This is a genomic window from Caulobacter segnis (assembly GCF_029543125.1).
Classification (GTDB): Bacteria; Pseudomonadota; Alphaproteobacteria; order Caulobacterales; family Caulobacteraceae; genus Caulobacter; species Caulobacter segnis_D.
In genome coordinates, this window is record NZ_JARQWW010000003.1 from 53347 (window position 1) to 110056 (window position 56710).

A 56710-nucleotide genomic window follows, 5' to 3' on the forward strand; every position below is an offset into this window, starting at 1 on the left:
GACCAGCGCCGTTGGGACCTTCGCCTGAAGGACGGCTCGCTCGTCCAGTTGCCGGCGATCGACGAGGAGTCGGCCCTGATCCAGCTCGATCAGCTGGATCAGCGTCAGAGAATTTTGGACTTGGGGTTCGCGCGCATCGATCTGCGTGACCCCGAAATGATTGCGGTGCGTCCGAAGGATGCTCCGGCTGTCGGCCAGATGGTGGCCGGTGGCGCGTAGAAGGCAGAAAGCTGGGTTGGGGAACTCGATGTCGAGGATTGAAGAAAGGCGAGAGGCCCGGGACGGCCTGAAGGCGGCGCTCCAGCGTCAGCCGGTGATCGCCACGGTTGATCTTGGCGCGTCCAAGGTCAGCTGCTTCATCATGAAGGGTGACGGGATCAAGCGCGAGGAACGCGCCTTGACCACGGCCGGCGTCGGCTATGTGCAGTCGCGCGGCGTGCGCGGCGGCGCGATCGTCAACCTCGACGAGGCCGCCCAGGCCATCGCCCAGGCCGTTGAGCGCGCGGAGACCGTGGCCGGCGTGTCCGTCCAGGGCGTCACCGTGTCGACAGCCGGCGGCCAGCTGGCCAGCCATCGTGTCCGCGCCCAGGTCTCGCTCGGCGCCCGTCCCATCGGCGACGCCGACCTGTCGCGCGCCATTGGCTTGGCGCTGTCCCAGGTCAAGCTGCCGGGCCGCAAGCCGATCCACATGCTGCCCATGGCCTGGTCCGTCGACGGCCAGAAGGGCGTGAAGGACCCGCGCGCCATGTTCGGCCGCTCGCTGGGCCTGGAGCTGCTGGTCGTCTCGATCAACGAGAACGTCTTCCACACCCTCAGCCACTGCATCGAGCGGGCCCACCTGTCGTTCGAAGGCGTGGTGGCGGCGCCCTTCGCCTCGGCCCTGGCGGCCCTGGAGGAGGACGAAATGGATCTGGGCGCCGTGTGCATCGACATGGGCGGCGGATCCACCTCGGTGGCGGTGTTCAACGACGGCGCCCTGGTCCATGTGGACAGCCTGCCGGTGGGCGGCGGCCACGTGACCCAGGACATCGCCCGCGGCCTGTCGACCTCGCTGGTCGGCGCCGAGCGCATCAAGAACCTGCATGGTTCGGCCATCGCCTCCTCGAACGAGGACCGCGAGATGATCGAAGCCCCGCCGCGCGGCGACGATCCGGGCGCGGGTCCGGTGGTGGCCCCTCGCTCCATGCTGAAGGGCATCATCGCCCCGCGCGTGGAAGAGACGCTTGAACTGCTGCGTGAACGCCTGAAGGCCTCCGGCGCGCCGGTCGAGCCGGGCGCGGGCATCGTTCTGACGGGCGGCGCCAGCCAGCTGGCTGGCGTGCGTGAAGTGGCCGTGCGGGTGTTCGACCGCCCGGTCCGCCTGGGCCGCCCGCGTCGTCTGCCGCATCTGGCGGACGCCGCTTCGGGCCCGGCCTTCTGCGCCTCGGCCGGCGTTCTTCAGCGCGCCGCCTTTGGTCCGCGTGAAGTGGTCTCGGCCAAGCAGCTGATGGGACAGAAGGTGCGCCGCGAACCGGTGGACCCGTCGGCGGGCGCCCTGGCGCGCGCGGCGGCCTGGCTGCGGGACAACCTCTAGGGAATCGGCGAGGGGATTCGGCCGTCCGAGAATGGGCGGCGAATCCGACTCGTGGTTAATTCGCCGCACCCTGGTTAACGTCTGAAACTGTCCACAGAGAACCCCGGTCCGACTCGGGATTTCCTTGAGGCAACAGGGAAAATTCGATTTTCCGCCTCTTTGACGCCTTCCGACTCAGCGTATGCAGTTAACTGCCAATTAACGATGGTGGTTCAACTGTTAACCGAACCGTCATCGACGGGGCTGGCGAGCGGGGTCGCCTTAACCCTCGATGACTTCGGCGAAGGACTTGGGGTCCAAAAAAGATGGCTATTTCTCTCTCGGCGCCGCGCACGACTGAATTGAAGCCGCGGATCGTCGTCTTCGGGGTCGGCGGTGCGGGGGGCAACGCCGTCAACAACATGATCGAGGCGGGTCTCGAAGGCGTGGAGTTCGTGGTCGGCAACACCGACGCGCAGCAACTCCAGTTCGCCAAGACCGACCGCCGCATCCAGCTCGGCGTTCAGGTGACGCAAGGCCTCGGCGCCGGCGCCCATCCTGAAGTCGGCATGAGCGCCGCTGAAGAGAGCTTCCCGGAGATCGGCGAGCACCTCGACGGCGCCCACATGGTCTTCATCACCGCCGGCATGGGCGGCGGAACCGGCACCGGCGCCGCGCCGATCATCGCCAAGGCGGCCCGCGAGCGCGGCATCCTGACCGTCGGCGTCGTGACCAAGCCCTTCCACTTCGAAGGCCGTCACCGCATGCGTCTGGCTGACGCCGGCATCGCCGAGCTGCAGCGCTACGTCGACACCCTGATCGTCATTCCGAACCAGAACCTGTTCCGTCTCGCCAACGAGCGGACGACCTTCGCCGAAGCCTTCGGCATGGCTGACCAGGTCCTGCACTCGGGCGTGCGCTCCATCACCGACCTGATGGTGCTGCCGGGCCTGATCAACCTCGACTTCGCCGACGTCCGCACGGTCATGACCGAGATGGGCAAGGCGATGATGGGCACCGGCGAGGCGACCGGCGAAGACCGCGCCCTGATGGCCGCTCAGAACGCCATCCAGAACCCGCTGCTCGACGAAGTGTCCCTGAAGGGCGCCAAGGCTGTCCTGGTCAACGTGACCGGCGGCTTGGACATGACGCTGCTGGAAGTGGACGAGGCGGCCAACGCCATCTCCGACCAGGTCGATCCGGAAGCCAACATCATCTTCGGCGCGGCCTTCGATCCGTCGCTGGACGGCGTGATCCGCGTGTCGGTGGTCGCCACCGGCATGGACGGCGCCGCGATGATCGCGTCGGAGCCTCGCACCACGCGGACCTCCAACATCGGCGCCGCACCGCTGATCGTGGAGAAGGCCGCCCCGGCGGCTCCAGCTGCTGCTCCGGTCGCCGCCGCGCCTGAGCCGGTCGTTGCGCCCGAGCCCGCCTATGTGGAGCCGGTCGCTGAGATCGAACCCGAGATCGCTCAGGCCGACCTCTACGCCGCGGAGCCTGCCGCCGAATACGCGCCGGAACCCGTCGCGCCGCAGCCGGTGACCCGCATCGTCGATCCGCTGGTGGACGATGTCGCTCAGGACGAGCCGATGTTCGTGGACAACCGCTACGCTGACGAGCCTCGTCAGCAGAAGAGCGGCTTCTTCAGCCTGTTCGGTGGACGTCAGCGCTATGACGCCGCTCCGGCGCCCGCACCGCAGGCCCGTGCTGTCGCAGGCGGCGGCTCGGCCCGCCCCATGGCTCAGCCCATCGAGCAGGAGCTGAACGAGGAAGGCGAGGATCTCGAAATCCCGTCGTTCCTGCGTCGTCTCGCGAACTAAAAAATACGGCCAAAATCTGGCCTTGAGCACGCCCCGCCTTGTGCGGGGCGTGTTTTATTTTCGCCATATTTTTCAACGCGCTGCGCGAGAAACAATCCGAAACAGGACTTGTTTTGCGGTGCAGCAACGCGCCTCGTAAATCAAAGCTGGGGCGTGAAACCGTCTGCGTCTTTGACGGTTATGTTTGTTTCGAAGGATCGCTCGTGTCTGCAACAACGCACTTTCAGCACACCGTGGCCGGGCCGGCGATCTTCGCCGGCGTGGGTCTGCACACCGGTGCGCGCGTTCGCGTGGCCATCCGTCCCGCCGCCATCGAGACCGGCGTCGTCTTCGTCCGCACCGACGTCGCTGACCGCGACAACGTCGTGCCGGCGACCGCCCAGTCCGTCGGCAAGACTCAACTCGGCACGGTGATCAACAACGCCGCGGGCGTCTCGGTCTCGACCATCGAGCACCTGATGGCCGCCCTGGCCGCCCTGAACATCGACAACGCCATCGTCGAGCTCGACGGTCCGGAAGTGCCGATCATGGACGGCTCGTCCGAGCCCTTCGTCCAGATGCTGGACCGCGCCGGCCGCCGTCGCCAGGAAGCGCCGCGTCGCTACATCGAAATTCTGCGCCCGATCGAGGTGGTGGACGGCGACAAGCGCGCCACCCTGACGCCCGCCGACGGCTTCGAGGTCGCTTTCGAGATCGCCTTCGGCAGCAAGGCCATCGGCCGCCAGCGCGTCGATCTGGTCATGGACGAGCAGGCCTTCCGCGAAGAGCTTTCGGACTGCCGCACCTTCGGCTTCGTGCATGAGGTCGAGGCCCTGCGCGCCATTGGCCTGGCCCGCGGCGGCTCTATGGAGAACGCCGTGGTCATCGACGGCGACCGGGTGCTGAATCCCGAAGGTTTGCGCCGTCCGGACGAGTTCGTGCGGCACAAGGCGCTGGACGCCATCGGCGACCTCTATGTGCTCGGTTCGCCCATCCTGGGCCGCTTCGAGGGCGTGCTGGCCGGTCACGGCCTGAACAACGCCCTGGCCCGCGCCGTGGTGGCTAATCCGTCGGCTTGGCGCATCCGCACCTACGCCGCCGATCTCGCCGAAGCGGTCTGAATCTTCTCTGCGTTTGCGCCCGCTCATCGGTGGTGTAGAAGCGCTGACGGCGCGGGGGCGCGCGTTTGTTCTGCCAGGTGAGGATTCGTGCTTCGTAACCCTGTGAGCCGTACGGTCGTTGTCAGCGCCGCGCTTGTCGCAGCCCTCGCTGTGTCGGGCTGCGCCGGCAACAAGAAGAAGCCGACGATTCAGTATGAGGAACGCCCCGTCGAACTCCTCTACGCCACGGGCGCGGACCGTCTGGACCGCCGTGAGTGGGACGACGCCGTAAACTACTTCCGGGAAGTGGAGCGTCAGCATCCGTATTCGGAATGGTCGCGCCGGGCGATTCTGATGACCGCCTACGCCCACTACCAAGGCAACGATTATGCCGAGGCCATCGGCGACGCCGAGCGATTCATCTCGCTGTATCCGGGCAATCCGTCGACGGTCTACGCCTACTACCTGAAGGCCATCTGCTACTTCGAGCAGATCGTCGACGTCGAACGCGACCAAGCCTACACCGAGCAGGCGCTCGCCGCCCTGCGCGAGGTCGTCCAGCGCTATCCGAACACCGAATACGCCCTGGATTCGCGCCTGAAGATCGACATGGTCAACGACCAGCTGGCGGGCAAGGAGATGACCATCGGTCGTCACTACTTGCGCAACGGCAACGCTCTGGCCGCCATCGGCCGGTTCCGCACCGTCGTCGACCGCTATCAGACCACCACCCACACGCCGGAAGCTCTGTACCGTCTGGTGGAGAGCTATCTGACCGTCGGCCTGATCGACGAGGCGACCAAGAACGGCGCCGTGCTCGGCTACAACTATGGCGGCGACATCTGGTACCGCGACGCATACCGCCTGCTGAACGACCGCGGCCTGCGCCCGGCGGTCGAGCCGCGCACGCCCGGCGCCAAGCGCAGCTATCTGGAGCGTTTGACCGGCACCGGCAAGAACCGGGCCCTGCCGCCGCCGGTGGAGCAAGCCCCCAACGCGGCTGGCGAACGCAAGGCTCCGACGGCCGAAGCGACCGCGACGCCGGCCGTGAAGGCGCAGCCGAAGCCCAAGAAGAGCTTCCTGAAGCGACTCTGGCCTCTTTGATCTGAGAAGATTCGCGGCGATCTTGGGCCCATGCTCATCGGCCTCGGCATCCGTGACGTCGTCCTGATCGAAAGCCTGGACCTGTCCATCGGCGAAGGCCTCACCGTGCTTACGGGTGAGACCGGGGCCGGCAAGTCGATCATTCTGGACTCCCTGGGTCTGGCGACGGGCATGCGCGCCGATGCGGGCCTGGTCCGCCGAGGCGCGTCCCAGGCTTCGGCAACGGCGCTGTTCGCCCTGACCCCCGACCATCCCGTCTGGGCCTATCTCGACGAGAAGGGCCTGGACTACGATCGCAGCGAGGATCTGGTCCTGCGTCGGCAGTTGGGCGCGGACGGCCGTTCGCGGGCCTTCGTCAACGATCAGGCGACCAGTGTCGGGGTCCTGAAGGACCTGGGCGGCATGCTGCTGGAGGTCCATGGCCAGCACGAGACCGTCGGCCTGCTGGATTCCAAGACCCACCGTCCGCTTCTGGACGCCTATGGCGCGGTGAGCGCATCGGCCGTCGCCTCGGCGTGGAGCGCCTGGCGCGCCGCCCGCGAGGTGCTGGAGGGCCTGCGCACCCAGGCCGCCAATGCCGAAGCCGAAATCGAGGAGTTGAGCCTGCGGCTCGCCGAGCTTGACCGCCTCGATCCCCGCGAAGGGGAGGAGACGGAGCTGGCGGAAGAGCGGGCCCTGCTGGGTTCGGCGGAGAAGGCCCTGGCCGACATCGCCTCCGCCCAGGAGCAGCTTTCCGGCGATGGCCTGTCCAACCGCCTGGCCCAGGCCTTCCGCGCCCTGGAGCGCGCCCGTGACCGGGCTCTGCAGGCCGGGGCCACGCCGGACGGCCAGGCAGTGTCGCGCCTGATCGCCGCCTGCGAGTCCGTGGACCGGGCTTTGGTGGAGGCGCAGGAAGCCTCCGCCGCCGTGGACGCCGCCGCTGACGCCTTTGAATTTGAGCCCGACCGCCTGGAGAGGGCGGAGGAGCGGCTGTTCGCCCTGCGCGGCATGGCCCGCAAGCTGAACGTCTCCGTCGAGGAGTTGCCGCTGGTTCGCGCCGAGTACGCCCAGCGCCTTCAATCGGTGGAGAGTGTGGGCGAAAGCCTGGTCACCGCCGAGCGTGAGGCCGCTGAGGCGCGCGAGGCCTATCTGTTCGCCGCCGAGACCCTGACCGCCGAACGCAGGGCCGCCGGCGACCGTCTGGCCGCCGCCGTCGAGGCGGAGCTGGTCCCCCTGAAGCTGGAGAAGGCCCGCTTCCGCGTGGCGGTCGAGCCGATGGGCGAGGACAAGGCCGGACCGTCCGGCATGGACCGCATCACCTTCCAGGTCGCCACCAACCCGGGCAGTCCGTTCGGTGAGATTGGGGCCATCGCTTCGGGCGGCGAGCTGGCGCGTTTCGCCCTGTCGTTGAAGGCGGCCCTGGCTGGCCGCGCCGAGGGCGCGCAGCCGCTGATGATCTTCGACGAGGTGGATCAGGGCGTCGGCGGGGCCGTGGCCGACGCCGTGGGCCTGCGCCTGCGCCGTCTGGCCGGTGACGCGCAGGTGATGGTGGTCACTCACAGCCCGCAGGTGGCGGCGCGCGGCCACGCCCACTGGCGCATCGCCAAGGCGGGCGACGGCGAGGCGCTGCGCACCAAGGTCGAGGTCCTGTCTCCCGCCGCGCGGGAGGAGGAGACCGCCCGCATGCTGGCGGGCGCCGAGATCACCGAGGCGGCCCGCGCCGCCGCCCGGGCGCTTATCGGCGGCTAGCGGGCGGCACGCTGTCGGCCATCGGGTCGAGGCGGACCGACGTGGCGATCCCGCCTGCCGCGATCAGCAGCACCGCGCAGATCGCCAGACCCCAGGCCGGTTTGACCGCGCCCTGAAGCAGCGGCCAGATCAGCAGGGCGCACAGCAGCAGCAGCAGGATCATCGCGGCGGCGAAGTCCGTCCCCACACCCAGGAAGGCCAGGTGCCCGATGGTGAGAAGGTAGGCGCAGCCCACCGCCGCGCCGACGGCGAGAACCGCCAAGCCCACGCTCCAGCGCTGACCCAGCAGAGTCACGCCCGCCGCCATGACTCCGGCCAGCAACAGCGGCCAGGCAAAGAGCGCGCCGCCGGTGGGATAGCTCGCCTGAATGGCGACGCCGAGCAACATCACCACGACGGCCATGCCGAACCAGCCGCCCCAGGTCCCGGGCTTCAAGACCGCGACGGCCGGCGGCAGGAGCATGGCGAAGGCCGCCATGACCAGCAGCACGATTGGCGGCGCGCCCAGGGCGAAGCCGGCGAGGGCGAAAACTAGTGCGGGCAGCATGTGCAGCCACTTCTTGCCGGCGGGCTGGACAGCGAAGGCCAGCAGAACGGCGAAGGCCACGAGGCCGGCCTGGATCTCCAGGCGCGGAATGGCGGCGAGGCGGTCGTAGTAGTCCGGCTTGCCAGGGGCGAGCGACAGCTGGTTGAAGACGGTCAGCAGTAGGGCCGCGTTGGCGGTCAGGGCGAAGGTCAGGACGGCGCCGCCGGCGACGCTGGTCCACGGCAGCACGCCGGCGCGGCGCACCTGCCAGCCGGCATAGATCAGCAGGCCCGCCGCGACCGCCAGCACCAGCCACCCGATCACCGGCGAATAGGCGATGGTCACCAGGCCGAACAGGTCGCTGAAGACCTTGTCCTCGGTCTTGGGCGGCAGGGCGGGAGCGGTGGCCAGGGCGTGGGTGAGCTCGAGGGTTTGATCGCCCATGTGCTGCAGCGAGCCCTGGTCCAGATTGGCCGGCGTCGCCAGGGGCGAGTGGTAGAGATAGGCATCACCGACGAAGGCGATGTTGAAGCCCGGCACGCCGCGCGTCTTGGCGTTGGTGTAGTCGGTGCTGTTGGGCATCAGGTCGTAAATCAGCACGGACAAGGAGTTGGTCGTCGGCTGGCTGACGGCGCGGGCGTACAGGTCCATCATCGCGCCGTTGCCGGCGCCGGTCTCGAACATATTGGCGCGGCCGCCGCCGCCGCGGGTCTCCAGATTGACCACCACGCCGACGCGCTTGGCCATGGCATGGTCGCGGAAGAAGGCCTCTGCGCCCACCAGCCCGATCTCTTCGGCGTCCGACAGCAGCACCATCACGTCGCGGGCCAGCGGCCCCTCGGTCTTCAGGGCGCGCACGGTCTCGAGGATCGCGGCCACCCCGGCGGTGTCGTCGGCGGCGCCTGGCGACCCCGGAACGGTGTCGTGGTGCGCCATGAGCAGGACGGCCGGCTGGGTGCGGTCGCGGCCGGGCAATACGCCGATCAGATTGACCCCTTCATCGGGGATCGGGTCCTTGCTCCACTTGGCCAAGGCTTCGCGGGTCTTCTCGGGTACGGTGAAGGTCTGAACCCGGACCTCCAGGCCCAGGCTGGTCATGCGCTCGGCCAGATAGGCCCGTACGCGGGTGTTCTCCAGCGAACCGGTGGGGTGGGGCGCGCGGGCGACCTCCGCCACGTCGCGCATGGCGCGGGCGGCGGAGAAGCTGTTGGCCGGTGCGTCGGCGGGCTTGGGGGCGGGCGGCTGCACGGCGAGGAACGCGATCAGCAGCGCTCCGGCGATGGCGACGAGCGCCGCGATGATCCTGCCCATGAATCTACCCCTTTGTTGCGCCCATCCAAGCAGGAAGGACGGCTGGCGGAAAGCGGCTTTGGCTGCCAGAAATGCCCATGTGAAGCCGATTGAGTCCCTGACCGAAACCGAAGCCGCCGACGAGCTGACCGCGCTCGCCGACACTCTCGCCGCGCACGACATCGCCTACTATCAGGACGAGGCGCCGACCATCCCCGACGCCGAGTATGACCTGCTTCGGCGGCGGAACACCGAGCTTGAGCAGGCCTTTCCACATCTGGTTCGGGACAATTCGCCGTCCATGCGGGTCGGGGCGGCGCGTTCGGCGGCCTTCAGCCCGGTGGAGCATGGCGTGCCCATGCTGTCGCTGGACAACGCCTTCTCTGATGAAGAGGTGGCGGACTTCGTCGCCCGCATCCGGCGTTTCCTGAAATTGCCTTACGACGAGCCGGTGGAGTTCGCCGCCGAGCCGAAGATCGACGGGCTGTCCGCCTCCCTGCGCTACGAGAACGGCGTGCTGGTGCGCGGCGCCACGCGCGGCGACGGCCGGACGGGCGAGGACGTCACCGCCAATCTGAAGCAGATCGCCGACATTCCGCATCGCCTGACCGGCGACGTGCCGGCGGTGATCGAGGTGCGAGGCGAGGTCTATGCGCCCCTGGCCGGCTTCGAAGCCTTCAACAAGGCGGCGGAGGAGACGGGAACCCGCACCTACGCCAACCCGCGCAACTTCGCCTCGGGCTCCCTGCGCCAGATCGACTCCAGCATCACGGCCAAGCGGCCGTTGCGCTTTTTCGCCTATGCCTGGGGTGAGGTCAGCGAGCCGTTCTCGGACACCCAGCACGGGGCGCTGGAGAAGCTGAAAGCCTGGGGTTTCGTAGTCAACGACCGCTCGGTGCGGGTGAAGGACGCCGAGGGCCTGCTGGCGGTCTATCGCGAGATCGGCGAGGCGCGGTCGCTGCTCGACTACGACATCGACGGGGTCGTCTACAAGGTCGACCGGCTGGACTGGCAGCAGCGTCTGGGCTTCGTCGCCCGCTCCCCACGCTGGGCCATCGCCCACAAGTTCCCGGCCCAGCAGGCGACGACCGTGCTGGAAGGCATCGACATCCAGGTCGGCCGCACCGGTTCGCTGACGCCCGTGGCGCGTCTGCATCCGGTGACGGTAGGCGGCGTGGTCGTGCGCAACGCCACCCTGCACAATGAGGACGAGATCGAACGCCTCGGCGTACGGATCGGCGACACGGTGCGGCTGCAACGCGCCGGCGACGTGATCCCGCAGATCCTGGGCTTCGTGCCGGAACTGCGCCCGGCTGACACGCAGCCTTACGTCTTTCCGGATCAGTGCCCCGTCTGCGGCTCCGAAGCCATGCGGGAAGGCGACGAGGTCAAGCGGCGCTGCACCGGCGGTCTGATCTGCGACGCCCAGATCGTCGAGCGGCTGAAGCACTTCGTCAGCCGCCGCGCCTTCGACATCGAGGGCCTGGGCGAGAAGCAGCTGATCGCCTTCCACACGCGGGGTTGGATCAAGGAGCCCGCCGACATCTTCCGCCTCGCGCGGGACGAGGCGAAGCTGACCGAGCTGCAGGGCGAGGACGGCTACGGCGAAACCAGCATCCGCAATCTGGTCGCCGGCATCGACGCGCGCCGCCGCATCGCCCTGGACCGGTTCCTGTTCGGCCTAGGCATTCGCGACATCGGCGAGCAAACCTCCATCGTCCTGGCGCGCGCCTTTGAAAGCTGGACGGCGCTGAAGGCAGCCTGCCTGGAAGCCGCGCGGGGCCTGCCCAGTGACGCCTGGCGGGAGCTGGCCGCGACCCCCGGCGTTTCCGCCCGCGTCCTCATCCAGATGGCCGAGGCGGTCCTGGCCGAAACCGATCCCTGGCCGGAGGCGACGCTGGACATGAAGATCAGCCAGGCGTTCCCGGGCCTGGCGACGCCGGCGCGCCGTGCGCTGGCTGGTCTGGCGGATGACTGGGCCGGACTGCGTCGCTTGGCGGAGGTCGCGCGCCAAGGACCGTCCGAGATGCTGAACCAGATCGCCGGCGTCAGCGGCGTCGGCCCTGTGGCGGCCGAAGCCCTGGCCCACTTTTTCCACGAGCCTCACAACCTGACGGTCGTGGAGGCGCTGGAGAGCGAGCTCACCGAGATAATCGACGCCGAGCGGCCCAAGGCCGACACGGCGGTGGCTGGCAAGACCGTGGTCTTCACCGGCGCGCTGGAGAAGATGACCCGCGACGAGGCCAAGGCGAAGGCCGAGAGCCTGGGGGCCAAGGTGTCGGGCTCGGTCTCCAAGAAGACCGACCTGGTGGTGGCGGGACCCGGCGCCGGCTCCAAGCTGAAGGACGCCGAGAAGCACGGAGTGCAGGTGCTGACCGAGGACGAGTGGCTGGCGATGATCGGCGCTTAAGATCCTCCCCCTCCGGGGGAGGTGGCCCGGAGGGGGCTTGCTGAGCAGGAGCCCGGTCCTACCCCCTCCACCGCTTCGCGGTTCCCCTCCCCCGGAGGGGGAGGATCTAAATCGTCAGTAGTAATCCTTCAGGATCAGGTTGACCGTCTCGCCCGAGCTGAGGGTGAGCTTCAGCGGCATGCCGGCGGGCGCGGTGCGCAGCTTGCTCAGCCCCGCCACGCCCAGTTCGGCGGCGGGCTTGCCCTCGACGGCGGTGATCACCTGACCCGCCTTCAGGCCTGCTGTCTCGGCGGGAGACCCCGGCGAGACCATGGCCAGGACGAAGCCGCCGTCCTTCAACTGCGGGACCAGACCCGAGCGGTCCTTGGTGAAGGGCAGGGCGACAGCCTCCGCGCGCGGCTTCAGCAGGAGGCGGTTGCGCGGATAGTCGGTGGTCAGGTCGAAACGGTTCAGGATCGGCATGCCGATATTGCCCTGGGTGTGGGTGGCGTCGAGAGCGCTGCCGTCCTCATCGCCGAACACGGCGGGGATGTCCCTGAAGGTCACGCCCGCCAGGGTGAGGGTCTTCACCGTCGCCACGCTGCGGGTCTTCAGCCCGCCGATCGCGCCGGACAGGCTCTTTGACGTGGGGCGATCCGCCAGCATGCCGCGCGGCTTCCAGTAGCCGGGGAAGACCAGCAGCGGGCCGCCGTTGCCCAGGTCGAAATCAAACAGGACCGGTTCGCCGCCTTCAAGCGAGGCCGGAATGGCGTGGATGCCGCCGGTGCTGGTGACGGGCACCGGCACGGCGCCGGGCTTGGGCGTGAACTTCGCCGGATCCTGGAAGGCGATGGTCTTGCTGGCGAAATCCAGATCGACGACCAGTTCGTTGAACACCTCCTTGCCCAGGATCACGGGCAGGGGGCGGCCGATCATGTCGGCGATGGGCTTGAGGTCCATGAGCGCGACCGTGATGTCGCGCAGCGTCATGTCGCCGATGCGGATGGTCACGCCGCTGGCCAGTTCGGCCACGTCGCGGCCGCCGGTGCCGGCGGCAGGGACGATGGCGCTGGCCTTGAGGCCGATGCTCTCGGCGAAGGCCTTGTCGAGCACGGTGGCTTCGGCCCCGCTGTCGAGCAGTACATGGGTCTGCGCGCCGTTGATCGTCGCCGGAATGTAGATGCGCGAGCCAAGATAGAACTCGAAGCCCATGGGCGCGGTGGCCGTCTTTCCGTCCGCGAAGGCGAAGATCTGTTTCGGGGTCGGGCGGGCGAAGGCCTTGGCGTCGGCCTTCGGGTTCAGATCGGCGGATGTCAGGGTGATGGTCGTCTTGAAAGGGTCATCGGCGATCTGCTGCACCTCCTTGAAGGCGATGCGCACGCCCTCGACCGTCCGCCAGTCGTCATAGCGGGTGAGGGTGCTCTGGCCGCTCTCCACCAGGCGGTCGGCGATCAGCGCGCCGGTGGCGGGATCAATCAGCAGGTCGTAGCGGTCGCGTTCATCGAAGCTGGCCCGAAGCACCTGCACGGTCTTGCCGTCGAAGGTCTCATCCGGCTGCAGGCTGAGCTTGTCGCCGCGCAGGGCGTCGTCAAACAGGGCCAGACGGCGGTTGGCGGCTTGCTGAGCGGCGCCCTTGCTGGCGGTCTCCACCTGTCCGCTGAGACTGACGGTCCAGCCGCTGTCGCCGATGAAGGCGCGATGGGTGGTCGCCGAGCCGAGGTTGAACTTCTCCAGCGTGCGGCCGGGCTCGATACGGCGTTCAAGAGCGCCTTTGAACCGGCCGTTGTCGGTGACGCCCTTCACCAGCAGGCCATCGGCCTTCTCGAAGGCCGAGCCGCCCCGCCAGGCGACATATCGGGCGACGGCGTCGGATCTGGCGTCCGCTTGGGCGACCGCAGGCAAGCCGAGAGCGCAGACCGCCGCGGCGGCCATCAGAATCGATTTCATCGGGGTCAGTCTCCGGAAGGGGGGCCGAGAAGCTCGTCCAGGCCCGGCGGGCGGGACGCGAACAGCGCAGGTTTGAATTTCAGGGGGCGGCCGCTGGTCTGGGCGCCCAGCACCAACTCGGCGGCCAGGCCGCTGTGCTGGACGCAGGCGAGGTAGGGGCTGTCGCTCCACACCCCATGCAGGCAACGCTCGGCGTCGCGGGACAGCAGGGCGACCATGTGCTCGCGGGCGTCGGGGATGATGGTCACCTGCAAGCCGGGCCATGCGTCGATCTGGGCCGGTGATCCGGGAGCGAGAACCACATCCAGTTCGGTGTGGGCGGGGGCATAGATCTGTCCCGCCACGCTCACCCCGCGCGCGACGGCCCGAAGCAGGTCGTCCTCCAGCGCCGCGAAGGGCTCAGGAAAGAGGTCAAACAGCAGGACGCTTTGAGCGCTGGCGATCATGGCGCGGGCCCGGGCCAGCACCTGCTGCGGGGTCTTCAGCGCATAGAGCCGCGCTTCGGCCTGCGGCGCCTGCAGGGTCTTCAGGGCGGCCAGGGCGGTTTCGCTGCGCTGCTGGAAGCCAGACTGGAGCGCGGCGATCAGTTCGTCCGCCGGAACCGCCCGCCAGGTCTTGCCGTCGGTGTCGTCGACCAGGACCGCGCCCTTCTGCGATAGGCTTTCCAGCGCCTGATAGGTGTTGGCCGCCGCCTTGCTGACCGCCTTGGACAGGCGATAGCCGGTGGCGGGGCCGATCCGCGTGAGTTCGCAGAACAGCTTGGCCTCGGTGTCCGTGAAGCCGAGCTCCAGCAAGGCGCCTTCGGGATTAGTAGTTGTCATGACTACTAACATATCGAGGCGCCGCCGCTTGTCCAATTAAACATCGGTAAGGTGCGCCTTCCTCTCGCCGCTCTGGCGCGTTACGGCTTGCACAGGAGGAAGTTCATGACCCTGAAGACCATCGCTCTGGCCACCGCCTTCGCAGGCCTCGCCGCGGCCCCGGCTTTCGCCGACGTCACCGGCGTGTGGCGCACCCCGACCGCCAACGGCAAGGTCGAGATCAGCAAGTGCGGCGCGGAGCTGTGCGGCCGCCTGATCGGCTCCGACAACATCGACAAGAACCCGGCCCTGAAGGACGGGCGCAACAAGGACGAATCCCAGCGCGGCCGGCCTCTGAAGGGCCTGCAGATGCTCTACGGGTTCAAGGGCGGCCCGGAGAAGTGGACCGGCGGCAAGGTCTACAACCCCGAAGACGGCGGCACTTATGGCGGCACGATCGAGCAGACGGGGCCGGACAGCCTGAAGCTGAAGGGCTGCATCGTCGCGCCGCTGTGCAAGACGCAGACCTGGACGCGCTGGAAGTAATTTACCCGCTCGCCCCGGCCTTCGCCGGGGTGAGCGGATTTTTTAAAGAGCCGCGCAGGCTTCTTCCAGCCAGGCCTTCACGTCGCCGTCGACGCGGGGGCCGATCTCCTTCCACACACGGGCGTGGTAGGCGTCGATCTGGGCGATCTCCTGGGCGGTCAGCAGGCTCTTGTCGAGCAGGCGGCGGTCATAAGGCGCCAGGGTCAGGGCGTGGAAGCCGTGCATCGGCCGGTCGCCGTCGCCCGCCGCCGTGGCCGGCAGGACGACCTCCAGGTTCTCGATGCGGATGCCGTACTCGCCGTCCTTGTAGTAGCCGGGCTCGTTGGAGACGATCATCCCCGGCTGCAGGGCGATGGTGTTCGGTGCCTTTGAGATGCGCTGCGGGCCCTCGTGGACGCCGAGATAGACGCCGACGCCGTGGCCGGTGCCGTGGTCGTAGTCCAGCCCCTCGGCCCACAGGTGGGCGCGGGCGAAGGCGTCGATGGCCGAGCCGGTGGTGCCGGTCGGGAAGCGCAGGCGGGCGATGGCCAGATGGCCCTTCATCACCAGGGTATTGCGGCGGACCATCTCCGCGCTCGGCTCGCCGATGGCGACCGTGCGGGTGACGTCGGTGGTGCCGTCCATGTACTGGGCGCCGCTGTCGACCAGCAGCAGGGAGCCCTGCTTGGCGCGTTCGTTGGTGCGCTCTGACGGGCGGTAGTGCGGCAGGGCGCCATGGCCGTTGGCCGCGCCGATGGTGTCGAAGCTGAGATCCTTCAGCATGCCAGTGGCCTCGCGCAGGCCTTCCAGCTTGGTGACCGTCTCCTTCTCGTCCGGCGGCGAGACCTGGGCGTCGGTGGCGAGCCAGTGCAGGAATTGGGCGAGCACGGCGCCGTCGCGGCGATGCGCCTCGCTGGTCCCGGCGATCTCCACCGCGTTCTTGCAGGCGCGGGGCAGGGCGCAGGGGTCCATTCCGCGAACAACCGTCGCGCCGGCCTGGGTCAGTGTGTCGAAGTACCAGGCCGACGATTGGGCCGGGTCGACCAGAACCTTCATGCCCTTCAATTCGGCCAAAGCGCCGGGCAAGGCGTCCGGCGTCTCCAGGCTGACCTGGTTGCCCAGCCAGGCGGGCAGCTCTTCGGTCACCTTCACCGGATCGAGGAACAGGCGGGCCGTGCCGTCTGCGCGGACGATGGCCTGGGCCAGCGGCAGGGGCGAGCGGATCACGTCGCCGCCGCGAATGTTGAACAGCCAGGCGATGGAGGACGGGGCGGTGATCACCGCCGCGTCCGCGCCCAGGCCGGCTCCCACGCGGGCGCGCTTGTCGGCGGAATCCTCGCCCGAGAATTCCAGCGGTTGCGGCACGACCGGCGCGGTCGGCTGCGGCGGGCGCGACTGGCCCCAGGCTTCGTCCAGCGGGTTGGCGGCGACCGGCTTCAGGCTGGCGCCGGCCTTTTCGGCGGCGGCGCGCAGGGACGCCAGGGCGTCCGGGCTATGGAGACGCGGGTCATAGCCGATGACGGCGCCCTTGGGAGCCGCGGCGAGATAGGCGGGCACGCCGCCTTCCACCAGATCGCGGATCTCGAACACGCCCTGATCCACCTGTTCGCGGACCTGCAAGGTATAGCGGCCGTCCACGAAGACGGCGGCCTTGTCCTTCATGATCACGCCGGCGCCGGCCGAGCCGGTGAAGCCGCTGGCCCAGGCCAGGCGGTCGTTGGCGGCGGGCAGGTATTCATTCTGGTGCTCGTCCTCGTGCGGCACGAGAAAGCCGTCCAGGCCCTGGGCCGCCATGGCTTGGCGGATCAGCGGAACGTGCTTGGGGCCGAAGGAGGGATCGGTGGATTCGTCGAAGGTCTGGCGCATGGCGATGATTTAGGCCTCTCCAGCGCTGGACGCCAGCAGGGCCTTAGGGGCGTTTCGGCGGGCCGATGGCTTCAGGCACGGTGGCCGAGACGTCGCTGGCGGCGTCTTCGACGCTGAGCGCGCTGTGATCCGCCGTCGCCTGGGCATCACGGGCGGCTGCCTCGGCCTTGCTCGTGGTGACCTCGGTCGCCGTTTCGGCCGCCATGGCGGCGGCGGTCGCATCCGCCTCGACGCCCCTGGCCATGCCCTCGGCCAGGCCCTGCTCGCGGCTCTCCTCCATGGCGGCGGTTATCCGGCTGTCGTCGGGCTGGGGCGCGCGGGCGGTGGCGATGAAGGCGACGGCGACAATGGCGACCACGGCGACCATGCCGGCGATCGCCCAGCCGAAGGTGGCCCCGCGATCACGGGGCGGCGGGGTGGTCGGCTGTGGTTTGCGGACTTTAGGCTCGGCCATGGGAGCGCTCCTTGGCGATCCCCTGAAAACGAACGTGGCCTGTGCGGTGAAGTTCCCGCCGTCAGGCGCGTTGCATCACTAGGGTGGCCCAGGCGTCGCGGTGGATGCGGCGCCGAACTTTGAAGCCGCGCGACAGGTAGGCGGCCTTCACGAACCGCTCCTGGGTGCGCAGCAGGCCCGACAGGATCACCGTGCCGCCCGGCTTCAGCGCGCCCTTGATGTCTTGGGCGAGCGAGACGAGGGGGCGGGCCAGGATGTTGGCGAACACCAGATCGTAGGGCGCGGAATCACGGACTAGGCGATGGCCCAGGCCGCTGGCGTGGACGAAGCGGGCGTTGGCGCGGTTCAGCTTGGCGTTCTCCTTGGATATCCGCACGCTGGGTTTGTCGATGTCGGTGCCGACGGCGACGCGCGAGCCGGTGCGGGCCGCGGCGATGGCCAGCAGGCCGGTGCCGGCGCCCACGTCCAGGACCTTCTCGAAGCCCTTGGCCTTGATCAGGGCGTCATACGCCTGAAGGCAGCCGACGGTGGTGCCGTGGTGACCGGTGCCGAATGCCGCGCCGGCCTCGATCCGCAGATTGACGTTGTTCGGCGAGGTGCGGCCGAGGTCATGCTGGCCGTAGACGAAGAAACGCCCGGCGCGCACGGGCGGCAGGCCGGACAGGGCCATGGCCAGCCAGTCGGCGTTGGCCAGGACCTCGACCGTGATCTTCAGCGTGGGGAACTCAGCGAGCTGGGCCTTCAGCGCCTCGACTTCGTCGTCGGAGGTCGGGAAGGCGTCGATGCGCCAGATGCCGCGGTCCTCATCCTCTTCCAGGATCGAATAGGTCGCGCCTTCGAGGGCGATGTTGGCGTCGATGGCGTCGGCGGCCGCCTCGGCGTCGGCGCGAGGGCCCCGGGCGATGATCTGGAAGGCTTGCTGGCTCATGCCGCCCGCATAGTCGAGACGACGGCGAAAAGCGAGACTCAGGCGGGGTCGATGATCGGAAACACCGCGATGACCTCGGCCGATTTCGGCGCGTCGACGATGCCGCCGCCCTGGCTGGGATAGCGGGGCTCGGCCATCTCCGGCGCGGAGGCGGGCTCCACCGGCTCGGCTGGCTGGTCGCTGACCGCGACCTCATAGGGCTCGATGTCGCCCATATAGACCTCCACCGGCACGGGCTCCGAGGCGCGCAGGTAGTCAGTGCCGATCACCCACGGGCCGCTGGAGGCATAGTCCGGCCCGGCGTTCGCCTGGTCGATGATGACGGCGGAGGCCATGCCCGGAGGCGCGGACGTGATGTCGTCGGTGAATGCCTGCAACGCCGGCTTCAGCGCCGCGCCCATGGCGACACCGCTGAACGCGGCCAGTGCGATTCCGTAAAACAGCGCCTTCATCACCCGCTCCTTGCGCCAATGGAGCGCTTGAGCGGGCGAAAGGTTCAGGCCGGCCTAGATCGGATTTTCGGCCAGGCGCTTGTCGAGGTAGCTGCTGACCGACTTTTCAACGTCGGGCAGGTTCTCGGCCCAGAAGTGGCTGGCGCCGTCGACGACCTCGTGATCGATCACGATGCCCTTCTGGGTGCGCAGCTTGGAGACCACGCGCTCGACCTCCACCGGGGGCACCACGGTGTCCGAACCGCCGTGCAGGATCAGGCCGGAGGCCGGGCAGGGGGCCAGGAAGCTGAAGTCGTACATGTTGGTGGGCGGCGAGACGCTGATGAAGCCGTCCGTCTCCGGGCGGCGCATCAGAAGCTGCATGCCGATGTAGGCGCCGAAGCTGTAGCCGGCGACCCAGGTCTGCGAAGCGGCGGGGTTGTTGGCCTGCAGCCAATCCAGCGCCGTAGCCGCGTCGGCCAGTTCGCCGATGCCGCTGTCGAATTCGCCCTGGCTGCGGCCGACGCCGCGGAAGTTGAAGCGCAGGGTCGAAAAGCCGCGCTTCATGAACAAGTGATATAGCTGGACCGCCACCGGGTTGTTCATGTGACCGCCGGCCTTGGGGTGCGGCGACAGGATCAGGGCGATCGGCGCGTTCTCGGCCTTGCCGGGCGAATACTGCCCTTCGATCCGCCCCGCGGCGCCGGTCAGAGTCACTCCAGGCATGGTCGCCCCTCGCTGCTTCAGCGCGCGTAATACTTGACCGCTGCGCTTGGTCTTCCTACATCGCGCATATCGGCGCCGCCTGTTCGGCAGCAGCGTTCCGCGCGAAGTCGCGGCTTGTAGCACAGGCGGGCATTGATGCGCGGGAAATCTGCAAGGGGCGGAGACTAGTCATGCGTCTGAGCACCAAGGGCCGTTACGCCGTGATGGCGATGACCGATCTGGCGGGACGACAGGGTCTGCCGGAAGACACCCGCGCTGTCTCGCTGGCCGAAATCGCCGCCAGCCAGGAGATTTCGCTCTCCTACCTCGAACAACTCTTCGCCCGCCTGCGCCGCCACGGCCTAGTCAAAAGCGCTCGCGGTCCGGGCGGTGGTTATCGTCTGGCCCGCACGGCCTCCGAGACGCGCATCTCCGAGATCATCCTGGCGGTGGACGAGCCGCTTCGCGCCACCCGCTGCGGCGGCCGTGGCGGTCCCAAAGGCTGCATGTCCAAGGGCGCGCGCTGCGTCACCCACGACCTTTGGGAGGAGATGGGCCGCCAGATCCACGATTACCTTGCCTCGGTCACCCTGGCCGACGTGCTGGACGGCAAGCTGCGCCGCGAGGTGATGGTCGCGGCATGACCTACCTGGACTACAACGCCACGGCGAAGGTGCGGCCCGAAGCGGCCGCGGCGGTCGCGCACGCCCTGGAGGTCGGGGGCAATCCCTCGTCCGTCCATGGGGGCGGCCGGGCGGCGCGCGCCATCGTCGAGGACGCGCGCGCGGCGGTGGCCGCGTTGGTTGGCGTTGTTCCGGGCTCGGTCACCTTCGTCAGCGGGGGCACCGAGGCCAATGCGCTCGCCATTGAGAGCGCCGAGGCGGCCAAGGTCGAACGCATCATCATCAGCGCCGGCGAGCACGACGCCGTGGTCGAGAACGCGCGCCAGAGCGGTTTGCCGGTCGAGGTGATGCCCATCGACGCTGACGGCGTCGCCGACCTGGCTTGGCTGGCGGCCGAGCTGGTCAAGCCGGGCAAGGCGATGGTCTGCCTGATGCTGGCCAATAACGAGACCGGCGTGATCCAGCCCGTGTCCGACGCCGCCGTCCTGGTGCGCGCCGCCGATGGCTGGCTGCACGTGGACGCGGTTCAGGCGGCCGGAAAGATCGCCATCGACTTCACCGCGCTCGGCGCCGACACCATGGCCCTGTCCAGCCACAAGATCGGCGGTCCGCAAGGGATCGGCGCCCTGGTCGCCGGAACCCGCGCCACCCTGGCGCGCCGTCTGCACGGCGGCGGGCAGGAGCGGGGCCGTCGCGGCGGCACCGAGAACGTCCCCGGCATCGCCGGCTTCGGCGCGGCGGCGGCCGTGGCGGTCAAAGAGATCGACGCCCTTCAGGCCCAGGCGGCCTGGCGCGACGCCTGCGCCGAGCGCGTGAAGGCGGCGCGGGCGGTTGTTCTGGGCGAGGGGGCGGCGCGTCTGCCCCAGACCCTTTGTTTCGCCGGCGAGGGCTTCTCGTCGGAACTGCAGGTCATGACCCTGGATCTGTCCGGGGTGATGGTCAGCGCGGGCGCGGCCTGCTCTTCGGGCAAGGTCAAGGCGAGTCGCGTGGTCGAGGCCATGGGACGGGCGGACATCGCCTCCCACGCCATCCGCGTCAGCGGAGGGTGGGCCACGACCGAAGAGGATTGGATCAAGTGCGGCGACGCCTGGCTTCAGGCCTGGGAGCGCTTCGGCGCCCGTCGTCGGGAGGTTGCGTAATGGTCGCCGTCAAGCAGACCGTCGAACACGTCGAGTCCCTGGAAGCCTACAAGCACGGCTTCATCACCGATATCGACCAGGAATTCGCGCCCAAGGGCCTGAACGCCGATATCGTGCGCTTCATTTCGGCCAAGAAGGACGAGCCGGAGTGGATGCTGCAATGGCGGCTTGAGGCGTTCGAGCGCTGGCTGGCCATGGAGGAGCCAACCTGGGCGAAGGTGAACTTCCCCCGGATCGACTACCAGGACGCCTATTACTACGCCGCGCCCAAGACCAAGGATGGGCCGAAGAGCCTGGACGAGGTCGATCCGGAGTTGCTGGCCACCTACGCCAAGCTGGGTATCCCGCTGAAGGAGCAGGAAGTCCTGGCCGGCGTGCAGGGTGCGCCGAAATACGCCGTGGACGCGGTGTTCGACAGCGTCTCGGTGGTCACCACCTTCAAGAAGGAGCTGGCCGCCGTCGGCGTCATCTTCTGCTCCATGAGCGAGGCGATCCGCGAGCATCCGGAGCTGGTGAAGAAGTACCTGGGTTCGGTCGTGCCGACCTCGGACAACTACTTCGCCTGCCTGAACAGCGCGGTCTTCTCCGACGGTTCGTTCGTCTACGTGCCGCCGGGCGTGCGCTGCCCCATGGAGCTGTCGACCTACTTCCGCATCAATGCGGCGGAGAGCGGCCAGTTTGAGCGCACCCTGATCATCGTCGACAAGGGCGCCTACGTCTCCTACCTCGAAGGCTGCACGGCCCCGATGCGGGACGAGAACCAACTGCACGCCGCCGTGGTCGAGCTGGTCGCCCTGGAAGACGCGGAGATCAAGTACTCCACCGTCCAGAACTGGTACCCGGGCGATCCGAAGACCGGGAAGGGCGGCATCTACAACTTCGTCACCAAGCGCGCCGACTGCCGCGGCGACCGCTCCAAGGTGTCGTGGACCCAGGTTGAGACCGGCTCGGCCGTGACCTGGAAGTACCCATCCTGCGTCTTGCGCGGCAACGACAGCTCGGGCGAGTTCTACTCGATCGCCGTGACCAACGGCTTCCAGCAGGCCGACACCGGCACCAAGATGATCCATCTGGGCGCCAATACGAAGTCGCGCATCATCTCCAAGGGGATCAGCGCGGGCAAATCGTCCAACACCTATCGCGGGCTGGTCTCGGCCCACCCCAAGGCCAAGGGCGCGCGCAACTTCACCCAGTGCGACAGCCTGCTCATCGGCAAGGAGTGCGCCGCGCACACCGTGCCTTACGTCGAGGCGCGCAACGGCCAGACTGTTTTCGAGCATGAGGCGACCACCACGCGTTTGTCCGAGGACCAGCTCTTCTACGTCATGCAGCGCGGGCTGAACCAGGAAGAGGCCGTGGCCCTGCTGGTCAACGGCTTCGTCAAGGACGTGCTGCAACAACTGCCCATGGAGTTCGCCGTCGAAGCCCAGAAGCTCGTGGCGATCTCGCTGGAAGGGTCTGTCGGATGATCCCTCTGGAGGACATTCCCACGGTGGCGCTTCAGTTCGCGACGCCGGGCGCGCCGCCAGGCCAGGAAGTCGTGCTTCAAGAACGGCTGGCGCAGGATCGCTTGGATTTCAGCCTCGAAAGCCTGAAGGTCGTCGATGACTATCTCGAAGACCTGCGGGCGCTGGGCGAGGAGGCGCTCTTCCGCCATTCCCGCTTCACCGCGAGCATGGGTCGGGCCGGAGCCTATATCGGCGAGGTGCTGATCAAGTCGGCGCCGGACAAGTTCCAGTGGATCAGCTTCGAAGAGGCCGGCGAGTCCGGGGCTCCCGGCATCTCCCCGGACGAGCCGGAGTTGTGGTGGTTCCTGACGCTTCGGCAGCAGGGCGACAAACTGACCTGGCCGATCAACAAGGTCCTGAAGCGGATCGCGAACGGCGAAGAAGACAGTATTTACGGCTACGGCCGGTGGATTTTGAACGATGCTAAAAATTGAAAACCTCCGCGCCTCGGTCGAGGACAAGGAAATCCTCAAGGGCCTGACGCTCGACGTCCCGGCCGGCGAGGTTCACGCCATCATGGGGCCGAACGGCGCGGGCAAGTCGACCCTGTCCTACGTGCTGTCCGGCCGTGGCGGCTATGAGGTGACCGACGGTTCGGCGACCCTGAACGGCGAGGACCTGCTGGCCCTGGAGCCGGACGAGCGGGCCGCCAAGGGCGTGTTCCTGTCTTTCCAGTATCCGCTTGAAATTCCTGGCGTTCCGGCCTTGACCTTCCTGCGCACAGCGCTCAACGCCCAGCGCAAGGCGCGCGGCGAGGACGAGGTGGCTGCGCCAGCTTTCCTGAAGCTGGTGCGCGAGAAGGCCGCCGAGCTGAAGATCGATTTCGAGATGCTCAAGCGCTCGCTCAACGTCGGTTTCTCCGGCGGTGAGAAGAAGCGCATGGAGATCCTGCAGATGGCGATCCTGCAGCCCAAGCTGCTGATCCTGGACGAGACCGACTCCGGTCTCGACATCGACGCCTTGCGCATCGTCTCCGAAGGCGTGAACGCCATGCGTGCGCCCGACCGCGCCATGCTGGTCATCACGCACTACCAGCGCCTGCTGGATCACATCAAACCCGACCGGGTGCATGTGCTGTCGGCCGGCCGCATCGTCGCCTCCGGCGGTCCCGAGCTGGCCCTGCAGCTCGAGGCCGAGGGTTACGACAAGTACGCGAGCGCCGCGTGAGCGTCTCCCAAGCCATAGCGGCCGGCGACGTCGCCCTGCTGCCGTCGCGGCGGGACGAGGACTGGCGCTGGACCGACCTGCGCGGCCTGATCCGCGCAATGCCGCCGGTCTCGCCGGCCAGCGACCGCCAGTTTGAAACCGGCGCGTTCGGCGAGGGCGACGTGCTGCTGGTCAACGGCGTGGTGCGCGGCGACGTGAAGGCCCTGGTCGTCCCGGCGGGCGAGCGGCGCACCGTGCGTCTGCGCGTGATCGCCGACACTAGTGAGACCGCTCACGGCACCGACCTGAGCGTCTGGGTGGGCGAGGGCGCGGAGCTGACCCTGCTGGAGACCTATGAAGGTCTCGGCGAAGGCTACCTGACCGAGACCCGCCTGAATCTGACGGTGGAGGCTGACGCCCGGCTGGAGCGCGTTGTCCTGGCGGCCGACACGGCGGAAGCCGTCGCGGTCAGCACCGCTACAGTCGCCCTGTCGCGCGGCTCGCGCTTCGAACAGACCGTGTTGACCACCGGTGCGCGCCGCCAGCGGATCGAGACCCAGGTGGCCCATCCGGGCGAGGGCGCGACGGTCCGCATGGACGCCGGCTATCTGCTAGGCGGCCAGCGTCACGCTGACCTGACCACCGCCGTGGCCCACGAGGGCGTCGGCGGTGAGACCAGCCAATTGACCAAGGGCATCGTCCGCGACCAGGCGCGCGGCGTGTTCCAGGGCCGTATCGTTGTGGAGAAGGGCGCCGACAAGACCGACGCCCGCATGGGCCACCATGCCCTGATCCTGTCCGAGAAGGCCGAGATCGACGCCAAGCCCGAACTGCTGATCTACGCCGACGACGTGTCCTGCGCGCACGGCAACACGGTCGGCGCTCTGGACGAGGACGCCCTGTTCTACGCTCGCCAGCGCGGCATTCCTGACGCCCAGGCCCGCGCAATGCTGGCCGAGGCCTTCGTGGGCGAGGTCGTGGACCGCATCGCCAATGACAAAGCCCGTGACGTGGCCCGCCAATGGGTCGCCGCGCACCTGGGAGCCGTCTGATGGCGTTCGACGCAGAGGCGATCCGCGCAGAATTCCCGATCCTGTCTCGACAGGTGAACGGCAAGCCGCTGGTCTATCTGGACAGCGCCGCCAGCGCCCAGAAGCCGCGCGCCGTGATCGAGGCCATGGCCCGGGCGATGGAGCAGTCCTACGCCAACGTCCACCGCGGCCTGCACACCCTGGCAAATGAGACGACTGACGCCTACGAGGCGGCGCGGGCCAGCGTGGCGCGGTTCATCAACGCCGAGAGCGTGGACAACATCGTCTTCATCAAGGGTGGGACCGAGGCGATCAACCTCGTGGCCTCGGGCCTGGGCGCGACGATCCAGGCGGGCGACGAGATCATCATATCGCAGGCCGAGCACCACGCCAACATCGTGCCTTGGCACTTCCTGCGCGAGCGGCAGGGCGCCTTCCTGCGCTGGATCCCGGTGCTGGACGACGGCACGCTGGACATGGAGGCCTACAAGGCCCTGCTGAACGACAAGACCAAGGTCGTCGCCGTCAGCCACATGTCCAATGTCACGGGCGTGATCAATCCGGTTGCGGAGATTGTCCGCCTGGCCCGCGAGGCCGGGGCGGTCACGATCATCGACGGCTGCCAGGGCGTGGTTCACCTGCCCGTGGACGTGCAGGCGATCGGCGCGGACTTCTACGCCTTCTCCGCCCACAAGCTCTACGGCCCCACGGGCATCGGCGCGCTGTACGGGCGCACCGAGGCGCTGGCGTCTCTTCGCCCCTACCAGGGCGGCGGCGAGATGATCGGCGTCGTGTCCATGGACCGCATCACCTATGCCGAGCCGCCGCACCGGTTCGAGGCCGGCACCCCGCCGATCATCGAGGCCATCGGCTTCGGCGCGGCGGTGGAATGGATGAGCCGGTTCGACCGGGCCGAGATCGCCGCCTACGAGCGCAAGCTCTATGACCGCGCCGTCGAGCGGCTGGCCGGCCACAACTGGCTGCGCATCATCGGCGAGGCGGAGGAGAAGGGGGCCATCATGGCCTTCACCGTCGAGGGCGCGCACGCCCATGACGTGGCCCAGATCCTCGACCGTCACGGCGTCGCCGTACGCGCCGGCACTCATTGCGCCGAGCCTCTGATGGCCCGTTTCGGGATCACCTCGAGCGCTCGCGCCTCCTTCGCCCTATATAACACCGAGGCCGAGGCCGACGTCTTCGTCGACGCCCTGGTCAAGGCCCACAGTTTGTTTGGTTAGACGATCCATGGACGACGCCACTCCCGCCGCATCCACCCTGCCGCAGGCTGAACTCGACCGGCTGACCGATCAGCTGATCGAGAAGCTGAAGACCGTGTTCGACCCGGAAATCCCGGTCGACATCTACGAGCTCGGGCTGATCTACAAGGTCGACGTCTCCGACGAGAAGGACGTGAAGATCGACATGACCCTGACCGCGCCGGGCTGCCCGGTGGCCGGCGAGATGCCGGGCTGGGTGCAGGACGCGGTGATGGAGATTCCGGGCCTGAAGTCGTGCCATGTCGATCTGGTGTTCGAACCGCCGTGGGATCAATCGCGCATGTCGGACGAAGCCAAACTCCAGCTGAACATGTTCTAAGGCCATGGAACTCGCAGCCCGCCCCCGTCGCCCCCGCCCCAAGGTCGTCACCCTGAGCGACCGCGCCGCCGCGCGCGTGCAGGAGATCATGGCGAAGGCCGAGAGACCCTATGCCGGCCTGCGCGTCGGCGTGAAGAACGGCGGCTGCGCCGGGCAGGAGTACATCTTCGAATACGCCGAGGAGCGCGCTGCGCTGGACGAGGTGGTCGAGGACAAGGGCGTCACCATCCTGATCGACCCCAAGGCCGTGCTGTTCCTGGTCGGCACCGAGATCGACTACGAGACCACCAAGCTGTCGTCCAAGTTCGTGTTCCACAACCCGAACGAGACGGACGCCTGCGGTTGCGGCGAGAGCGTCACCATCATCCCGCAATCGGTCGAAGAACAGGCATGACCGCGCCCTATTTCGGCTCCTGCCATTGCGGGGCCGTGAAGTTCCGCGTGGATGTGGAGCCTGACGAGCTGACCACCTGCGACTGCTCGATCTGCATCAAGAAGAACGCCCTGATGACCAAGGTGCATGAAAGCGCCCTGACCATCCTGGAGGGCGACGACAAGCTGTCCCTGTACCAGTGGAACACTAAGCGGGCGCAGCATCGGTTCTGTTCGGTCTGCGGCATCTACACCTTCCACCGGAAGCGGTCGGCGCCGGACCACTATGGCGTCAACATCTTCTGCCTGGATGACTTCGATCCCTCGACCCTGCCGGTGCGCGCCACCGAGGGGGAGAACATGACGGTCGAGAGTCCAGACCCCCGGCCCGAGTGGCCCGGGCCGCGCGTGTGACCTCGATCCTGGTCTATTCGATGGGGGAGGTGATCGGGGACGGCCTGATCAAGCTGCCCTTCATCGCCGGCCTGCGCGCCGCATTTCCAGACGCCCGCATCACCTGGGCCGCGGCCAAGGGCGACACGGTCTATGCCGGGCCGCTGAAGGCGGTTGTGGACGGCTACATCGACGAGATCCTGACCGAAGGCCGCACCGGCGACGCGCCCGGCGACATCCTGCCGTGGGTGAAGCCGTTCGGCGGCCGCCAGTTCGACCTCGTCATCGACACCCAGGAGAACCTGCGCCGCAGTGTGGTCGCGCGTCGTGCTGGGCGCCGTTATGTGGGCAAGCCGGCGAAGGGCTGGCCGGAGGCGGTGACGGAGCGCCTCGCGGTGCTGCTGGCCCTGGCGACAGAAGGGAAGGGCACGCCGCGCCCCATCACCCTGACCAATCCCGACGCCCTGGCCGCGGCCCAGATTCTGCTGCCCTTCGGTCCGACCTATGTGGGCTTCGCGCCCGGCGCGGGCGGGCAGGAGAAACGCTGGCCGCTGGAGCGCTATTTGTCTCTGGCCATCCAGCAGCAGCAGGCGGGGCGCACGCCGGTCTTCTTCTTCGGCCCGGACGAGGCGACGGACGCCAAGGCCGCGCGCCTGGCCCTGTCTGACGCTTTGTTCCCGGAAGCTGACCGCAAGGACGTGCTGACGCATGTGAGGGGGCCGCTGCTGGTCATCGCTCTGGCGTCGCGGCTCGCGGCCGCCGTGGCCAATGACGCCGGGCCAGGCCACATGCTGGCCGCCGGCGGCGCGCCGCTGCTGAGCCTGCAGAAGGACCGCCGCAAGGCGGTGAAGTTCCGGCCCGCCGCCCAGACGCTTGAAGTTCTGGTCGCCGAAGATTACGGGCAGGACATGGCCGCCTTGCCGCTCGATGCGGCGTCGGCGGCCCTGGAGCGACTGCTGAAAGGTTCCTGATGGCGATCATGGCCCCGATCTCGGCCGGCGAGCTGGTGGACAAAATCACCATCCTGCGCGTGAAGGCCGAGCGGATTGGCGACCCCGCCAAGGAAGCCAATGTCCGCAAGGAGCTGGCTTTGCTGGAGGCGATCGCGGCTGAGGCCCTGGCTGAAACGCCGGAAATGACCGACCTGACCGCCCAGCTGCAAGCCGTGAACGCCGCCTTGTGGGACATCGAGGACGGCAAGCGCGACTGCGAGCGTCGGCAGGACTTCGGCCCGCAGTTCGTCGGTCTGGCCCGTTCAGTCTATATCGAGAATGACCGCCGCGCCGCCATCAAGCGGGCGATCAACGCCGCCGCCGGTTCCGACATCGTCGAAGAGAAGAGCTACAAGCCCTACCTCGCCGTATAGCGGGTTTTTCGCAAATACATCCTTTGTGTGTATCGCTGTTCGTCGAACGGTTTCCGCTCGTCCTTAACCCGTCGTTTGCCCTCTAAGGCTAAGTTGAACTCAGAGGTCGTGCGCCTGTGGGTCTACGGGTGACGGCTTTATTGAGGGAACATCGAGCATGTCGGCTGAGGTTGAAGCCAAACTGCGTGGTCCGGAAGCCATTCAATTGGCCCGTCGCGCCCTGGAGTTGATGGAAGCCCATCACATCTGGCCGACGCCGCTCAACTACGAAGTCTGCATCAACTACATCGCCGACCCGCAGAGCGATCTCTCGCGGGATTTCGCGACGCTTTTGAGCTCCGGTGAGACGATCACCGACATCGCCATCGAAACTCTGGCCGCCAAGCACTTGGCCAAGGTGCGTCTGAACGAACAGATTCGTGACGCGGGCGACCTTCTGGGCCGCGAGCTGGAACTGGTCGCCAAGGCGATCAAGCAGGCCAGCCGCTCCACCGCCGTGTTCGGCGAGACCCTGGAAGGCGCCAGCAAGCATCTGGGCGAGCATACGGACGGCGCGACCCTGCGCCTGCTGGTCGATCAGCTGTCGGTCGCCACCCGCCGCGCCCGCAGCGAGACCGAGGCGCTGGAGCAGCGCCTGAACGAGTCCACGGCCGAGGTCGAGCGTCTGAAGGAGCACCTGGAGCAGGTGCGCCGCGACGCCACCACGGACGGCCTGACCAATCTGGCCAACCGCAAGGCCTTCGACGAAGAGCTTGAGCGCGCCTGCGCCGAGGCCAAGGACGCCGGCACCATGCTGACCCTGGCTCTGCTCGACATCGACCACTTCAAGGGCTTCAACGACACCTGGGGCCACCAGACGGGCGATCAGGTGCTGCGTTACGTCGCCAGCGTCATCGGCCGCGTCGGCGCGCCGCCGCGTTTCGCCGCTCGCTACGGCGGCGAGGAGTTCGCCATGATCTTCCCGCGTGAAGATGCGGCGACGGTCACCGCGACCCTGGAGGAGATCCGCCTGGAGGTGTCGTCGCGCATGCTGAAGCGTCGCTCGACCAACGAGGACCTCGGCACGATCACCATCTCCGCGGGCCTGGCCGAGCTGCACAAGGACGAGGCTTCTCACGGTCTCATGGAGCGGGCTGACTCCGGCCTCTACGCCTCCAAGCGCGCTGGCCGCAACCGCGTGACCAACGCCGAAAACCTGTCCGCCGCCGCCTGATTTTTCTTCTGGCGTTACGCTAGGGCCGGTTCCTAACGTCCTCTCCAAAAGGGAGGACGGCCATGGCCGACGACAACACCAAGGTCAGGTTCGAGCTTGTGGACGGGGTGGCGGTGATCACCCTGACCGACCCCACGACGCTGAACGCCGCCAGCATGGAGATGGCCGGCCAACTGGCCGCCGCGCTCAATCAGGCGGCCGAGACGGCGCGCGCCGTGCTGCTGACGGGCGAGGGCAGGGGGTTTTGCTCGGGCGCGAACCTGTCGGGCGGCGGGACTGCCGGGCGGCCCATCGACGATGACGGCAAGCCGGATGTGGGGGCTTCGCTGGAGAAGGTGTTCAACCCGCTGGTGACCCAGTTCCGTGACCTGCCCATTCCGATCGTCACCGCCGTGAACGGCGCGGCGGCTGGGATCGGCTGCTCCTTCGCCCTGCTCGGCGACATCATCGTGGCGAGCGAGAGCGCCTATTTCCTGCAGGCGTTCCGGCGGATCGGCCTCGTCCCAGACGGCGGCTCGACCTACCTGCTGCCCCGCCTGATCGGCAAGGCCCGGGCCATGGAGATGGCGCTGCTGGGCGACAAGATTTCCGCCCGCACGGCCTTGGAGTGGGGACTGATCAATCGCTGCGTGTCGGATGAAGAGCTGATCCCGACCGCCATAACCCTGGCCAAGGAGCTGGCCAACGGTCCGGCGGCGCTAGGCCATATCCGCAAGCTGATGTGGGACAGCCTGGACGCCGACTGGAGCGGTCAGCTCGACGCCGAGCGCAGAACGCAAAAAGCCGCCGGCAAGACCGACGACTTTCTGGAGGGCGTGGCCGCGTTCCTGCAGAAGCGGCTGGCCAGTTTCAAAGGCCGCTAGGGCCTAGTCTTCCGCTTCCACGGCGACGCGAGGGGCGGCGCGCATCAGGAAGGCCGGGATATCATTGCCGAAGCCGACCACCCGACGATCATCGTCGTCGCGGGGCAGGCGGGGCGCCTTTACGCCGCCGCGACGTTCCGGCTCGACCTTGGCTTCGCGACGGGGCGCTTCCTGGCGGGCGGCGGGACGCTCGGCGGCCTCGGGCTGCTCGGTGCGCTGCGGGCGGTTACGGTTGCGCTCGCGCCGGGGCTTGGCCTCCGCTTCGGCGGCTTCAACCGCCGGCGCGGCTTCCAGAACCTCGGCGGGGGCGGCGTTTTCCGTCGAACGGCCGCGGCCACGGCCGCCGCGTTCGCCACGGTCACGACCGCCGCGCTCGCGGCCACGGCCGGACTTCTCGCTGGGACGACGGTCGTCCTTGGCCTGGCTCCAGTCGAGCTCGACCACGGCTTCGTTCGGGGTCTTGCCGATCAGCTTCAGGACCTTGTCCAGGCCCTTGTCGTCCGACGGCGTGACGATCATGAACGCTTCGCCGGTCCGGCCCGCGCGGCCGGTGCGGCCGATGCGGTGAACATAGTCGTCGGCGTGGTGCGGCACGTCGTAGTTGAAGACGTGGCTGACTTCCGGGATGTCCAGGCCGCGCGCGGCGACGTCGGACGCCACCAGAAGCTTCAGGTTCCCGGCACGGAAGTCGGCCAGGGTCTTCATGCGCTGCGACTGGTCCAGATCGCCGTGGATCGGCGCGGCGTCGAGGCCGTGAACCTTCAGCGACTTGGCGACGATGTCGACTTCGGTCTTGCGATTGCAGAACACGATGCCGTTCTTCACTTCGGACCGGCCGATCAGCTCGCGCAGGGTCATGCGCTTGGCCTTCGGGTCCGACAGCGGGATGCGCGCCAGGTACTGGGTGATGTTGTCGTTCGTGGTCGCCGGCTTGGCGACTTCGATACGGGTCGGGTTGTTCAGGAACTGCTTGGTCAGCCGGGTGATTTCCGGCGGCATGGTGGCCGAGAAGAACAGGGTCTGCTTCTTCGGCGGCGTCATCTTGAAGATGCGCTCGATGTCCGGGATGAAGCCCATGTCCAGCATGCGGTCGGCTTCGTCGACGACCATGATCTGCACGCCGGTCATCAGCAGCTTGCCGCGCTCGAAGTGGTCGAGCAGGCGGCCCGGGGTGGCGATCAGAACGTCCACGCCGCGATCCAGCTTCTTTTCCTGGTCGCCGAAGGACACGCCGCCGATCAGCAGGGCCCAGGACAGCTTCGTGCCCTTGGCGTACTTCTCGAAGCTGGCGGCCACCTGATCGGCCAGTTCACGCGTCGGCGCGATGACCAGGGCGCGGGGCATGCGGGCCTTGGCCCGACCGGCGGCCAGTCGGTCAATCAGCGGAAGGGTGAAGGCTGCGGTCTTGCCGGTGCCGGTCTGGGCGATGCCGAGGACGTCGCCGCCGGCCAGCGCCACGGGAATGGCTTGGGCCTGGATGGGGGTAGCGGTGGTATAGCCGGTGTCGGCGACCGCCTGCAGGGTCGTGGGGCTCAGCCCCAGGTCAGAAAATTCAGTCATGTCTCGCTAGGTCTGGGTTCGAAACCGCCCGTGCTTGGGCGAGCGGGCGGCGCGGATTCGCCAGACCTGTCTCGAACTGATCGCCGCATATAAGAAACCCTGCGGCGAAGTCAAGTAATCGCTCGGATCGCCTGACCTCGCCGCAGAGCTTAAATCAGGCCGCGGGGGCGATCCGCGCCTTGGGTTCGACGCCGGCCAAGGCGTCAACAAAGCTTTCGCGCCAGGCGATGACGTCGTCACGCCGCACGCCTTCGATCAGGCTCGTCCAGCGACGGACGCGTTCCTCGCGCGGCATGGCCAGGGCCCGCCGGATGGCGTCGGCGACGTCCTCGCGGCTGAACGGATTGACGATCAGGGCGTCCTTCATCTGCGCCGCAGCGCCGGCGAAGCGGGACAGGATCAGCACGCCGGGGTCTTCCGGGTCCTGGGCGGCCACATACTCCTTGGCCACCAGGTTCATGCCGTCGCGCAGCGGCGTCACCAGGCCCACATGGGCTGCGCGGTAGATCCCCGCCAGCTCGTCCCGCCGATAGGGGCTGTTCACATAGCGCAGGGGCACCCAGTCGAACGTGGCGAACTGGCCGTTCACCCGGCCGGATACAGCGTCCAGGCGGTTGCGAAGGTCCTGGTACGCCTCGACCCCATCACGGCTGACGGTGGCGATCTGCAGCAGAAACACCTTTTCACGAGCCTCCGGCGTGTCCGCCAGATAGCGCTCATAGGCCAGAAAGCGCTCTTCCAAACCCTTGGAGTAGTCCAGCCGGTCGACCCCGATGATCATCTGGCGGCCGGCCAGACTCTCACGCATCCGCGCGAAGCTTTCCTTCGCCGTATCGCTGCTGGAGGCCGCTTCGAAGTCGCCCACATCGATGCCGATCGGGAAGACGCCCAGGCGGGTGTGCTTGCCGAAGGCGAAGGCGTCGCCATTGGGCATGACCTCGCCGTCGGCCTCGTTGATGATGTAGCCGGCCAAGGCCGCCTGGAAGGACTGTGCGTGCGTGCCGACCAGGTCGTAGTCAAACAGCGACGCCACCAGCTCGGCGTGGCGGGGCAGGGTGGCGAGCAGCTGACGCGCTGGCCACGGAATGTGCAGGAAGAAGCCGATCCGGTTCTTCACGCCCAGTCGACGCAACTCCCGACCCAGCGGGATCAGGTGATAGTCGTGGACCCAGATGATGTCGTCCGGCTGGATCAGCGGAGCCAGCGCCTCCGCGAAGCGGGCGTTGACCCGGCCATAGCCTTCGCCGAAAGGGCGCTCATAGGCGGTCAGGTCGATGCGGTCGTGGAACAGCGGCCACAGCGTCTTGTTGGCGTAGCCGTTGTAGTACTCCTCGATGTCCTGAGGCTCGAGGTCCACCTTGGCGACGGTGACGCCGTCGATGCGGTCGAGCTGCAGGTGGCCGGTGTACTTCTCGGTGGTCTTGCCGCTCCAGCCGAACCACACGCCCTGGTGTTCACGCAGGGCGGCGCCGATGGCCATGGCGAGGCCGCCGGTGGCGCTGGCGCCCGTCTCGCTGGAGAACTGGACGCGGTTGGAGACAACGATCAGGCGGCTCATGCGGCGGCTCCCTGTTCTTCCTCCAGGCTGCTTTCAAGCCAGCGGAGGACGGCGTCGGGGCCGGACAGGCCGAACGACGCGCGGGTAGGCCGGCTTTCGCCGACAAGAATGCCGTAGCCGCCCTGGTCGACGGCTTCACGGAAGCCGTCCTCGTCCGTCAGGTCGTCGCCGACGAAGACGGGCGTGGCGCCCAGGAACGGGCTGCGGGCCATGAAGGCGGCGACAGCGTCGCCCTTGGTCGTGCCGGGGGTACGCAGTTCGACAACCAGATGGCCGTCCTGGACCGTCAGGCCATAGGCCGAGCCGACACGTTCGGCGAGGTCGAGACAGGCTTCGCGTGTCTCTGGCGCTTGGCGGTAATGCAAGGCGACGCCCAGGGCCTTCGGCTCCACCAGCAGGCCCTTCTGGGTCTGGGCGAAGGCTTCGAAGGCCTCGATCGCGTCGGCGAGCGACGGGTGGGCTTCGGCCATGCGGGTTTCGCCGCCGTGGCGGAACTCCAGGCCATGAGTGCCGGCCAGGCACGGAGTGCAGTCCTCCAGGATGCGGTCGAGATCGGCCATGGCGCGGCCGCTCACGATCGCCAAGCGACCGTCCAGGCGCTCGCACAGGCGGCGCAGCAGGTCGTTGCGATAGAGGTTGGGGCCGACGTCGGTCGGCTTGGGTTCGAAATGGGCGAGCGTGCCGTCCAGATCGAGGAAAAGCGCCGTCCTCGACAGATCGAGGGGCGCGGGAATGAGTTCAGTCAAAACAATCTCTGGCTTTTCAGCTGCCATGGCGTCCCCGGGGCTATGGTTGCTGCACGCGCCGGAAAGTACCGGCTTGGTGAACGCCCTAGATGGGGATTGGAGCCCGTAAGCCCAAATAAACGTAATGTGAGGCTTGATCGGGGGAACCAAACTCTTCCGTGAGAGTTAGCCGCCAGTCATGTGGTGAAGTGAAGCCTGCTATGTCGCCGGATACATTGGCGAAATTAAGTCCTGGCGAACACTAGTCTTAAAAGACATTGCGCCGCGGCTCAAAGCTCGCGGCGCAAATCTGCACAGGATTTGATCGTGATCCGAACGATCAGACGTCCAAGTCGTCCGCAGCGAATTCGGCGTTCTCCTGAATGAATCTGAATCGCAGCTCGGGTTTGCGGCCCATGAGGGTCTCGACCAGGGATCCCACCGACTCCTCGGCGCGGGGCAGGGTGACGCGCGCCAGGGTGCGCACCGCCGGGTCCATGGTGGTCTCTTTCAACTGGGCGGCCATCATCTCGCCCAGACCCTTGAAGCGGCCGATCTCGGGCTTCTTGTTCTTGAAGTCCGTGGCCAGCAGCTCGTCCTTGTGGGCGTCGTCGCGGGCATAGACCGTCTTGCCGCCATGGCTGATCCGGTAGAGCGGCGGCAGGGCCATGTAGAGCTTACCCTGCCGGATCATGTCCGGCATCGTCCGGTAGAAGAAGGTGATCAGCAGGGATGCGATGTGGGCGCCGTCGACGTCGGCGTCCGTCATGATGATGATGCGCTCGTAGCGCAGGTCTTCCTCACGGTACTTGTTCCCGCCCTGGGCGCCCAGGGCCAGCATCAGGTCCGACAGCTCCTTGTTGGCGACCAGCTTGTCGCCCGTGGCCGAGGCCACGTTCAGGATCTTGCCGCGCAGGGGAAGGATCGCCTGGGTCTTGCGGTTGCGGGCCTGTTTGGCCGAGCCGCCGGCCGAGTCACCCTCGACGATGAACAGTTCCGCGCCGTCCACGGCCGTGCCGGAGCAATCGGCCAGCTTGCCGGGCAGGCGCAGCTTGCGCGTGGCGCTGGCGCGCTGGACTTCCTTGTCCTTGCGGCGCTTCAGGCGTTCTTCGGCGCGCTCGACCACGAAGTCGAGCAGGGCGCGGGCGGCCTTGGGGCTGCCGGTCAGCCAGTGGTCGAACGGGTCGCGCAGGGCGTTCTCGACCAGGCGCTGGGCGTCGCTGGACGACAGCTTTTCCTTGGTCTGGCCCTGGAATTCCGGATTGCGGATGAACACGCTGATCAGGGTGCCGGCCTGGGCGATCACGTCGTCGGCGGTCAGGATGCCGCCGCGCTTTTCGCCGATCAGTTCGGCATAGGCCTTCAGGCCGCGCACCAGCACCGCGCGCAGGCCGGACTCGTGGGTGCCGCCCTCGGGGGTCGGCACGGTGTTGCAGTACGACTGGATGAAGCCGTCGGCCTCGCCGAACCCGCGCGGGGTCCAGGTGATGGCCCATTCCACGGCGCCGGCCTCGCCCTGACGCTCGATGCGGCCGGCGAAGGGTTCGGGGGTGACCGTCTCCAGTCCCTTGGTGCGCTCGGCCAGGAAGTCGGCCAGGCCGTTGGGGAAATGGAAGGTCGCCTCGGCGGGGGTCTGGTCGTGGATGCGCGACGGGTCGCACTTCCATTTGATCTGCACGCCGCGGAACAGATAGGCCTTGGAGCGGGCCATCCGGTACAGGCGCGCGGGCTTGAAGATCGCGCCTTCGCCGAAGATTTCGGCGTCGGGCAGGAATTTCACCGCCGTGCCGCGCTTCTTGGACGGGGCGATCTGCTGCAGCGGGCCGAGCGGCTTGCCGCGCGAGAAGTCTTGGCGATGCTCGAAGCCGTCGCGCCAGACGGTGACCTCAAGGATCTCCGACAGGGCGTTCACGACCGAGGCGCCGACCCCGTGCAGACCGCCGGAGGTCTCGTAGGCCTTGCCGCTGAACTTACCGCCCGCATGCAAGACGGTCATGATCACTTCCAGCGCCGACTTGCCCGGATGCTTGGGGTGCGGGTCCACGGGCATGCCGCGGCCGTCATCCTTCACCGTCAGGGCTCCGTCGGCGTCCAGGGTCACCTCGATCAGCTTGGCGTGGCCGGCCACGGCCTCGTCCATGGAGTTGTCGAGGATTTCGGCGAACAGGTGGTGCAGCGCCCGCTCGTCGGTGCCGCCGATGTACATGCCCGGGCGCTTGCGGACGGGCTCAAGACCCTCCAGCACCTCGATGTCGGCGGCAGAGTAGCCGCCGCTGGGCGCGGGCGCACTGGCGGTCGGAGCCGGTGCGGGAGCTGCGGCGGCGGGCGTCGGCGCATGGATCGGCGCGGGCTCGCGGGCCGGCAACGGATTGGCCGGCGCCGGGCTCAGGGCGTCATCGAACAGAGAGCTTTGGGGAGACTGGGACATTTGGATGGAAGTCTAGGCGATTCGAGCCGGCTTCCTTAGGCGCTGCGTAGGGTCTCGAGCAAGCGGCGCCTGAAACCCTCCCCCGCCGAAGCGGGGGAGGGGACGTTCAGAACCCTAATAGGCGCGGGGATAGGCCCCGGCCGGACGGGCGTAGCGGTCACGCAGCTTCAGGCCGCGGTAGTCCGTCGGTTGCTGGTAGCCGCCCACGAAGACCGCGGTCGGCCAGGTGGTGGTCTCCAGCGGGTCGCCGTTCCAAAGGACGACATCGGCGGTCTTGCCGACTTCCAGCGTCCCGACCGAGGACATGCCCCAGATCTTGGCCGGAACCGCCGTCACCGAGGCCAGGGCCGCTTGGTAGGGCATGCCGTTGGCCACCGCGAGACCGGCGTTCAGGCGCTGGAGGCGCAGGTTGTTGAAGTCGCGCGAGCCGGTGATGGCCACGGCGACGCCCGCGGCCTGCAGACGAGCAGCGTTGTCCAGGCGCGAGGCCAGGGTTTCGAAGCTGTCGGGCAGGTCGGCCTGGGTGTCGATGATCACCGGCACGCCGGCCTTGGCGATGTCGGCGGCCGCGATCCAGCCTTCCTCGGCGCCTTCCAGGATGATCTTCACCTTCTCCTCGGCCGCCAGCTTCAGGACCTGACGGATATCGGAGGCGCGGCGGACCCGGACCAGCAGCGGGGTCTTGCCCTCGACCACCGGAACCAGCGCTTCGAGATCGATGCGCGACAGGCCGAAGTCACGGGTCGCGCCCTTTTCGAAGGCTGAGCGGTTGCGGGCGAAGGCGCGGGCGTCCTCGAACGCCGACTTCACCAGCACAATCGCCGCGCCGCGAGAGCCGCCGGCCGCACGAGCCCCGGCCTGGCCGAGATCCAGGGCCACGGCGACCTTGGCCTTGGTGACGATGTCCGGATCGCCGGCGGCCAGTCGGATCAGGGCCGCCTGACCGGCGAACAGGCGCGGATCGCCGTCGCTGGCGCGGCCGGCGGTGTTTTCGCGCAGGGCTTCCATCTCCGCGTCGCCGTCGTCACGGTGCGCGCCGCCGCCGCCGCCCGACAGGGTGGGGGTGATGGCCGCGCTGGTGACGCCGCCGTCGCGGGCCAGGCCGATGACCGGAGAGTCCGGGTTGACGCTGTAGGCGATGTCGAAGCCGGCCGACATTTCGGTGCCCGACCCATCGTCCCGCGTCTCGCGGACGCCGCCGATTTCGGAGGCGCTCAGATTGCTGGACGGGGCGATCAGGCCGGGGGTCACGACCCCGCCCTTGGCGTCGATGACGCGGGCGCCGGACGGAACCGACACATTCGCGCCGACGGCGGTGATCTTGCCGTCAGTCAGGACGATCGTCCCGGCCGCGATGGTGCCGGCCGCCGCGACCGTCTCGATCTTGGCGTTGGTGATGGCCACGGTCTCGGCCGAAGCCGCCGTGGTCAGGACGAGGGCGCAGGCCCCCGCGAAAAGCGTGGTGCGGATCATTGGTGGAACGCCCCTTCACCCGGCTGGCCGAGCTCGAAATCAGATTTGGGCTGGAACTTCGGATCGTTGCGGTCGTAGGCGAGGCCGCCGTCGATGAAGACCTTCTCGGCCTTGGCGTAGACGCTGAACGGGTCGCTGGACCACAGGACCACGTCGGCGGCCTTGCCGGCGACGAGGCTGCCGGTCTTGTCGGCGATGCCCAGGGCCTTGGCCGGGTTGGCCGTGATCCAGGCGATGGCTTCGGCGCGGCTGATGTTCATGCCGATGCGGTTGCCCGCCGCCATGGCCAGGGCCGCCTCCTGATTGAGGCGCTGGGTCATGATCGGGTCGTCGGAGTGGATGACGGTGCAGGCGCCGGCCTTGTAGGCGATGGCGGCGTTCGCATCGATGCCGTCCAGGCTTTCCATCTTGAAGCCCTGCCAAGACGCCCAGGTGGCGAAGCAGATGTCTTCCTTGGCGAGCAGATCGCCGACCTTGTAGGCCTCCACCGCATGGTGGAACATGGTCGTGCGGTAGCCGAACTCCTTGCCGATATCGATCATCACGGCCATTTCGTCGCCGCGATAGCAGTGGTTCTGCACCAGGATCTCGCCGTTCAGCACGCCCATCAGGGTTTCGAGCTGCAGGTCGCGCTTGGGCGCGTCGGCCTTTTCGCCCTTCTCCGCCTTAGCGTGATAGTCGTCCCACTTGCGCTTGTAGTCGGCGGCGTTGATCCAGGCCGCGCGATAGCCGGCCACATTTCCCATGGCGGTGGACGGCGAGCGGCCGCGGCCGCCATAGACCCGCTTGGGGTTCTCGCCGCAGGCCATCTTCACGCCGTAGGGGGCGTCGGGGAACTTCATCGCCTGCATCGTGTGCGACGGCACGTTCTTCAGCGTCACCGAGCGGCCGCCGAACAGGTTGGCCGAGCCCGGGAGGATCTGCAGGGTGGTCACCCCGCCGGCGCGGGCGCGGTTGAATCCGGGGTCATGCGGCCACACCGAATGCTCCGCCCAGACCTGGGCGGTGTTCGGATCGGTGGCTTCGTTGCCGTCGGACTTGGCCTGCACGCCAGGTGAGGGATAGACGCCCAGGTGGCTGTGGGCGTCGATGACGCCGGGCGTCACCCACTTGCCCTTGCCGTCGATCACGGCGACGTCCGCCGGGACCGGCGTTCCGGCTGCGCCTACCGAGACGATCTTGCCGCCGGAGAAGAAGATGACGCCGTTGTCGATCTGCTGGCCGGTGGCCGTCAGGATGGTCGCGCCGACGATGGCTGTCGGCTGGCCGGGCAGGGGCTTGTAGGTGGAGGCGAAGGGGGCGGGACCCTTCGACGGGTCCAGCCCGGCCGGCAGCGGTTTCGCCGCCACCTTCTCGGCGGGCTTGGCCGCCGGTTTCGCCGCTTGCGCGGATGCGCTGGACGCGCCGGCGAACGCCAGACCCGTCAGCATTGTCGCGGCCAAGGCCGCCCTCATGAAGCTACTCAATGTCGCCCCCTCCTGGAAAACGTGCGGCGAAATCGAGACCAGTTTCCGTATACGATCAAGCGATATCGCCGGTTAGACGGCCGGAAAACGGCGCTTTGTTTCCAACATTGCGAAAGCTTCATGTCAGCGCGGTTGCGGACCGTGGTTCACCTGATATCTTGCAATACAAGATGACTGGCGAAACAAAATCAGATGCGGCCGAGAGCCGCCGCGCACAGCTGCTCAAGGGACTGGCGGAGCTGGCCCTTCTGAGCGTGCTCAAGGAGTGTCCGCACTACGGACTGGAGATCCTCGACAGGCTCCGGGCCGAGGCCGGGCTGAACCTGGCGGAGGGCACGATCTATCCGCTGCTGCATCGCCTGGAGAAGGCCGGCCTGACCAAGGCCGAATGGCGGATCGAAGAGGCGGGCGCACGGCCGCGCAAATACTACGCGCTGACCGACGAGGGGCGCGCCGAACTTGTCGAACAACAGGCCGAGTGGTCGCGCGTCAGCGCCAGCCTCGGCGCATTCTTGGAAAGGGGCGGGGAATGACCTACGCCAACAGCAACCCCGAGGTCGAAGCCTGGCTGCGCAAGCTCGGCTGGGCGCTATCGCGCATGCCCTCGCCGGAGCGCGAGGGGATTGTCGATGAGACCCGCGCCCACATGTACGAGCGTCTCGCGCGTGGTCTGACGCCGGCTCAGGCCGTGGAGGGCTTCGGCAGGCCGGACGCCTATGCCCGCAAGTTCATGGACGAGATGGACCTGTCCGGCGCCCTGGGTTCACAGCGCGGCGGCGACCTGCTGGGCGCCATCGCCCGTCGGGTGCATCGCAGCCTCATCGCCCTGGTCGCCTTCGTGGCGGTCCTGTGCCTGTTCTGTCTGGCCGCCGGCGGGGCCGTGGCCATGGTCATGGAGGTCGTCGATCCCGTCCACACCGGCCTGTGGGTCGGTGAGGCCGGCTTCTTCATCGGCACGAACGACGATCTCAGCCGGGCCAAGGACATCGCGGGCGACAAGATTTACGTGGTGGGCGCGGTGCTGATCGCCGCCTCCTACGTCTTCGGCCGGTTGATCCTGCTGGGCGCGGTCCGGGCCCTGGCCCGCCGCTGACGAAAAAGGCCCGCGGATCGCTCCGCGGGCCTTCTGTCTTTCGTCTAAGCGGCTGAGCTTAGCACTTGTAGTACATGTCGAATTCGACCGGGTGCGGGTGCAGTTGCAGACGCATCACCTCTTCCATCTTCAGCTCGATGTAGCTGTCGATGAAGTCGTCATCCATGACGCCGCCCTTCTTGAGGAAGGCGCGGTCCTTATCGAGCGCTTCCAGGGCCTCGCGGAGCGAGCCGCAGACTTCCGGGATCTTCTTCTGCTCGCGGGGCGGCAGGTCGTACAGGTTCTTGTCGGCGGGCGCGCCCGGATCGATCTTGTTCTCGATCCCGTCGAGGCCGGCCATCAGCAGGGCCACGAAGGTCAGGTACGGGTTGCCCATCGGGTCGGGGAAGCGGGCTTCCAGGCGCTTGGCCTTCGGGCTGTCCACGTGCGGGATGCGGATCGAGGCCGAGCGGTTGCGCGAGGAGTAGGCCAGCTTCACCGGGGCTTCGTAGCCCGGCACCAGGCGCTTGTACGAGTTCGTCGTGGAGTTCGAGAACGCGTTGATCGCCTTGGCGTGCTTGATGATGCCGCCGATGTACCACAGGCACAGGTCCGACAGGCCGGCGTACTTGTCGCCGGCGAAGAGCGGCTTGCCGTTGCCCCAGATCGACTGGTGGACGTGCATGCCCGAGCCGTTGTCGCCGAACATCGGCTTGGCCATGAAGGTGGCGGTCTTGCCGTAGGCGTGGGCCACGTTGTGGATCACGTACTTATAGAGCTGCAGGCGGTCGGCCATGGTGACCATGGTGTCGAACTTCAGGCCGAGCTCATGCTGGGCGGGCGCCACTTCGTGGTGGTGCTTTTCCGGCTTCATGCCCAGCTCGCCCATGACCGCCAGCATTTCGCCGCGCAGGTCCTGGCCGCTGTCGATCGGGTTCACCGGGAAGTAGCCGCCCTTCGGCCCCGGGCGGTGGCCCATGTTGCCTTCCGGATAGGCCTTGCCCGTGTTGGTCGGCAGTTCGACCGAGTCATAGGAGTAGCCGGTGTTGTGGGGCGAGGTGTCCCACTTCACGTCGTCGAAGATGAAGAACTCGGCTTCCGGGCCGAAATAGACGGTGTCGCCCACGCCCGAGGACTTCACGTAGCTCAGCGCCTTCTTGGCGATGGAGCGCGGGTCGCGGTTGTACGGCTCGTTGGTGTCGGGGTTCAGCACGTCGCAGAACAGGCACAGCGTGGTCTGCTGGTAGAACGGGTCGATATAGGCGCTTTCCAGGTCCGGGCGCAGCTTCATGTCGGACTCGTTGATCGCCTTCCAGCCGGCGATCGAGGAGCCGTCGAACATCGTGCCGTCGTTGAGGAAGTCCTCGTCGACCAGGTCGATGTCGAAGGTGACGTGCTGCATCTTGCCGCGAACGTCAGTGAAGCGGACGTCAACGTACTTGACTTCCTTTTCCTTGATCTCGGCAAGGATCTTGCTGGCCGTGCTCATTCGTTATCCCCTTTGAGCTCTTTGCTGTCGTCGGGCCGTCGTCAGACGGCGGCCGCGCCGTTTTCTCCCGTTCGGATGCGGATCACGTCCACGATGTCCGACACGAAAATCTTGCCGTCGCCGATGCGCCCGGTGCGGGCGGCGCCGATCACGGCCTCAATGGCGGCGGAGGCCTGAGAGTCCTCGACGACCACCTCGATCTTGATCTTGGGCAGGAAGTCCACGACGTACTCGGCGCCGCGATAGAGCTCGGTATGGCCCTTCTGGCGGCCGTAGCCCTTGGCTTCCAGCACCGTCATCCCCTGGACGCCCATCTCCTGGAGGGCTTCCTTCACCTCATCGAGCTTGAAGGGTTTGATGACGGCTTCGATCTTCTTCATGGAAACTCGGCCGGAGAGGGCCGCCTTTCGTTACATGGGCGCGACGGAGCACGGGGCGGGGCGGGGCCACAAGAGCCCAGACTTACGAATCCTTACCGCCCGCCTCAGAAGCTTCATATGCACAAAAAATGGGCGATGCGAGCCTGCGTTTTGCGCATGTCGAAATCCGCCTTGTGAACGTCCGTTCGGCCCCTAGGATTGATCTCCAACAAGGGTGGAAGGCGCATGGAATGCGGGATGACACGCCGGTTCTCATCGGTTCGAGCCAATTTACGCATCGCGGCTCAGCCGCGGATTCACCATCACCGCTCGAACTGCTGAAGATTGCGGCGAAATCAGCCGCCTCCGACGCCGGGCTTCCTGAGACGGTTCTTGCCGAGATCGACGGTTTGACGGTCGTGGGTTTCTCGATCGACGCGCCGGGCGGCCTCTCGCGCCTGCCTGTTCCGCGCCTGCTCAACCCTCCCGCCAGTCTGGCGAAGGCGCTCGGCGCATCGCCTACTGTTCATATGTACACCTATACCGGCGGCAACACCCCGCAGATGCTGATCAACCAGTTCGCCGAACGGATCAGCCGTGGCGAGGTGGAACTGGGCTTGGTGGCGGGAGCGGAGTTCCTGGGCTCGCTGATGAAGCGGCTGAAGGGTGGCCTGGGTTTCGGGGCGGACTGGAGCGACGACGTCAGCGAGGCGCCAAACATGGTCGGCGATCCCCGACCGGGCGCCACGCCGCATGAGGAAGCCCACGGCCTGGCCTTCCCCACAAACACCTATCCGCTGTTCGAGAACGCGCTGCGGGCGCGAGACGGCCGCTCGATCCCCGATCACCAGCGGCGCATCGGCAAGTTGTTCGCGCCCTTCACCGAAGTCGCCGCCGCCAATCCGAACGCCTGGTTCCCCATCGCTCGGACGGCCGAGGAACTGGTCACGGTCACGCCGGCCAACCGCATGGTCGGCTTTCCTTATCCGAAGTACGTCAACTCGATCCTCGAGGTGGACCAGTCCGCCGCCGTCCTGATCGCCAGCGTCCGCAAGGCGCGGGAACTGGGCGTGCCCGAGGATCGCTGGGTCTTTCTGCACGGTTGCGCCGACGCCGCCGACCTGTGGAACCTGCTGGACCGGCAGGACTACCATTCCAGTCCGGCGATCCGCCTGACGGGCGAACGGGCGCTGGACATGGCCGGGATCAGCCTCGCCGACATCGACCTTTTCGACATCTATTCCTGCTTCCCGTCGGCGGTGCAGGTGGCGGCCGAGGAGTTGGGTCTGTCCATCGACGACCCGCGCGGCCTGACCGTCACGGGCGGGCTGCCGTACTTCGGCGGACCGGGGAACAACTACGCCATGCACGGGATCGCGGAGATGATGGGCCGGCTGCGGGCGCGGCCCGGGGCCTATGGTCTCTGCACCGCCAACGGCTGGCATCTGACCAAGCAGTCGGTGGGCATCTATTCCACCCGTCCGGTCGAAGGGCGGTGGGAGCGTGAGGATCCGAAGGTGATCCAGGCCCGGATCGAAGCCCTGCCGCACCCGCCCGTCATCGAACGGCCGCAGGGGCAGGCCACCATCGAGGCCTACACCGTCATTCATTCACGTGAAGGCTACCGCATGGGGATCGTCATCGGCCGGGACGGGGATGGGCGTCGCTTCGTCGCCAACACGCCCGAGGACGAGGCGACCCTGCGCGGCCTCGAAGCCGTCGAGTCCGTCGGCCGCACGGGGACCGTCGGCCCGCACCCGGATGGCGTGCGCAACCTCTTCGTTCCGGACTGAACCTATGATCCGCATGATCCGCCATGGCAAGCCGGCCTCCACTTGGGGCGGAGCTGACGATGATCCGGGCCTCGATGAGACGGGCCACGCTCAGGCGCGGGCCGCCGCCGAGGCTCTTATGGCTCTGCCAGAGACCGAGCGGCCGGGACGGGTGATCAGTTCACCGCTGCGCCGGTGCCGGGAGACCGCCCAGCCCTTCGCCGACGCCCTGGGCGCGGCGGTGGAGATCGACCCCCGCGTCGGAGAAATTCCGACGCCGAAGGCGCTTACGGGCGAGGAGCGCCCGGCCTGGCTGCGCGCCGCCTTCGGCGCCCGCTGGGGCGAGATCGAGGGTGATCTGGACTATGCCGACTGGGCCGCCGGCGTTGCGGCGGCGGTCGCCGAGTACGAGGGCTGCGCTGTCTTCAGCCACTTCGTGGCGCTGAATGCTGCTGTCGGGACGGCGGTCGGTGACGATCGCGCGGTGGTCTTCCGCCCCGACCACGCCTCTATCACCGTGTTCGAGGTCAAGGATGGGCGGCTTTCTCTCGTGGAGCAGGGAGCGGAGGCCTCCACTCAGGTATTGTGACCGCCATGGCCCACACCCTGCGCAACGATCCCGACCTCTGGCTGCCGCTCTTCCCGTGGCCGTCTGCCGATGCTCACAAGCACGCCCGGGGACGAATGGTCGTCGTCAGCGGCGACGCCTGGAGCACCGGAGCCGCGCGGCTGGCGGCGCGTGGCGGGCTGCGCATCGGGGCTGGGGTGGTGACGGTGCTGTCGCCGACGGAGGCCCTGGCCACCAACGCTGCTCATCTTGAGGCCGTCATGCTTCGCGGCTTCGACGAGCCCAATCAGTTGGCCGAGCTGGCGCAGACGGCCGACGCCGCCGTCATAGGCCCGGCCGCCGGGGTGGGGGAGCGCACAACGCTCAATCTTTTCGCCCTGACGACCACCGGCGCGGCCCTCGTGATCGACGCCGACGCCCTGACCAGCTTTCAGGACGACCCCGACAACCTCTTTTCGGTCCTTGATCGCGACGACGTGCTGACCCCGCATCCGGGCGAGTTCGCGCGGCTGTTTCCCGGCTTGCTGGAAGAGAAGGGACGAGAGGCCGCCGCGCGTGAAGCGTCCGAGCGGGCAGGGGCGGTGGTCATCCTCAAGGGGCCGGAGACGGTCATCGCCTCGCCGGACGGCCGGGTGTCAGTCAATCCGAACGGCTCTCCCTGGCTGGCGACGGCGGGAAGCGGGGATGTCTTGGCGGGCTTCTGCGCCGGCCTGATCGCCCAGGGCATGCCCAGCTTCGAAGCCGCCTGCGCCGCCGTGTGGCTGCATTCCCGATGCGCAGGTGAATTTGGCCCCGGCCTGATCTCCGAGGATCTGCCGGATCTGGTTCCAGCCGCCTTGAATGAGCTGTTCGTCGCAAAAATGGGGCAAAATCTGCGATAGCGTCGATTATCGAGCGGCGGTCTCTAGACGGCGGGGGTTTAGTTGTTACTGCATTCGCGGCGCTGTTCTCTCAAAGTCGGATTACTCCCTATGTCGCTCTTGCTCGCTTTGCTTGCCGCCGCCTCCACCGTCGCGGCCCAACCGTCCGAAGGCGCTCCGGCGCAGGACAAGCCTGCCGCCGAAAAGCCGGCGGAAAAGAAGAAGATGGTCTGCGCCAAGGTCGAAACGCCTGGCGCCCGCGTGGCCAAGAAGGTCTGCCGCCCGGCGACCGAGGAAGAGCTGGCTGAAGCCGCCGGCAAGTAGTCCGGTCGGATTCCGCACCGCCTGGACGGCGAGCGCTGCCGCGCTCAACTATCGGAAGTTGAACCGGTTTTCCGGAACTTCATGACTGCGTCAGTCTTCGCCGTTTCGACACGGAAGTCATGCGCGGCTGTCACGTATGACTCCTAAACCCGCCCTCGCACTGCAACAGAGGGGGCGCAGATGGCGCGGAATTCCAAGTCTCAAAGTCTTGTCGTCGGCCTGATGGCCGCCAGCGCCCTGTGCGCGCCGTCGTTGGTCCGCGCCCAGGAGGCGACCGACCTCGACGAAGTGATCATCACCGGCCAGCGGAAGGCGCAAAGCGCCGCCATCGCGGTGAAGCGCGAGAACTTCGTCGTCGCCGACGTCATCTCCGCCGACGACATCGGCAAGATGCCGGACCACAACACTGCCGCCGCCCTGCGCCGCATCCCCGGCATCTCGGTCATGGAAGACCAGGGCGAGCCTCGCTTCCCGGTCGTCCGCGGCCTGCGCTCGACCTATAACCGCACCACGGTCGACGGGGCCATTGTCTCGTCGGTGGACGAAAGCGGCCGCACCGTGCCGCTGGACATCGTGCCCTCGGTCATGGTCGGCCGTCTGGAAGTCGTAAAGACGGTGACGCCGGACAAGGACGGCAACGCCATCGGCGGCACGATCGACGTAAAGACCCGCAGCGCCTTCGATGCGAACGGTCCATTCGTCAGCGCCATCGCCTCCTACGGTCACTACGAGCGCCACGGCGACGTCCGCAACGACAAGGCCAACTATCGCGCCGCCTTCGCGGCCGGCACGACCTTTGGCCCGAACGATGAATGGGGCGTGGTCATCGGCGGCTCGCAGGAGCAGCTCGACTACGACATTCCGCAGTTGGAGTCGCAGGCCCCGTCGGTGCGCGAATACACCTCGGCCGGCGCGCCGGTGAACTCCGGCGCCGCCAACGGCAACGGCATCCAGGTGCCGACCTTCCAGCGCCTGTTCTGGTACAACAACACCAAGCAGCGCAGCGGCGTGAACGGCAAGCTCGAATACCGCCCGAACGATGACCTGCACTGGGAGGCCTCGGCGCTATACGCCCGCATGGAGGATGATGAGGAGCGCATCGAGTTCCGCATCGAGCCCCTGGGCAACGTCGCCAATCAGACCCAGACCAGCGGCGCTTTCGCGCGCGGCCGCGGCACGATCCAGCTGAACCAGCCCATCACCAAGCGCGAGATCGCCCTGGCCCGCACGGGCTTCGACTGGAACATCAACGCGCAATGGACCGCCAACGGCGACCTGGTCTACTCGCAGGCTCAGCTTGAGGTGCCGAACCATTCGGTGGAGTTCCGCACGGTCGATACGGCGGGCGCCAACTACGCCTTTACCTACGACACCACGAACCCGATGTTCCCGGTCTTCACCCCGGTGAACGACGCAGCCATCCGCAATCCGGCCAACTACAATCTGCAGCAACACCGCGACGCGCTGACCGAGACCGAGGAAAAAGCCTTCCAGGGCCGCTTCGACCTGGCCTTCGATCAGGGCCTGGACGATCGGAACATCAAGGCGAAGTTCGGCGGCGTGATCCGCTCCAGCAAGCGCGAGTTCGCCGACAGCCAGATCAACTACCGCGCCGGCACGGGCTTCAACTACACCCTGGCGGAGGTTGATGCGGCGGGACCGAGCCAGCTGATCGCTGGCCGCTACCTGCTGTCGCCGCGCATTGGCGCGAAGGAGGCGATGGACTTCTTCAACGCCAACCGCTCGCGTTTCACCACCGCCGTCACCGTGCCGACCGGCAACTACGAGGTGCAGGAGGACGTCTACGCCCTGTACGGCCAGGCCAGCTACAAGTTCGGCGACGTCACCCTGCTGGGCGGCCTGCGCTACGAGCGGACCGAGGTGGAGTCCGACGCCACCCGCAGCAGCGGCGGGGTAATGAGCCCCGTCAGCAACTCGGGCGGCTATGACAGCTTCATGCCCAGCGTCCACATGCAGTGGGACGTGCGCTCGGACCTGATCGTCCGCGCCGCCTGGACCAACACCATCGGTCGTCCGGACTTCGGTTCGCTGGCGGCTACGGAGTCGGTCAGCTTCGATGGCAGCCAGCCGACTGTGTCGCGCGGCAACCCGGGCCTGAAGCCCCGCGAAAGCGAAGGCCTCGACCTGTCGGTGGAGTTCTACCCGCGCGACGGCCTGATCTCGCTGGCCCTGTTCTCCAAGGACATCAAGAACGAGATCTTCACCCTGTCGGGCGTCGAGAGCCTCGACATCGGCCGCGGCGTCGAGGCGGTTCTGGTCTCGACCCCGCGCAATGCGGAATCGGCCAAGATCAAGGGCGTCGAGTTCGCCGTGCAGCAGGCCTTCACCTTCCTGCCCGCGCCGCTCAACGGCTTCGGCTTCAACGGCAACGTGACCTGGCTGGATACGGAATTCACGTTCCTGACCACCGCCGGCCCGCGCGTCACGGGTCTGTTCCAACAGCCGGAGATCACCACCAACGAGTCGATCTACTACCAACGTGGTCCGTTCGAGGCCCGCGTCTCGCACAACTACATCGGCGGCCAGCTGGAGACGATCAATGACACGATCCCCAACGCCGACCAGTACTGGAAGGGCCGCCACCTGTTCGACGCCAGCGTCTCCTGGCGCCTGACCGACAATGTGACGGTCTACGCCGAGGGCCAGAACCTATCGAACACCGGCCGCCAGGAAGTGACCGGCCCTGGCCGACGCTATCTGCAGGAGTGGGCGAACTACGGCCGCACCTACTGGGTGGGCGCGGCGATCAACTTCTGACTCTGATCTAGGAAGTCCGGCGCTTGCTTCGGCGCCGGGCTTACCCTAAGTCGCTCCGCGAACCTGCGGATGTGGCGGAACTGGTAGACGCACTGGATTTAGGTTCCAGCGCCGAGAGGCGTGGAGGTTCGAGTCCTCTCATCCGCACCAGTTCCTCGAGCAAGCGCCTTGATGCTGCTCGCCGAGCACGAACTTACACAACACCTTCATAAAAATTACCCGACGCCGGTCGGCGCGCCATTGCTGGCCTTGAAGCCCATGGCGACGCTTTGTCCCATGCAGGGAAGGGGATTGCCGCGGCGGGCGAAAGCCTTGCCCCGTGGGGATTTTGACACTGTCTCAGAACATTCAAACTGGCGTTATGGCCGTGTCATAAACGTCTTCTAGGTGTCCCCCAACGAAGGGGACACAACCATGAAATTCAAATCCAACTACCGTCGTCAGATCTTGGCGGGTGTGGCGATGATCGCCGCCCCGGGCATCGCATTCGCCGAAGTGGCGGCCGACGCCGGTGCTGACGCCGCCGCTGATCAGGGCGTTCTGGTCGATGACCTGATCGTCACCGCGACCAAGCGCGAAACCAATCTGCGCGAAACGCCGATCGCCATCGCCGTCATCGGCGCCGAGACGATGAAGGCCGCCCAGGTCCAGTCGCTGCTCGACATCGCCAGCAGCGTTCCCACCCTCCGTATGACTACCTTCGAGTCGCGCTCGACCGCGCTGACCGTCGGCATCCGCGGCATCGTGCCGAACGACGCCAACCAGCCCGCCCGCGAGCAGGGCGTCGGCGTCTATCTGGACGGCGTCTACCTCGGCCGCCAGCAAGGCCTGAACGCCTCCATCCTCGACCTTGAGCGCATCGAAGTCCTGCGCGGCCCGCAAGGCACCCTGTTCGGCCGCAACACCGAAGGCGGCGCGGTCAGCATGGTCACCCGCCGCCCGACCGGCGAGTACGGCCTGCGCGCCACCGCCGGCGTCAGCAACTTCAACGGCTACAACGCCGACGCCCACCTGGATCTGCCCGAGATCGCCGGCGTCAGCATCAAGATCGACGCGGCCCTGCAGCACCGCGACGAGACCACCAAGAACCCGATGGAAGGCCAGCTGGGCTGGAACTACCTCGACCGCGAAGGCCTGCGCGTCTCGGCGATGTGGCGTCCGATCGAGGGCTTCGAGGCCCTGTACGCCTACGACACCGCCCGCAGCGAATCGACGCCGTTCCTCAGCCAGCTGGTGAACTACAACCCGCTGGGCCTGCCGGTCTCCACCGCGTTCCCGCGTCCGAGCGGCACGATCTCGCCGCTGCCCCCGGGCATCGGCGTGCATCCCGACCGCCAGAAGGTGGCCGACGCCGGCGTGCCGCAGCAAGCCAGCATCGACGAAATCTCGGGCCATTCGCTTCACATGAAGTACGAAGTGAACCCGAACCTGGAGATCCGCTCGATCACCGCCTTCCGCGAAGTGTGGGTTGAGCAGTACGACAACGCTGGCGGCCCGAACCGTCCGCCGGTGTTCCAGCCGAACGCTCCGGAAGGCAACTCGGCGCGCAACTTCTCGCGCTACAGCCTGTCGGACATGGAACAGTTCCAGCGCAGCCAGGAATTCCAGTTCGTGGGTTCGGCCTTCGAGGATCGCCTCGAGTACGTGGTCGGCCTCTACTACTTCAACGAAAAGGCCTGGGAAGAAGCGGCGACGCCGAGCACCCTGACCTACGTCGGTTCGAACGGCAACTACGTCGTCCGCGATCCGAAGACCGCCGGCATCACCCGCGGCTTCCGCGCCATCGACCGCGGCAGCGTCGCCAAGTCGACCAGCAAGGGCGTCTACGTCCACACGGTCTACAACCCGCCGATCCTCAACGACCAGATGAAGATCACCCTGGGCGGCCGCTATACCTCGGACGACAAGGAAGGCACGCTCTATAAGGTCAGCAACACGGCGCGTAACTTCCAGTTCGAACTGGAAGAGAACCGCTTCGACCCGACCGTGACGGTCGGCTTCGACGTGACGCCCGACATCAACGTCTACGGCACCTTCTCGACCGGCTACCGGGCCGGCGGCGCCAACTCGCGCTCGCTGTCCTACGCCCCCTTCGAATCGGAAGAGGTCGAAAGCTTCGAAATCGGCCTGAAGGCGATCCTGCTGGACCGCTTCAACGTCAACCTGGCGCTGTTCGACATGAACCGCACCAACACCCAGATCGAATTCACCCTGGTCGCTCCGGACCCGGTCACCGGCAACACCCGCAACACGGTGGAGACGGTCAACGCCCCGGGCACCAGCGACATCCGCGGTCTGGAGTTCGACGTCTCGGGTCGTCTGACCGACAACCTGCGCGCCAGCTTCGCCTACGCCTACACCGAGACCAACGTCCCGGACGCCCGCAACCCGTTCCCGGCCTCGGCCAACTGCCCAGCCTGCGGCACCATCCAGCCGGTGTACATCATCTACACCCCGAAGCATGCGCTCAGCGGCTCGCTGGACTATGTCCAGCCGCTGGAGTTCGCGGACCTTCGCCTGCACCTGGACGCCAACTTCTCGACCGGCACCCAGAGCTTCGAACAGTCGCCGGAAAAGACCGACGACGCCTTCGTGGTGAACGCCCGCGCCTCGCTCGCCAACTGGCAGGTGGCCGAAGGCCAGAACATCACCCTGTCGGTCTGGTCGCGTAACCTGCTCAACAACGACTACATCTACCGTCGCTCGACGGAAGGTCGTTCGGGCTCGAACGCCATCGGCGACTACGCCAACTTCAACGAGCCCCGGACCTTTGGTCTGGAAATCAGCCTGAAGTACTAGGGATCGAAGGGCTGGATCGCTGCGGCGGTCCGGCCCACCCTCTCGACACTGAACGCCGGTTCGCCGAATGGCGGCCGGCGTTTTGCGTTCCAAGGCGGGTGAGGGAGGCCGCTGGCTTCCCGCCGCGGCCATTCCGCCGCCATGGCGGCGTTTTCCCCGATATTTGGCCGCGTAAAGTCGGGCTTGGCCCGGAAGCTCGCGCATGACATAAGGGCGGCCTTCGCGCCGCCGCGCGGGCGCGCTTTTACCCGCGGGCCTTGACGGCGGCGCCTCTGTTTCATCCCGAAGGCGGACGTAAGGACGTGTTTCACGTTCGCCTGTCCGAGACTTGAGAAGACCATGTCCATGCAGATCGTTGAAAAGTCGGGCGAAGGCCTGAGCCGCGTCTATGGCGTCACCGTTCCGGCCGGCGAGCTCGCTTCGCGCCTCGACGCCCGCATCAAGGAAGTCGCCCCGCAGATGAACGTGAAGGGCTTCCGTCCCGGCAAGGTGCCGACGGCCCACGTTCGTCGCCTCTATGGCAAGGCCCTGATGGGCGAAGTCATCGAGCAGGCGCTCAACGAAACCACCCAGAAGGTCCTGGACGACAACAAGCTGCGTCCCGCCGGCCAGCCGGACCTGAAGCCGGAATCGGACATGGACAAGGTCATCGCCGGCGGCGAAGACCTGACCTTCGAACTGGCCGTTGAAGTCATGCCCGACTTCGAGCCGGTCGACGTGACCTCCCTGGAGCTGAAGCGCCCGGTCTACACCCCGGAAGACGCTGAGGTCGAGGAAGCCCTGGCCGAGCTGGCCAAGCAGGCCCGCACCTACGAGCCGCGCACCGGCAAGTCGGTGAAGGCCAAGGAAGAAGATCAACTGCTGATCGACTTCGTCGGCAGCATCGACGGCGTCGAGTTCGAAGGCGGCAAGGCCGAGGACGCCGAGCTGGTCCTGGGTTCGGGCCAGTTCATCCCGGGCTTCGAAGACCAACTGGTCGGCGCCAAGGCCGAAGACGAAGTCACCGTGAAAGTGACCTTCCCCGAGAACTACCAAGCCGCCAACCTGGCCGGCAAAGCCGCTGAATTCGCCGTGAAGGTGAAGGAAGTCCGCGCCCCGGTCGACGGCAAGGCCGACGACGCCCTGGCCGAGCGCCTGGGCCTGAAGGACCTGGCTTCGCTGACCGATCTGCTGCGCAAGAATCTGGCTGACCGCTACGCCGCCAGCTCGCGCTTCAAGCTGAAGCGCGCTCTGCTCGACGCGCTGGACACCAAGCACGACTTCCCCCTGCCGCCGCGCATGGTGGACGCCGAGTTCGCCGGCATCTGGCAACAGGTCCAGGCTGATAAGGAACGTGGCGGCCTGCCGGAAGAAGACGCCGGCAAGTCGGACGAGCAACTGCAGACCGAATACCGCAAGATCGCCGAGCGCCGCGTGCGCCTGGGTCTGGTGCTGGCCGAAATCGGCCGCAAGCACGACGTGTCGGTTTCGGATCGTGAGCTGATGGAAGCCATCCGCCGCGAAGCCATCCAGTACGGCGCCCAGGCCCAGCAGGTCCTGCAATTCTACCAACAGAACCCGGCCGCCCAGGCCCAGGTCCGCGCCCCGCTGTACGAAGACAAGGTCGTGGACCTGATCTTCGAAAAGGCCAAGGTCACTGACGAAGCCGTCTCCAAGGACGAGCTGCTGCAAGACGACGACCTGCCGGAAGGCTACGGCGCCTAAAGATCACGCGTTCGACGCGATCTTCTCAGGGCGGTCTCCGAAAGGAGGCCGCCCTGTTTCATTTCAAGCTTTCGAGTTTCCCATGACCGCACTCCTGACCGACATGGTCTTTCCTGGCGACGCCAACCACCACGGCACCCTGTTCGGCGGCGTGGCCTTGGCGCGGATGGACAAGGCGGCGTTCATCGCCGCCACCCGTCATGCCCGGCTGACCTTCGTCACCGCCTCGTGCGAGCGCATCGACTTCGTCAACGCCGCGCGGGTGGGGGAAGTGGTCGAGGCCTTCGCCAACGTGGTGCGGGCAGGGCGCAAATCCCTGACCGTGGATGTGACGCTGGAGGCCGAATCCCTGCTCAGCGGGGACCGCAGGGTGTGCGCCCGGGGGCTGTTCCACATGGTCGCCACCGATGCTCCGGAAGGCCATGTCATGCCGCCTGTTAAGGACGCCGCCTAAAAAGCCGCGTGCGCCCGCCTTGCATAAGCGCGAGGCGCACGCGATATCGGGATGGACGGCGGCGCAACGGGCGTCGATGCGCCGCCCACCAATTCTATGAAGGGCATTCCATGCAAGATCCCATGACCATGATGAGCGGTTTGGTCCCCATGGTCGTCGAGCAGTCGAGCCGCGGCGAGCGCGCGTTCGACATCTTCTCGCGTCTGCTTCGTGAGCGGATCATCTTCCTGACCGGCCCGTTCGAGGACGGCATGGCCAGCCTGATCTGCGCCCAGCTTCTTTTCCTGGAGTCCGAGAACCCCAAGAAAGAGATCGCCATGTACATCAACTCGCCGGGCGGCGTGGTGACCTCGGCGCTCGCGATCTACGACACCATGCAGTACATCAAGAGCCCGGTCTCGACGGTGTGCATGGGCATGGCCGCCTCGGCCGGTTCGCTGATCCTCGCCGCCGGCGCCGCCGGTCAGCGCATCAGCCTGCCGAACGCCCGGATCATGGTTCACCAGCCGTCGGGCGGCTTCCGCGGTCAGGCTTCGGACATCGAGCGCCACGCCGAGGACATCATCAAGACGAAGCGCCGCTTGAATGAAATCTACGTCAAGCACTGCGGCCGCACCCTGGAAGAGGTCGAGCGTACGCTGGACCGCGACCATTTCATGAGCGCCGAGGAGGCCCTGGCCTGGGGCCTCGTCGACCAGGTGGTCGAGACCCGCGACGTGGCCGAGGCCGTGAAGGGTTAAGCCCCTCCGTCATCGGAACAAGGATCGAGCCTCCCCAGCGATGGGGAGGCTTTTTCTTTAGGTCGGCATCTGAGTCGCCAGCCAGTCCCGGAACGCCTTCATGGCGCTGGTCTGCTGCTTGGACTTCAGCCAGGTCAGCCAGTACCGGCCCGTCGACACGGTGGTCGTGAAGGGCTGCACGATCCGTCCTTGGGCCAGCTCGCGCTCGAACATCATCGGTGGGGCCAGGGCGACGCCGAAGCCCTGCATGGCCGCCTCGACCATCACCCAGGAGCTGTCGAACACCGGCCCCCGGATATGCGAGCCGTCCACCTCGGCGGCGGCGAACCAGTCCGGCCAGTCAGCCGAGCGGTAGGACCGCAGCAGGGTCTCGCGCGTCAGGTCCTGGGGCGTGATCAGTCGGCCGGCGGTCACGGGATCGCACAGGGGCGACATGAGCGCGTCGAACAGCGGCTCGGCGCTGGTCCCGTGCCACGCGCCGTCACCGAAGCGGATGGCGTAGTCCAGGCCTTCGGCGGCGATGTCCACGCGGTTGTTGTTGGTCATCAGGCGCAGATCCACGAAGGGATGCGCCTCGGCGAAGGCTTGAAGGCGAGGCAGCAGCCAGCCCACCGCGAAAGTGCCGACCGCGCCGACCGTGAGCACCTCGCGCACCCGGCCGCCCTCGAACCGCTCCATGATGTCGCCGATGCGGTCAAAGCTGTCGGTCAAGGACGGCAGCAGGGCCAGACCCTCGTCGGTCAGGGCGAGGCCACGCGGCAGGCGGCGGAACAGGGCTGCGCCGAGACGCTGCTCCAATCCCTTCACCTGGTGGCTGACGGCCGCTTGGGTGACACACAGCTCAATCGCCGCGCGGGTGAAGCTGAGGTGTCGGGCAGAGGCTTCGAAGGCGCGCAGGGCGTTCAGGGGCAGGTGAGGGCGCGTCACTTCGAGACCCAAATTCAGCTAATGGCTCCGCCGACTTATCATCGTTTGCGGCGAGGCGTCTCCCTCCGCACTCTGAGCGGCGAGAGAGGGAGTTTTTTCATGATCCATCGCAGAAACCTGATGATCGGCCTGGGCTTTGGCGTCGCGGCTGCTGCGTCCGGCGGCGCCTTCGCCGCGCCGTCAGGCATTATGCAGCGTATCGCTGAGCTGGAGCGCAAGAACGGCGGCCGGTTGGGCGTGGGCGTGCGCAATACGACGACGGGGGAAGTCTGGGGGCATCGCCTGGACGAGCGTTTCGCCATGTGCAGCACCTTCAAGGCTCTGCTGGCGGCCCAGGTCCTCAGCCGGGTGGATACGGGCAAAGAGAGCCTGTCCAGGCGCATCCAGATTCGGAAGGCGGATCTGGTCACCCATTCCCCCGCCGTCGAGAAGCGCGTGGGCGGGACCATGAGCGTGGCCGAGCTCTGCCAGGCGACGGTCACCCTCAGCGACAACGCCGCCGCCAACCTGCTGATGCGCGACAGCGGCGGCCCGGCGGGCCTGACCGCCTTCGTCCGCTCCACCGGCGACGGCGTCACCCGCATGGACCGCACGGAGCCGGAGCTGAACGTGGTGATTGGCGGCGATCAGCGCGACACCACCAGCCCCGCCGCCATGGCGGCCACGCTCAACCGGCTGGTGCTCGGCAATGCGTTGTCGGCCAAGTCGCGGGAGCAACTGAAGACTTGGCTGATCGCCAACACGACGGGCGGCGCGCGGATTCGCGCTGGGGTGCCGGACAACTGGGTCGTCGGGGACAAGACCGGCACCTGGACCGGCGGCGCGACCAACGACGTCGCCGTCCTTTGGCCGCCCAAGGGTGGGCCGATCATTCTGACGGTCTTCTACGACGGCTCTGACGCCACGCTGGACGTCCGCAACAGCGTCATCGCCAGCGCGGCGAGGATCGTCGCCTCGGTCTATTCGGGGTAAGCGGAGGGACCGAAGCGAGGTCCCTCATGCACGCCATTCTCTGCGCTATCCCCGAAGAACTGTCGGCCCTTCGCCAGCAGCTTCATGTGGAGGACCGGCCAAGCCGCCATGGCGCGACCCAGGTCTGGATCGGTGAGCATGCGGGGCGGCCGGTCGCTCTCGCCATGGCCGGGGTGGGCAAGGTCAACGCCGCCGCCGCAGCGGCCGTGCTGCTGGATCGCTACGAGGCTTCGGCCCTGATCTTCTCCGGCGTAGCGGGTGGGCTGAATCCCGCCTTCGGCGTCG

The 56710-nt window shown here is 67.3% G+C and carries 51 protein-coding genes, 1 tRNA gene and 1 pseudogene (2 of these 53 running past the window's edge); 36 read left to right on the forward strand and 17 right to left on the reverse strand.

Annotation, left to right across the window (positions count from 1 at the left end; translation table 11 throughout):
* The 6 genes from P7B02_RS09365 to recN form a co-directional block, all read left to right on the forward strand.
* Nucleotides 1-219, forward strand: partial view of a cell division protein FtsQ/DivIB gene (locus P7B02_RS09365; RefSeq protein ID WP_277786082.1) — the final stretch only. It extends 681 nt beyond the left edge of the window; only the last 219 of its 900 coding nucleotides appear in the window; its start codon lies off the left edge, out of view; it ends in the stop codon at nt 217-219.
* 28 nt (nt 220-247) lie between these two features.
* Nucleotides 248-1573 carry a cell division protein FtsA gene (gene ftsA / locus P7B02_RS09370; protein ID WP_277786083.1) on the forward strand — a complete coding sequence of 442 codons (1326 nt, stop codon included), beginning with the start codon at nt 248-250 and terminating at the stop codon, nt 1571-1573.
* 305 nt (nt 1574-1878) lie between these two features.
* Entirely contained in the window at nt 1879-3375 is a 1497-nt protein-coding gene (gene ftsZ / locus P7B02_RS09375; RefSeq protein WP_277786084.1) for a cell division protein FtsZ, read from the forward strand.
* Between the two features lie 203 nt (nt 3376-3578).
* Entirely contained in the window at nt 3579-4475 is an 897-nt protein-coding gene (gene lpxC / locus P7B02_RS09380; protein WP_277786085.1) for a UDP-3-O-acyl-N-acetylglucosamine deacetylase, read from the forward strand.
* An 87-nt stretch (nt 4476-4562) separates the two neighbouring features.
* Nucleotides 4563-5558 (forward strand): outer membrane protein assembly factor BamD, encoded by a 996-nt coding sequence (locus tag P7B02_RS09385; RefSeq protein ID WP_347276644.1) that lies wholly within the window; start codon nt 4563-4565, stop codon nt 5556-5558.
* Between the two features lie 30 nt (nt 5559-5588).
* Entirely contained in the window at nt 5589-7286 is a 1698-nt protein-coding gene (gene recN / locus P7B02_RS09390) for a DNA repair protein RecN (protein WP_277786086.1), read from the forward strand.
* Here recN and P7B02_RS09395 read toward each other — a convergent pair.
* A complete protein-coding gene (locus P7B02_RS09395; protein WP_277786087.1) occupies nt 7273-9123 on the reverse strand; it encodes a M20/M25/M40 family metallo-hydrolase in 1851 nt (616 codons plus the stop codon). The genes recN and P7B02_RS09395 overlap by 14 nt on opposite strands.
* Nucleotides 9124-9202: 79 nt before the next feature.
* Between P7B02_RS09395 and ligA the strand changes: the two genes are divergently transcribed.
* Nucleotides 9203-11512: an NAD-dependent DNA ligase LigA gene (gene ligA / locus P7B02_RS09400; RefSeq protein ID WP_277786088.1), complete on the forward strand. Its 2310-nt coding sequence runs from the start codon at nt 9203-9205 to the stop codon at nt 11510-11512.
* A 114-nt stretch (nt 11513-11626) separates the two neighbouring features.
* Here the strand turns inward: ligA and P7B02_RS09405 are convergent, their stop codons facing one another.
* Both P7B02_RS09405 and P7B02_RS09410 read right to left on the reverse strand, forming a co-directional pair.
* Nucleotides 11627-13438: an aspartyl protease family protein gene (locus P7B02_RS09405; RefSeq protein WP_277786089.1), complete on the reverse strand. Its 1812-nt coding sequence runs from the start codon at nt 13436-13438 to the stop codon at nt 11627-11629.
* Between the two features lie 5 nt (nt 13439-13443).
* On the reverse strand, nt 13444-14259 hold the full coding sequence (locus tag P7B02_RS09410; protein WP_277786090.1) for a TrmB family transcriptional regulator: 816 nt from the start codon (nt 14257-14259) through the stop codon (nt 13444-13446).
* Nucleotides 14260-14364: 105 nt separating this feature from the next.
* Between P7B02_RS09410 and P7B02_RS09415 the strand changes: the two genes are divergently transcribed.
* Nucleotides 14365-14784, forward strand: a complete 420-nt coding sequence (locus tag P7B02_RS09415) for a DUF2147 domain-containing protein (protein ID WP_277786091.1) — start codon at nt 14365-14367, stop codon at nt 14782-14784.
* Between the two features lie 42 nt (nt 14785-14826).
* Here the strand turns inward: P7B02_RS09415 and P7B02_RS09420 are convergent, their stop codons facing one another.
* The 5 genes from P7B02_RS09420 to P7B02_RS09440 form a co-directional block, all read right to left on the reverse strand.
* Complete coding sequence (locus P7B02_RS09420) at nt 14827-16629, reverse strand: aminopeptidase P family protein (RefSeq protein ID WP_277786092.1); 1803 nt, start codon at nt 16627-16629, stop codon at nt 14827-14829.
* Between the two features lie 43 nt (nt 16630-16672).
* Complete coding sequence (locus P7B02_RS09425; protein ID WP_277786093.1) at nt 16673-17083, reverse strand: hypothetical protein; 411 nt, start codon at nt 17081-17083, stop codon at nt 16673-16675.
* Between the two features lie 61 nt (nt 17084-17144).
* Complete coding sequence (locus tag P7B02_RS09430) at nt 17145-18011, reverse strand: 50S ribosomal protein L11 methyltransferase (RefSeq protein WP_277786094.1); 867 nt, start codon at nt 18009-18011, stop codon at nt 17145-17147.
* A 38-nt stretch (nt 18012-18049) separates the two neighbouring features.
* Nucleotides 18050-18463, reverse strand: coding sequence for a hypothetical protein (locus P7B02_RS09435; RefSeq protein WP_277786095.1), 414 nt, complete (start codon nt 18461-18463; stop codon nt 18050-18052).
* A 54-nt stretch (nt 18464-18517) separates the two neighbouring features.
* Nucleotides 18518-19168, reverse strand: a complete 651-nt coding sequence (locus tag P7B02_RS09440; protein WP_277786096.1) for an alpha/beta hydrolase — start codon at nt 19166-19168, stop codon at nt 18518-18520.
* A 170-nt stretch (nt 19169-19338) separates the two neighbouring features.
* On the opposite strand from P7B02_RS09440, the gene P7B02_RS09445 reads away from it, so the two are divergent.
* From P7B02_RS09445 to P7B02_RS09510, 14 genes are all read left to right on the forward strand, one after another.
* Nucleotides 19339-19791, forward strand: a complete 453-nt coding sequence (locus P7B02_RS09445; RefSeq protein WP_277786097.1) for an Rrf2 family transcriptional regulator — start codon at nt 19339-19341, stop codon at nt 19789-19791.
* Nucleotides 19788-20909 carry a cysteine desulfurase family protein gene (locus tag P7B02_RS09450; protein WP_277786098.1) on the forward strand — a complete coding sequence of 374 codons (1122 nt, stop codon included), beginning with the start codon at nt 19788-19790 and terminating at the stop codon, nt 20907-20909. Before P7B02_RS09445 ends, P7B02_RS09450 begins: the two co-directional genes overlap by 4 nt.
* Complete coding sequence (gene sufB / locus P7B02_RS09455; protein WP_277786099.1) at nt 20909-22378, forward strand: Fe-S cluster assembly protein SufB; 1470 nt, start codon at nt 20909-20911, stop codon at nt 22376-22378. The genes P7B02_RS09450 and sufB overlap by 1 nt, the downstream gene beginning before the upstream one ends.
* Nucleotides 22379-22401: 23 nt before the next feature.
* On the forward strand, nt 22402-22851 hold the full coding sequence (locus P7B02_RS09460) for a hypothetical protein (protein WP_277786100.1): 450 nt from the start codon (nt 22402-22404) through the stop codon (nt 22849-22851).
* Nucleotides 22838-23584 carry a Fe-S cluster assembly ATPase SufC gene (sufC, locus tag P7B02_RS09465; RefSeq protein ID WP_277786101.1) on the forward strand — a complete coding sequence of 249 codons (747 nt, stop codon included), beginning with the start codon at nt 22838-22840 and terminating at the stop codon, nt 23582-23584. Before P7B02_RS09460 ends, sufC begins: the two co-directional genes overlap by 14 nt.
* The gene (gene sufD / locus P7B02_RS09470; protein ID WP_277786102.1) at nt 23581-24615 is read left to right on the forward strand and encodes a Fe-S cluster assembly protein SufD; all 1035 of its coding nucleotides are present in this window, start codon (nt 23581-23583) and stop codon (nt 24613-24615) included. Before sufC ends, sufD begins: the two co-directional genes overlap by 4 nt.
* Nucleotides 24615-25832 carry an aminotransferase class V-fold PLP-dependent enzyme gene (locus P7B02_RS09475; RefSeq protein WP_277786103.1) on the forward strand — a complete coding sequence of 406 codons (1218 nt, stop codon included), beginning with the start codon at nt 24615-24617 and terminating at the stop codon, nt 25830-25832. The genes sufD and P7B02_RS09475 overlap by 1 nt, the downstream gene beginning before the upstream one ends.
* Nucleotides 25833-25839: 7 nt before the next feature.
* Entirely contained in the window at nt 25840-26190 is a 351-nt protein-coding gene (locus P7B02_RS09480; protein WP_277786104.1) for an SUF system Fe-S cluster assembly protein, read from the forward strand.
* A gap of 4 nt (nt 26191-26194) precedes the next feature.
* Entirely contained in the window at nt 26195-26584 is a 390-nt protein-coding gene (locus tag P7B02_RS09485) for a HesB/IscA family protein (RefSeq protein ID WP_277786105.1), read from the forward strand.
* Nucleotides 26581-26976 carry a GFA family protein gene (locus P7B02_RS09490; RefSeq protein WP_277786106.1) on the forward strand — a complete coding sequence of 132 codons (396 nt, stop codon included), beginning with the start codon at nt 26581-26583 and terminating at the stop codon, nt 26974-26976. The genes P7B02_RS09485 and P7B02_RS09490 overlap by 4 nt, the downstream gene beginning before the upstream one ends.
* A gap of 20 nt (nt 26977-26996) precedes the next feature.
* Nucleotides 26997-27926 (forward strand): glycosyltransferase family 9 protein, encoded by a 930-nt coding sequence (locus tag P7B02_RS09495; RefSeq protein ID WP_277786693.1) that lies wholly within the window; start codon nt 26997-26999, stop codon nt 27924-27926.
* A complete protein-coding gene (locus P7B02_RS09500; protein WP_277786107.1) occupies nt 27926-28321 on the forward strand; it encodes a DUF6165 family protein in 396 nt (131 codons plus the stop codon). Before P7B02_RS09495 ends, P7B02_RS09500 begins: the two co-directional genes overlap by 1 nt.
* A gap of 157 nt (nt 28322-28478) precedes the next feature.
* A complete protein-coding gene (locus P7B02_RS09505) occupies nt 28479-29534 on the forward strand; it encodes a GGDEF domain-containing protein (RefSeq protein ID WP_277786108.1) in 1056 nt (351 codons plus the stop codon).
* 62 nt (nt 29535-29596) lie between these two features.
* Nucleotides 29597-30397 carry an enoyl-CoA hydratase/isomerase gene (locus tag P7B02_RS09510; protein ID WP_277786109.1) on the forward strand — a complete coding sequence of 267 codons (801 nt, stop codon included), beginning with the start codon at nt 29597-29599 and terminating at the stop codon, nt 30395-30397.
* 3 nt (nt 30398-30400) lie between these two features.
* Here the strand turns inward: P7B02_RS09510 and P7B02_RS09515 are convergent, their stop codons facing one another.
* The 6 genes from P7B02_RS09515 to P7B02_RS09540 all read right to left on the reverse strand — a co-directional run bounded on the left by P7B02_RS09515 (nt 30401) and on the right by P7B02_RS09540 (nt 39571).
* Nucleotides 30401-31957 carry a DEAD/DEAH box helicase gene (locus P7B02_RS09515; protein ID WP_277786110.1) on the reverse strand — a complete coding sequence of 519 codons (1557 nt, stop codon included), beginning with the start codon at nt 31955-31957 and terminating at the stop codon, nt 30401-30403.
* Between the two features lie 154 nt (nt 31958-32111).
* On the reverse strand, nt 32112-33515 hold the full coding sequence (gene otsA, locus P7B02_RS09520; RefSeq protein ID WP_277786111.1) for an alpha,alpha-trehalose-phosphate synthase (UDP-forming): 1404 nt from the start codon (nt 33513-33515) through the stop codon (nt 32112-32114).
* Complete coding sequence (gene otsB, locus P7B02_RS09525; protein WP_277786112.1) at nt 33512-34261, reverse strand: trehalose-phosphatase; 750 nt, start codon at nt 34259-34261, stop codon at nt 33512-33514. Before otsB ends, otsA begins: the two co-directional genes overlap by 4 nt.
* 319 nt (nt 34262-34580) lie before the next feature.
* Nucleotides 34581-36668 (reverse strand): DNA topoisomerase IV subunit B, encoded by a 2088-nt coding sequence (parE, locus tag P7B02_RS09530; protein WP_277786113.1) that lies wholly within the window; start codon nt 36666-36668, stop codon nt 34581-34583.
* A gap of 114 nt (nt 36669-36782) precedes the next feature.
* Entirely contained in the window at nt 36783-38141 is a 1359-nt protein-coding gene (locus P7B02_RS09535) for an amidohydrolase family protein (protein WP_277786114.1), read from the reverse strand.
* Entirely contained in the window at nt 38138-39571 is a 1434-nt protein-coding gene (locus tag P7B02_RS09540; RefSeq protein WP_277786694.1) for an amidohydrolase, read from the reverse strand. Before P7B02_RS09540 ends, P7B02_RS09535 begins: the two co-directional genes overlap by 4 nt.
* Before the next feature lie 206 nt (nt 39572-39777).
* Here P7B02_RS09540 and P7B02_RS09545 point away from each other — a divergent pair, with 206 nt between their 5' ends.
* Nucleotides 39778-40140: a PadR family transcriptional regulator gene (locus P7B02_RS09545; protein WP_277786115.1), complete on the forward strand. Its 363-nt coding sequence runs from the start codon at nt 39778-39780 to the stop codon at nt 40138-40140.
* Entirely contained in the window at nt 40137-40700 is a 564-nt protein-coding gene (locus P7B02_RS09550; RefSeq protein WP_277786116.1) for an HAAS signaling domain-containing protein, read from the forward strand. The genes P7B02_RS09545 and P7B02_RS09550 overlap by 4 nt, the downstream gene beginning before the upstream one ends.
* A 58-nt stretch (nt 40701-40758) precedes the next feature.
* On the opposite strand, the gene glnA is transcribed toward P7B02_RS09550, so the two are convergent.
* Both glnA and P7B02_RS09560 read right to left on the reverse strand, forming a co-directional pair.
* Nucleotides 40759-42168: a type I glutamate--ammonia ligase gene (gene glnA, locus P7B02_RS09555; RefSeq protein WP_277786117.1), complete on the reverse strand. Its 1410-nt coding sequence runs from the start codon at nt 42166-42168 to the stop codon at nt 40759-40761.
* A gap of 41 nt (nt 42169-42209) precedes the next feature.
* Nucleotides 42210-42548, reverse strand: coding sequence for a P-II family nitrogen regulator (locus P7B02_RS09560; protein ID WP_277786118.1), 339 nt, complete (start codon nt 42546-42548; stop codon nt 42210-42212).
* Nucleotides 42549-42778: 230 nt separating this feature from the next.
* Between P7B02_RS09560 and P7B02_RS09565 the strand changes: the two genes are divergently transcribed.
* The 10 genes and pseudogenes from P7B02_RS09565 to P7B02_RS09610 all read left to right on the forward strand — a co-directional run bounded on the left by P7B02_RS09565 (nt 42779) and on the right by P7B02_RS09610 (nt 54526).
* Nucleotides 42779-44320, forward strand: a complete 1542-nt coding sequence (locus P7B02_RS09565) for an acetyl-CoA acetyltransferase (protein ID WP_277786119.1) — start codon at nt 42779-42781, stop codon at nt 44318-44320.
* Nucleotides 44321-44324: 4 nt separating this feature from the next.
* Nucleotides 44325-44888, forward strand: a complete 564-nt coding sequence (locus tag P7B02_RS09570; RefSeq protein WP_277786120.1) for a histidine phosphatase family protein — start codon at nt 44325-44327, stop codon at nt 44886-44888.
* 5 nt (nt 44889-44893) lie between these two features.
* Complete coding sequence (locus tag P7B02_RS09575; RefSeq protein ID WP_277786121.1) at nt 44894-45748, forward strand: NAD(P)H-hydrate dehydratase; 855 nt, start codon at nt 44894-44896, stop codon at nt 45746-45748.
* Nucleotides 45749-45838: 90 nt separating this feature from the next.
* Nucleotides 45839-46051: a hypothetical protein gene (locus P7B02_RS09580; RefSeq protein ID WP_277786122.1), complete on the forward strand. Its 213-nt coding sequence runs from the start codon at nt 45839-45841 to the stop codon at nt 46049-46051.
* A 198-nt stretch (nt 46052-46249) separates the two neighbouring features.
* Nucleotides 46250-48829 (forward strand): annotated as a pseudogene (locus P7B02_RS09585) (TonB-dependent receptor); the annotation flags it as partial.
* Between the two features lie 65 nt (nt 48830-48894).
* Nucleotides 48895-48979, forward strand: a tRNA-Leu gene (locus P7B02_RS09590).
* A gap of 264 nt (nt 48980-49243) precedes the next feature.
* Nucleotides 49244-51628: a TonB-dependent receptor gene (locus tag P7B02_RS09595; RefSeq protein ID WP_277786123.1), complete on the forward strand. Its 2385-nt coding sequence runs from the start codon at nt 49244-49246 to the stop codon at nt 51626-51628.
* A 345-nt stretch (nt 51629-51973) separates the two neighbouring features.
* Nucleotides 51974-53332, forward strand: a complete 1359-nt coding sequence (gene tig / locus P7B02_RS09600; protein ID WP_277786124.1) for a trigger factor — start codon at nt 51974-51976, stop codon at nt 53330-53332.
* 82 nt (nt 53333-53414) lie between these two features.
* A complete protein-coding gene (locus P7B02_RS09605) occupies nt 53415-53786 on the forward strand; it encodes an acyl-CoA thioesterase (RefSeq protein WP_277786125.1) in 372 nt (123 codons plus the stop codon).
* 110 nt (nt 53787-53896) lie between these two features.
* Nucleotides 53897-54526, forward strand: a complete 630-nt coding sequence (locus P7B02_RS09610; protein ID WP_277786126.1) for an ATP-dependent Clp protease proteolytic subunit — start codon at nt 53897-53899, stop codon at nt 54524-54526.
* Nucleotides 54527-54583: 57 nt separating this feature from the next.
* On the opposite strand, the gene gcvA is transcribed toward P7B02_RS09610, so the two are convergent.
* Nucleotides 54584-55453 carry a LysR family transcriptional regulator gene (gcvA, locus tag P7B02_RS09615; protein ID WP_277786127.1) on the reverse strand — a complete coding sequence of 290 codons (870 nt, stop codon included), beginning with the start codon at nt 55451-55453 and terminating at the stop codon, nt 54584-54586.
* A gap of 99 nt (nt 55454-55552) precedes the next feature.
* Between gcvA and bla the strand changes: the two genes are divergently transcribed.
* Nucleotides 55553-56425 (forward strand): class A beta-lactamase, encoded by an 873-nt coding sequence (bla, locus tag P7B02_RS09620; RefSeq protein ID WP_277786128.1) that lies wholly within the window; start codon nt 55553-55555, stop codon nt 56423-56425.
* Between the two features lie 26 nt (nt 56426-56451).
* A protein-coding gene (gene mtnN, locus P7B02_RS09625) for a 5'-methylthioadenosine/S-adenosylhomocysteine nucleosidase (protein WP_277786129.1) crosses the window boundary here: on the forward strand, nt 56452-56710 show its 5' portion. Its footprint extends 467 nt past the window's final position; 259 of the gene's 726 nt are visible here — the first part of the coding sequence; its start codon is at nt 56452-56454; the stop codon falls past the right edge of the window.

Excerpts from the sequence above, each read along its gene's own strand:
- P7B02_RS09545 (WP_277786115.1), top strand. The coding sequence starts at position 39,778 with ATGACTGGCGAAACAAAATCAGATGCGGCCGAGAGCCGCCGCGCACAG.
- P7B02_RS09490 (WP_277786106.1), top strand. The coding sequence starts at position 26,581 with ATGACCGCGCCCTATTTCGGCTCCTGCCATTGCGGGGCCGTGAAGTTC.
- glnA (WP_277786117.1), bottom strand. The coding sequence starts at position 42,168 with ATGAGCACGGCCAGCAAGATCCTTGCCGAGATCAAGGAAAAGGAAGTC.
- P7B02_RS09575 (WP_277786121.1), top strand. The coding sequence starts at position 44,894 with ATGGCCCACACCCTGCGCAACGATCCCGACCTCTGGCTGCCGCTCTTC.
- P7B02_RS09515 (WP_277786110.1), bottom strand. The coding sequence starts at position 31,957 with ATGACTGAATTTTCTGACCTGGGGCTGAGCCCCACGACCCTGCAGGCG.
- ftsZ (WP_277786084.1), top strand. The coding sequence starts at position 1,879 with ATGGCTATTTCTCTCTCGGCGCCGCGCACGACTGAATTGAAGCCGCGG.
- otsA (WP_277786111.1), bottom strand. The coding sequence starts at position 33,515 with ATGAGCCGCCTGATCGTTGTCTCCAACCGCGTCCAGTTCTCCAGCGAG.
- P7B02_RS09500 (WP_277786107.1), top strand. The coding sequence starts at position 27,926 with ATGGCGATCATGGCCCCGATCTCGGCCGGCGAGCTGGTGGACAAAATC.
- P7B02_RS09580 (WP_277786122.1), top strand. The coding sequence starts at position 45,839 with ATGTCGCTCTTGCTCGCTTTGCTTGCCGCCGCCTCCACCGTCGCGGCC.
- P7B02_RS09420 (WP_277786092.1), bottom strand. The coding sequence starts at position 16,629 with ATGCGCCAGACCTTCGACGAATCCACCGATCCCTCCTTCGGCCCCAAG.
- P7B02_RS09595 (WP_277786123.1), top strand. The coding sequence starts at position 49,244 with ATGAAATTCAAATCCAACTACCGTCGTCAGATCTTGGCGGGTGTGGCG.
- P7B02_RS09410 (WP_277786090.1), bottom strand. The coding sequence starts at position 14,259 with ATGACAACTACTAATCCCGAAGGCGCCTTGCTGGAGCTCGGCTTCACG.
- P7B02_RS09510 (WP_277786109.1), top strand. The coding sequence starts at position 29,597 with ATGGCCGACGACAACACCAAGGTCAGGTTCGAGCTTGTGGACGGGGTG.
- P7B02_RS09540 (WP_277786694.1), bottom strand. The coding sequence starts at position 39,571 with ATGCTGACGGGTCTGGCGTTCGCCGGCGCGTCCAGCGCATCCGCGCAA.
- P7B02_RS09560 (WP_277786118.1), bottom strand. The coding sequence starts at position 42,548 with ATGAAGAAGATCGAAGCCGTCATCAAACCCTTCAAGCTCGATGAGGTG.
- P7B02_RS09485 (WP_277786105.1), top strand. The coding sequence starts at position 26,195 with ATGGAACTCGCAGCCCGCCCCCGTCGCCCCCGCCCCAAGGTCGTCACC.
- P7B02_RS09565 (WP_277786119.1), top strand. The coding sequence starts at position 42,779 with ATGCGGGATGACACGCCGGTTCTCATCGGTTCGAGCCAATTTACGCAT.
- P7B02_RS09435 (WP_277786095.1), bottom strand. The coding sequence starts at position 18,463 with ATGAAGGCGCTGTTTTACGGAATCGCACTGGCCGCGTTCAGCGGTGTC.
- P7B02_RS09440 (WP_277786096.1), bottom strand. The coding sequence starts at position 19,168 with ATGCCTGGAGTGACTCTGACCGGCGCCGCGGGGCGGATCGAAGGGCAG.
- sufC (WP_277786101.1), top strand. The coding sequence starts at position 22,838 with ATGCTAAAAATTGAAAACCTCCGCGCCTCGGTCGAGGACAAGGAAATC.
- P7B02_RS09570 (WP_277786120.1), top strand. The coding sequence starts at position 44,325 with ATGATCCGCATGATCCGCCATGGCAAGCCGGCCTCCACTTGGGGCGGA.
- bla (WP_277786128.1), top strand. The coding sequence starts at position 55,553 with ATGATCCATCGCAGAAACCTGATGATCGGCCTGGGCTTTGGCGTCGCG.
- P7B02_RS09445 (WP_277786097.1), top strand. The coding sequence starts at position 19,339 with ATGCGTCTGAGCACCAAGGGCCGTTACGCCGTGATGGCGATGACCGAT.
- ftsA (WP_277786083.1), top strand. The coding sequence starts at position 248 with ATGTCGAGGATTGAAGAAAGGCGAGAGGCCCGGGACGGCCTGAAGGCG.
- P7B02_RS09395 (WP_277786087.1), bottom strand. The coding sequence starts at position 9,123 with ATGGGCAGGATCATCGCGGCGCTCGTCGCCATCGCCGGAGCGCTGCTG.
- P7B02_RS09415 (WP_277786091.1), top strand. The coding sequence starts at position 14,365 with ATGACCCTGAAGACCATCGCTCTGGCCACCGCCTTCGCAGGCCTCGCC.
- parE (WP_277786113.1), bottom strand. The coding sequence starts at position 36,668 with ATGTCCCAGTCTCCCCAAAGCTCTCTGTTCGATGACGCCCTGAGCCCG.
- recN (WP_277786086.1), top strand. The coding sequence starts at position 5,589 with ATGCTCATCGGCCTCGGCATCCGTGACGTCGTCCTGATCGAAAGCCTG.
- P7B02_RS09450 (WP_277786098.1), top strand. The coding sequence starts at position 19,788 with ATGACCTACCTGGACTACAACGCCACGGCGAAGGTGCGGCCCGAAGCG.
- P7B02_RS09535 (WP_277786114.1), bottom strand. The coding sequence starts at position 38,141 with ATGATCCGCACCACGCTTTTCGCGGGGGCCTGCGCCCTCGTCCTGACC.
- P7B02_RS09610 (WP_277786126.1), top strand. The coding sequence starts at position 53,897 with ATGCAAGATCCCATGACCATGATGAGCGGTTTGGTCCCCATGGTCGTC.
- P7B02_RS09495 (WP_277786693.1), top strand. The coding sequence starts at position 26,997 with ATGGGGGAGGTGATCGGGGACGGCCTGATCAAGCTGCCCTTCATCGCC.
- P7B02_RS09480 (WP_277786104.1), top strand. The coding sequence starts at position 25,840 with ATGGACGACGCCACTCCCGCCGCATCCACCCTGCCGCAGGCTGAACTC.
- P7B02_RS09550 (WP_277786116.1), top strand. The coding sequence starts at position 40,137 with ATGACCTACGCCAACAGCAACCCCGAGGTCGAAGCCTGGCTGCGCAAG.
- P7B02_RS09430 (WP_277786094.1), bottom strand. The coding sequence starts at position 18,011 with ATGAGCCAGCAAGCCTTCCAGATCATCGCCCGGGGCCCTCGCGCCGAC.
- P7B02_RS09475 (WP_277786103.1), top strand. The coding sequence starts at position 24,615 with ATGGCGTTCGACGCAGAGGCGATCCGCGCAGAATTCCCGATCCTGTCT.
- P7B02_RS09605 (WP_277786125.1), top strand. The coding sequence starts at position 53,415 with ATGACCGCACTCCTGACCGACATGGTCTTTCCTGGCGACGCCAACCAC.
- P7B02_RS09505 (WP_277786108.1), top strand. The coding sequence starts at position 28,479 with ATGTCGGCTGAGGTTGAAGCCAAACTGCGTGGTCCGGAAGCCATTCAA.
- sufB (WP_277786099.1), top strand. The coding sequence starts at position 20,909 with ATGGTCGCCGTCAAGCAGACCGTCGAACACGTCGAGTCCCTGGAAGCC.
- P7B02_RS09425 (WP_277786093.1), bottom strand. The coding sequence starts at position 17,083 with ATGGCCGAGCCTAAAGTCCGCAAACCACAGCCGACCACCCCGCCGCCC.
- tig (WP_277786124.1), top strand. The coding sequence starts at position 51,974 with ATGCAGATCGTTGAAAAGTCGGGCGAAGGCCTGAGCCGCGTCTATGGC.
- P7B02_RS09405 (WP_277786089.1), bottom strand. The coding sequence starts at position 13,438 with ATGAAATCGATTCTGATGGCCGCCGCGGCGGTCTGCGCTCTCGGCTTG.